Source organism: Curtobacterium sp. Csp2, from assembly GCF_013347165.1.
On record NZ_CP054593.1, the window covers coordinates 1,583,474 to 1,637,321 of the forward strand.

Sequence of the window (53,848 nt, forward strand, 5' to 3'; positions counted from 1 at the left end):
GGTCCAGGAAGCCCGGGCCGCAGCAGGCCGGCTCGCGTCCCGTGCTGCCGCTGCGACCGCTCGGGCTGGGGGACGTCCTGTCCGGTGCGTTCACCGTCCTCCGGCGGAACGCCCGGGTCCTGCTGCTCTGGAGCCTGCTGCTGAGCGGCGTGCTCGGGTTGGTGTCGACCCTCGCCGGGACCCTCGGGCAGCAGGCCCTGCAGTCGCGGATGTTCGCCGCGGTCGACGCCGGTCGGGGTGCCGACGCGGTCACCGCGGGGTCCATCACGCTCTGGCTGCTCCTGTCCGTCGCTCTGCCCTTCATCGCCTCGCTCGGCCGGGGCTTCCTCGTCGCGCCGGTCGCCGTCGACACCGGGCAGCGGATCCTCGGCCGCCGTGCCTCGTTCGGCGGCCTGTGGCGGCTGCTCGCCGGTCGCCGGTGGTCGGTCCTCGCCTGGATCCTGCTGCAGGCCGGCGCCGGTGTGGTCGCCGCCCTCGTGTTCGGCCTGGTGGCGTTCGCCGGCGTCGCCGCGATCGGTTCGGGCAGTCGCGCGGGCCTCGGCGGCGTCGTCCTGCTCTTCGTCGTGCTCGCGCTCGGCTTCGGTGTGCTCGCCGCCTGGCTCGGCACGCGGTTCGTCTTCACGGTCCCGACGATCGCGCTCGAGGGCCGGTCGGTGTTCGCCGCGGCCGCGCAGTCCTGGCGACTCACCCGGCGCGCGTTCTGGCGGACCTTCGGCATCCTGCTGCTCGTGCAGGTCGTGTTCGGGTTCGCCGCGTCGATCGCGGCGACGCCGCTGTCGATCGGGGCGCTGCTGCTCGGCGGGACCTTCGACCCCCTCGGGCAGACGGGCGCGCGGGCCGGCGTGGGGGTCGGCGCGGTCGTCGCCCTGGTCGTGGGGAGCCTGCTCGTGATCGCGGTCCAGTGCGTCGTCGACGTGCTGTCCGCCTCGATCACGACCTTCCTGGCGGTCGACCGACGCATCCGCACCGAGGGACTCGACCAGCGCATCGCGGCGCACCTGGAGACCGGGCAGCCGAGCGACCCGTTCGCGCCCGCCGACCCGCTCCTGCCCGCGCAGGGGTGGCCGTGGCCGCCGCAGCAGCAGTGGACCCCGCAGCAGCAGTGGGCCCCGCAGCAGCAGCCGTGGTCGCAGCAGGCGCCGCAGTGGCCGGTCCCGCCCGCGCAGCAGCCGGAGCCGCCGACCTGGGGTGGGAAGCCGGACGGTCGCCCGTGACCCCCGGTCCGGACGAGGCCCGGGACCTGCTCGAGCGCGAACTGCAGCGCAGCGAGTACGCGGCCGTCGAGCCGACCTGGTGGGACCGGGCGTCGCGCGCGGTCCTCGACTGGCTGCAGTCGCTGCGTGCCGACGGGCTCGGGTCCCCCGCCGTCGCGCAGACGCTGCTCTGGACGGCCGTGGTCGTCCTCGTCGCGGTCGTCGTCCTCGTGGTCGTCGCCCGCGGACTCCCCTGCCGACGCGCCCGCACCGCCGCGGACTCGATCGGCGGGGTGTTCGACGCGGACGACCTGCGTCCGGCTCGCGACGTCGCCGAGGCCGCTCGGGCAGCACTCCGCACCGGGGACTGGGACGGCGCGGTCCTCGACGGCTACCGGGCGATCGCCAGGGGCCTCGGCGAACGGGACCTCGTCCCGGACGTGCCCGGCGCCACGGCCCGCGCGATCGCCGACCGTGCGGCGCCGTCCTTCCCGGACGCCGCCGTCGCCATCGCCCGGGCCGCCGCCGCGTTCGACGCCGTGCGGTACCTCGGTCGTCCCGCGGACGAACCGATCGCCCGCGCGGTCCTGGACACGGAGGCGACCGTGCGGACCACCCGCCCCGTCCGACCCGACCAGCCGGCGGTGCCCGCGTGAGCGCGGCCGGTGCCACCCGCGAGCGCACCGCGACCCCCGAGCCGTCCACGGCCCCGGTGTCCGCGGGCCCGGCTCCCGCGGGGACCGGTCGCGGCGGTCTCGCCCGCCGGGTCGCCCTGTGGTCGGTCGTCGTCGCCGTCGCGCTGGTCCTCGCGGTGGCCACGGCCGTCGTGCAGGGGTCGGCGCCGACGGACCGGACCCCGCTCGACCCGACCTCGACGACGGCGAGCGGCTCCCGCGCACTCGTCCGGGTCCTGGAGCAGCAGGGGGTCGCCGTCGACGTGGTGCGGGACGCGGGCCGTCTCGGGGACGGCACGGTCCTGGTCGACGACTCCGCGGGGGTCCTCGACCCCGGTGTCGCACGACGCATCGTCGCCCGCGCCGCCCACGTCGTCCTGGTCACCGAGGACGCCCGCGTGCTCGACGCCGTCGGGCTGCCGCTGGAGCCCGCGTCCCGCGTGACCGAGCGCCGGACCGTGTCCACGACCACGTGCCCCGTGCCGGCGGTGGCCGCCGCCCGGTCGGTCACCACCGAGGGGTCCGCCTACGTCGCGGTGCCGGACGCCGACACCACGGGCGTCGAGCTCTGCGCGTCGACCGACCTCGGCGACGGCCGCGGGTGGGGCATCGCGCGGACCACCACGGCGGGTGGGGACGTCGTCCTCCTCGGTACCACCGGCGCCCTGCGGAACGACACGATCACGACCGCCGGCGACGCGGCCCTCGCCCTCGGGCTGCTCGGCCAGGGCGGTGGGAGCAGCGCGACGCCGATGCTGGGCTGGTACGTGCCGACCCCGGCCGGCGGGGACGCCGCTCCGACGCTCGGCTCGCTCGCCCCGCCGTGGGTGCCGAGCGTCCTCGCCCTCCTCGGGCTCGTCGCGGTCGCGGCGGCCGTCTGGCGGGGTCGGCGCCTCGGGCCGCTCGTCGTCGAGCGGCTGCCGGTCGTCGTCCGCGCGGCCGAGACCGCCGAGGGACGGGCCCGCCTGTACGCGAGGACCCGCGACCGCACGCACGCGCTCGACACCCTGCGCGTCGCCGCCCTCCGACGGAGTGCCGGTCGGCTCGGCTTGGCCCGCAGCACGCACGTCGACGACGTCGTCCGGGCCGTCGCCCGTGCGACCGGACGATCCGACTCCGAGGTCGGCGCGGTCCTGGTCGGCGGTCCCGTCGGCGACGACCGGACGCTGGTCACGGCGGTGGCCGAGCTCGACGCGCTCGAACGGGCGCTGCGCGCCGCGACGGGCGGCTCGGTGGACGACCGGCACCAGACCACCAGCGAGCGGCGCACAGAAGACCGGCAGCCGCCGTCCGACCAGTACCCGCCGCCCGACCAGCACCCGCCGTCGAACAAGCACCCGCCGTCGAACAAGCACCCGCCGTCGAACAAGCACCGAGGAGCACGACCGTGACCGACCACACCAGCAGCGCGGCCACCGACGCAGGGCCCGACGCCCGGAACGGTGCTCGGCCCGACATTCGACGCGACGACCTGCGCGAGGCCTTCGGGCGGCTCCGCTCCGAGGTCGCGAAGGCCGTCGTCGGCCAGGAGGGTGCCGTCTCCGGCATGATCGTCGGCGTCCTGGCGCAGGGGCACGTCCTGCTCGAGGGCGTCCCGGGTGTCGCGAAGACCCTGCTCGTCCGGAGCCTGGCGGCAGCGATGTCGCTCGACACGAAGCGGATCCAGTTCACGCCGGACCTGATGCCCGGCGACGTGACCGGTTCGCTCGTGTACGACGCGTCGACGGGCACGTTCCCGTTCCGCGAGGGCCCCGTGTTCACGAACGTGCTGCTCGCGGACGAGGTGAACCGCACACCCCCGAAGACCCAGTCCGCCCTGCTCGAGGCGATGGAGGAACGCCAGGTGAGCGTCGACGGCGCGGCACACCCGTTGCCCGACCCGTTCTTCGTCGCGGCGACCATGAACCCGATCGAGTTCGAGGGCACCTACACGCTGCCGGAGGCCCAGCTCGACCGGTTCCTCCTGAAGCTCGTCCTCGACGTGCCGCCGCGCGACGTCGAGTGGCAGGTGCTCCGCCGGCACGCGGACGGCTTCGTGCCGCGGGACGTGCGCTCCGCCGGGATCACGCCCGTGCTCGGCGTCGACGAGGTCCGCGCCGCCCAGCGCGCCGTGCAGGCCGTCGCCGCGCGTGACGACGTGCTCGCCTACGTCGTGGACCTGGCCCGCGCGACCCGCCAGGCCCCGTCGGTCCGCGTCGGGGTGAGCCCGCGCGGCGCGACCGCACTGCTCGCCGCGGCGAAGGCCTGGGCGTGGCTGACCGGCTACGACGCGATCACGCCGGACCACGTGCAGGCGATGGCCGTGCCGGTCTGGCGCCACCGGCTGCGGGTGGCCGCGGACGCCGAGCTCGAGGGCGTCGGTGCCGACAGCGTCCTGCAGCAGGTGCTCGAGCAGGTCCGGGTGCCGATCTAGTGGCGGTCACCGGTCGGTTCGTCGTCCTGCTCGCCGTCGCCGTCGTCCCGACGGTGCTGCTCGGCAGCGGCTGGGCGGGGCTCGCCTGGGTGGCGGTCGTCGTGGTCGGCGCGGCACTCGACGTCGTCCTCGCCGCCGACCCGGGGCGACTCCGCGTCGAGCGGCGGATGCCCCGCGGCGCCCGGCGGGACGCCACCGCGGACGGCACGCTCGTCGTCGCGAACGACGGCACCCGTCGGCTCCGCGCCGAGCTCCGCGACATGTGGGAGCCGTCGGCCGGACAGCAGCCGCGCCGCTTCCGCCTCGACGTGCCGCCGGGGGAACGCCGGACCGCGCGGATGCGGTTCGCGCCGTTCCGTCGCGGCCGTCGCACCACGACCGGGGTCGCGGTGCGGGCGGTCGGGCCCCTCGGCCTCGCCGCCCGGCAGCGGGTCCTGGCGGCACCGGGGACGCTCGTCGTCACCCCGCCGTTCCGGTCCCGCCGACACCTGCCGTCCCGGCTCGCCCGACTGCGCGAGCTCGACGGTGAGACGACCCTGCAGCTCCGCGGTCACGGCACCGAGTTCGACTCGCTCCGCGACTACGTCCGGGGCGACGACGTCCGGTCGATCGACTGGCGGGCGACCGCGCGTCGGCAGGACCTGGTCGTCCGGACCTGGCGACCGGAGCGCGACCGCCGGGTCGTGGTGGTCGTCGACGCCGGGCGCTCCGGAGCCGGTCGGATCGAGGACGAACCGCGCCTCGACACGTTCATCGAGGCGGCGCTGCTGCTCGGCGCCCTCGCGGCCGCGGCCGGTGACCGCGTCGACCTCGTGGTCCTCGACGACGCCGTCCGCGACCGCGTCCGCGGCGCCACCCGGTCGGACGTCGTGCAGCGGTTCGGCGAGGTCCTCGCGTCCGTCGAACCGGGCCTCCGTGCGACGGACTGGTCCGCCGTCCCCGGCGTGGTCGACGGTGTGACGACCGCCAGGGCCCTCGTCGTGCTGCTCACCGGACTGGACTCGGTCGGTTCGTCGGGCGACCTGCTCGCGGTCCTCCCCCGCCTCGCCCGTCGCCATGCGGTCGTCGTCACCGGCGTCGAGGACCCCACGGTGCACCGCACCGCCGTCGGCGACCCGGACCCCGTCACCGGGGTCGTACCGGGCCGGACCCGGGGCGGACGCACGCGATCCGCGCGACGGACCACGGGCCTCCCGTCCGGCGCGGAGCGCGACGTGTACCGGCGTGCCGCCGCGGAACGCTCCCTGCTCGACGCGGCCGGCGTCGCGGACGTGGCCCGACGCGCCGGAGCCGAGGTCGTCAGTGGACGGCCCTCGGACGTGCCGCCGCTGGTCGCCGACGCGTACGTCCGCGCGAAGGCGGGCGGCCGGCTCTGATGGCCGGGAGGCGCGTGGCGGCTCCCCGGGATCAGCCCGCGACCAGCGCGGTCGCACCGCGCTCGAACTCCTCGACGTCGCCGCGCTGGCCGGCGCGGTACGCGCGGCCGCCGAGCACCCACTGGTACCAGAGCACCGCGGCGAGGGCGACGGTGCCGATCCCGATCTTGACCGGCCAGGGCCAGTCCTGGCGGGTCACGACGCCCTCGACGAGGCCGGAGAGCAGCAGCGTGCCGACCAGACCGAGGGCGACGGTGACGAGCGCGCGGCCGTCCTCGGCGAGTGCCTGCGCGCGCGTCCGCTCCCCCGGTGCGATCCACGACCAGGCGATCCGGAGTCCCGCGGCGCCGGCGAGGAAGATCGAGTAGAGCTCGAGCTGGCCGTGCGGCGCGATCCAGAGGAAGAAGTCGCCGAGGCGGCCCTCGGAGTGCATGATCGCCGCCGACACCCCGAGGTTGATCGCGTTCTGCCCGATCGAGTACGGCACGAAGAGCCCGGTGATGCCGAACGCCACCATGCTCGCGGCGATGTACGCGTTGTTCGTCCACACCTGGGCGGTGAAGGCCCCGAGGCCGTGGTCGGAGTAGTACGCCTGGAAGTCCTGCGTGGCGTACCGGCGGAGGGACTCCGGGGTCCCGAAGGTCTCGAGCGCGCCGGGTGTCGTGCTGATCCACACCGCGACGACGGCCGCGACGACCGCGGTGGCAGCGGCGACCCAGAGCGTCAGCCACCGGATGCGGTACAGCGCGGCGGGGAGCTGGAGCACGAGGAAGCCGGTCAGCGCCGTGAGCGGGTCGACCGGGGTGCCGGTGAGCCGGAGCCGGGCGCGGAAGAGCGTCAGCGACAGCCGGTCCTCGGTCGCCGTGCGAGGGGCCGCGGCGCGGACGCGGGCGAGGTCGGTGGCGGCCGCCTGGTACCCGGCGACGAGCCGGTCGGCCTCGGCCCCGGTGCGGGGCCGCGCGCGGGCGAGCTGGTCGAGTTCCTGCCAGCGGTCGCGGTGCACGGCCTCGTAGGCGTCCAGGTCCACGTCGTCTCCCCCGTCGTCTCGCCGTCCGGTGCTGCGCTGTCGTCCGGGTGCAGTCCCGTTGCGTGCCGGCCCGCCGTCCGGTGCTGGCCCGCCGTTCGGTGCTGTCCCGCCGTCCGGTCCGTGCGACAGAATGATGCCATGCCGACGACGCGAGCGCCCCGCGACCTGGCCGACGCGCGGTACGTGCACGCGCTCGACGACACCGCGGACGAGCTCGTCGTCGGCGAGGCGGTGGCCCTCGACGTCCAGCCGGCCGGCATCGCGCTCCGCATCGCCGCCGGGCTGCTCGACGGGGTGTGCCTCGTCGTCCTGTACCTGATGCTGCTGCTCGGGATGTCCCGACTGTGGCCGAGCGGCCTCGACACCGCGTGGGGAGCCGCCCTGTCGATCGGGGTGCTCGTCGTGGTGCTCGTGCTCGTCCCGGCTGCGCTGGAGACCGTCACCCGCGGTCGGAGCGTCGGCCGGTTCGCCGCCGGCACCCGGGTCGTGCGGCTCGACGGCGGTGCGGTCGGCTTCCGGTACGCGATCACCCGCGCGCTCGTCGGCCTGCTGGAGCTGTGGGGCTCGTTCGGGTCGATCGCCCTCGTCGTCGCCCTGTTCGGCAGTCGGCCGCGGCGCCTCGGGGACCTGCTCGCGGGGACCGTCGTGCAGCACGAGCGGGCCGTCCGGCACCGTCCGGCTCAGGTGCTCCTGCCCGTCGAGCTCACCGCGTGGGCCGGCACCGCCGACGTCTCGGCGCTGCCGCAGCGGCTCGAGAACCGCCTGGGTGCGTTCTTCCGCGGGCCCGCCGACCTGGCGCCGGCGGCTCGGGTGGCGACGGCCGAGCGGCTCGCCGCCGAGGTCGTCCCGCACGTGCACCCGCTGCCGCCCGTGCCCGCCGAGGTGTTCCTGGCCGGGGTCGTCGTGCTGCGGCGGGACCGGGACACCCGGGCGCTGCGTGCCCGGGCGGCCGTGCTCGACCGGGCCGCCGCGGCCGCGACGGGCCGGCCGCCGGGCTTCCCGCGCTGACGCGCCGACGTGCCCGCGGCGCGCCGCCGCGCCGGCTCAGTACCGGTAGTGGTCGGGCTTGTACGGCCCCTCGACCGGGACGCCGATGTAGTCGGCCTGCTCCGGCCGGAGTTCGGTGAGCCGGACGCCGAGGGCGTCGAGGTGCAGCCGTGCGACCTTCTCGTCGAGGTGCTTCGGCAGCACGTGCACGCCCGTCGGGTAGGCGTCGCGCCGGGTGTGCAGCTCGATCTGGGCGAGCACCTGGTTCGTGAACGAGGTGCTCATCACGAACGACGGGTGACCCGTCGCGTTGCCGAGGTTCATCAGACGCCCCTCGCTGAGGACCAGGACCGAGCGACCGTTCGGCAGCCGCCACTCGTGCACCTGCGGCTTGATCTCGACGCCCTCGGCGTCCGGCTCACCGAACTCCGGCCGGAGCAGGCCGACTACATCGGCGTCCCGGTCGAGGGGCCGTACAAGCCCGACCACTACCGGTACTGAGCCGGCGCGGCGGCGCGCCGCGGGCACGTCGGCGCGTCAGCGCGGGAAGCCCGGCGGCCGGCCCGTCGCGGCCGCGGCGGCCCGGTCGAGCACGGCCGCCCGGGCACGCAGCGCCCGGGTGTCCCGGTCCCGCCGCAGCACGACGACCCCGGCCAGGAACACCTCGGCGGGCACGGGCGGCAGCGGGTGCACGTGCGGGACGACCTCGGCGGCGAGCCGCTCGGCCGTCGCCACCCGAGCCGCCGGCGCCAGGTCGGCGGGCCCGCGGAAGAACGCACCCAGGCGGTTCTCGAGCCGCTGCGGCAGCGCCGAGACGTCGGCGGTGCCGGCCCACGCGGTGAGCTCGACGGGCAGGAGCACCTGAGCCGGACGGTGCCGGACGGCCCGCTCGTGCTGCACGACGGTCCCCGCGAGCAGGTCCCCGAGGCGCCGCGGCCGACTGCCGAACAGGGCGACGACGAGGGCGATCGACCCGAACGAGCCCCACAGCTCCAGCAGGCCGACGAGCGCGCGGGTGATCGCGTACCGGAAGCCGACCGCACCGCCGTCGAGCCGCACGACCCGGGTGCCGGCGGCGAACCGGCCGACGCTCCGACCGCGGGTGACGGTCTCCAGCGCAGCCGGGACGAGCACGAGCACCACGACGAGCACCCCGATCGACAGGGCGGCTCCCCACGCGGTGTCGAGGCCGCTCGGCCACAGTCGGGACATCCCGAGCAGCAGCATCAGGTACAGGACGACGAGGCACACCCCGTCGAGCAGCCCGGCGGCGATGCGGAGCGCGATGCCGGCCGGCTGGACGTCGAGGGCCACCGCCTCGCCGACGACGAGCTCGTCCGCGGTGTCGTCGAGCGCGTGCACGTACCGCGCGTCGGCCAGGTCGCGGGGCGCTCGCGTCGTCGGCATGGCATCATTCTGTCGCACGGACCGGACGGCGGGACAGCACCGAACGGCGGGCCAGCACCGGACGGCGGGCCGGCACGCAACGGGACTGCACCCGGACGACAGCGCAGCACCGGACGGCGAGACGACGGGGGAGACGACGTGGACCTGGACGCCTACGAGGCCGTGCACCGCGACCGCTGGCAGGAACTCGACCAGCTCGCCCGCGCGCGGCCCCGCACCGGGGCCGAGGCCGACCGGCTCGTCGCCGGGTACCAGGCGGCCGCCACCGACCTCGCCCGCGTCCGCGCCGCGGCCCCTCGCACGGCGACCGAGGACCGGCTGTCGCTGACGCTCTTCCGCGCCCGGCTCCGGCTCACCGGCACCCCGGTCGACCCGCTCACGGCGCTGACCGGCTTCCTCGTGCTCCAGCTCCCCGCCGCGCTGTACCGCATCCGGTGGCTGACGCTCTGGGTCGCCGCTGCCACCGCGGTCGTCGCGGCCGTCGTCGCGGTGTGGATCAGCACGACACCCGGCGCGCTCGAGACCTTCGGGACCCCGGAGTCCCTCCGCCGGTACGCCACGCAGGACTTCCAGGCGTACTACTCCGACCACGGCCTCGGGGCCTTCACCGCCCAGGTGTGGACGAACAACGCGTACATCGCCGCGAGCATGGTGGCGTTCGGCATCACCGGGCTCTTCGTGCCGTACTCGATCGGGCAGAACGCGATCAACCTCGGGGTGTCGGCGGCGATCATGCACTCCGAGGGCCGCCTCGGCGACTTCTTCCTCTGGATCGCGCCGCACGGCCAGCTCGAGCTCTACTCGATCTTCCTCGCCGGCGCCGCGGGACTCCGGATCGCCTGGTCGTGGATCGCACCGGGGGAGCGGACGCGCGCGCAGGCACTCGCCGAGGACGGCCGCGCGCTCGTCACCGTCGCCCTCGGTCTGGTCGGCACGCTGCTGCTCTCCGGCCTCGTCGAGGGCGTCGTGACCCGCCAGGACTGGCCCTGGCCGGTCAAGATCGGGATCGGCACCGTCGCCCTCGCCGCGGTGCTCTGGTACCAGTGGGTGCTCGGCGGCCGCGCGTACCGCGCCGGCCAGCGCGGCGACGTCGAGGAGTTCGAGCGCGGTGCGACCGCGCTGGTCGCGGGCTGATCCCGGGGAGCCGCCACGCGCCTCCCGGCCATCAGAGCCGGCCGCCCGCCTTCGCGCGGACGTACGCGTCGGCGACCAGCGGCGGCACGTCCGAGGGCCGTCCACTGACGACCTCGGCTCCGGCGCGTCGGGCCACGTCCGCGACGCCGGCCGCGTCGAGCAGGGAGCGTTCCGCGGCGGCACGCCGGTACACGTCGCGCTCCGCGCCGGACGGGAGGCCCGTGGTCCGTCGCGCGGATCGCGTGCGTCCGCCCCGGGTCCGGCCCGGTACGACCCCGGTGACGGGGTCCGGGTCGCCGACGGCGGTGCGGTGCACCGTGGGGTCCTCGACGCCGGTGACGACGACCGCATGGCGACGGGCGAGGCGGGGGAGGACCGCGAGCAGGTCGCCCGACGAACCGACCGAGTCCAGTCCGGTGAGCAGCACGACGAGGGCCCTGGCGGTCGTCACACCGTCGACCACGCCGGGGACGGCGGACCAGTCCGTCGCACGGAGGCCCGGTTCGACGGACGCGAGGACCTCGCCGAACCGCTGCACGACGTCCGACCGGGTGGCGCCGCGGACGCGGTCGCGGACGGCGTCGTCGAGGACCACGAGGTCGACGCGGTCACCGGCCGCGGCCGCGAGGGCGCCGAGCAGCAGCGCCGCCTCGATGAACGTGTCGAGGCGCGGTTCGTCCTCGATCCGACCGGCTCCGGAGCGCCCGGCGTCGACGACCACCACGACCCGGCGGTCGCGCTCCGGTCGCCAGGTCCGGACGACCAGGTCCTGCCGACGCGCGGTCGCCCGCCAGTCGATCGACCGGACGTCGTCGCCCCGGACGTAGTCGCGGAGCGAGTCGAACTCGGTGCCGTGACCGCGGAGCTGCAGGGTCGTCTCACCGTCGAGCTCGCGCAGTCGGGCGAGCCGGGACGGCAGGTGTCGGCGGGACCGGAACGGCGGGGTGACGACGAGCGTCCCCGGTGCCGCCAGGACCCGCTGCCGGGCGGCGAGGCCGAGGGGCCCGACCGCCCGCACCGCGACCCCGGTCGTGGTGCGACGGCCGCGACGGAACGGCGCGAACCGCATCCGCGCGGTCCGGCGTTCCCCCGGCGGCACGTCGAGGCGGAAGCGGCGCGGCTGCTGTCCGGCCGACGGCTCCCACATGTCGCGGAGCTCGGCGCGGAGCCGACGGGTGCCGTCGTTCGCGACGACGAGCGTGCCGTCCGCGGTGGCGTCCCGCCGGGCGCCGCGGGGCATCCGCCGCTCGACGCGGAGTCGCCCCGGGTCGGCGGCGAGGACGACGTCGAGTGCCGCGCCGACCACGACGACCGCCACCCAGGCGAGCCCCGCCCAGCCGCTGCCGAGCAGCACCGTCGGGACGACGGCGACGGCGAGCAGGACGACGAACCGACCGGTGACCGCCACTAGATCGGCACCCGGACCTGCTCGAGCACCTGCTGCAGGACGCTGTCGGCACCGACGCCCTCGAGCTCGGCGTCCGCGGCCACCCGCAGCCGGTGGCGCCAGACCGGCACGGCCATCGCCTGCACGTGGTCCGGCGTGATCGCGTCGTAGCCGGTCAGCCACGCCCAGGCCTTCGCCGCGGCGAGCAGTGCGGTCGCGCCGCGCGGGCTCACCCCGACGCGGACCGACGGGGCCTGGCGGGTCGCGCGGGCCAGGTCCACGACGTAGGCGAGCACGTCGTCACGCGCGGCGACGGCCTGCACGGCGCGCTGGGCGGCGCGGACCTCGTCGACGCCGAGCACGGGCGTGATCCCGGCGGAGCGCACGTCCCGCGGCACGAAGCCGTCCGCGTGCCGGCGGAGCACCTGCCACTCGACGTCGCGCGGCGGCACGTCGAGGACGAGCTTCAGGAGGAACCGGTCGAGCTGGGCCTCCGGCAGCGTGTAGGTGCCCTCGAACTCGATCGGGTTCATGGTCGCCGCGACGAAGAACGGGTCGGGCAACGGGTGTGCCGCGCCGTCGACGCTCACCTGGCGTTCCTCCATCGCCTCGAGCAGGGCGGACTGGGTCTTCGGGGGTGTGCGGTTCACCTCGTCCGCGAGCAGCACGTTCGTGAACACGGGGCCCTCGCGGAACGGGAACGTGCCCGTCGACGCGTCGTACACGAGCGAACCGGTCACGTCGCCGGGCATCAGGTCCGGCGTGAACTGGATCCGCTTCGTGTCGAGCGACATCGCTGCCGCCAGGCTCCGGACGAGCAGGGTCTTCGCGACACCCGGGACGCCCTCGAGCAGGACGTGCCCCTGCGCCAGGACGCCGACGATCATGCCGGAGACGGCACCCTCCTGGCCGACGACGGCCTTCGCGACCTCGGAGCGGAGCCGCCCGAAGGCCTCGCGCAGGTCGTCGCGTCGAATGTCGGGCCGAGCACCGTTCCGGGCGTCGGGCCCTGCGTCGGTGGCCGCGCTGCTGGTGTGGTCGGTCACGGTCGTGCTCCTCGGTGCTTGTTCGACGGCGGGTGCTTGTTCGACGGCGGGTGCTTGTTCGACGGCGGGTGCTGGTCGGGCGGCGGGTACTGGTCGGACGGCGGCTGCCGGTCTTCTGTGCGCCGCTCGCTGGTGGTCTGGTGCCGGTCGTCCACCGAGCCGCCCGTCGCGGCGCGCAGCGCCCGTTCGAGCGCGTCGAGCTCGGCCACCGCCGTGACCAGCGTCCGGTCGTCGCCGACGGGACCGCCGACCAGGACCGCGCCGACCTCGGAGTCGGATCGTCCGGTCGCACGGGCGACGGCCCGGACGACGTCGTCGACGTGCGTGCTGCGGGCCAAGCCGAGCCGACCGGCACTCCGTCGGAGGGCGGCGACGCGCAGGGTGTCGAGCGCGTGCGTGCGGTCGCGGGTCCTCGCGTACAGGCGGGCCCGTCCCTCGGCGGTCTCGGCCGCGCGGACGACGACCGGCAGCCGCTCGACGACGAGCGGCCCGAGGCGCCGACCCCGCCAGACGGCCGCCGCGACCGCGACGAGCCCGAGGAGGGCGAGGACGCTCGGCACCCACGGCGGGGCGAGCGAGCCGAGCGTCGGAGCGGCGTCCCCGCCGGCCGGGGTCGGCACGTACCAGCCCAGCATCGGCGTCGCGCTGCTCCCACCGCCCTGGCCGAGCAGCCCGAGGGCGAGGGCCGCGTCGCCGGCGGTCGTGATCGTGTCGTTCCGCAGGGCGCCGGTGGTACCGAGGAGGACGACGTCCCCACCCGCCGTGGTGGTCCGCGCGATGCCCCACCCGCGGCCGTCGCCGAGGTCGGTCGACGCGCAGAGCTCGACGCCCGTGGTGTCGGCGTCCGGCACCGCGACGTAGGCGGACCCCTCGGTGGTGACCGACCGGGCGGCGGCCACCGCCGGCACGGGGCACGTGGTCGTGGACACGGTCCGGCGCTCGGTCACGCGGGACGCGGGCTCCAGCGGCAGCCCGACGGCGTCGAGCACGCGGGCGTCCTCGGTGACCAGGACGACGTGGGCGGCGCGGGCGACGATGCGTCGTGCGACACCGGGGTCGAGGACCCCCGCGGAGTCGTCGACCAGGACCGTGCCGTCCCCGAGACGGCCCGCGTCCCGCACCACGTCGACGGCGACCCCCTGCTGCTCCAGGACCCGGACGAGTGCGCGGGAGCCGCTCGCCGTCGTCGAGGTCGGGTCGAGCGGGGTCCGGTCCGTCGGCGCCGACCCCTGCACGACGGCCGTGGCCACCGCGAGGACCAGCGCGACGGCGACGACGACCGACCACAGGGCGACCCGGCGGGCGAGACCGCCGCGACCGGTCCCCGCGGGAGCCGGGCCCGCGGACACCGGGGCCGTGGACGGCTCGGGGGTCGCGGTGCGCTCGCGGGTGGCACCGGCCGCGCTCACGCGGGCACCGCCGGCTGGTCGGGTCGGACGGGGCGGGTGGTCCGCACGGTCGCCTCCGTGTCCAGGACCGCGCGGGCGATCGGTTCGTCCGCGGGACGACCGAGGTACCGCACGGCGTCGAACGCGGCGGCGGCCCGGGCGATGGCGACGGCGGCGTCCGGGAAGGACGGCGCCGCACGGTCGGCGATCGCGCGGGCCGTGGCGCCGGGCACGTCCGGGACGAGGTCCCGTTCGCCGAGGCCCCTGGCGATCGCCCGGTAGCCGTCGAGGACCGCGCCGTCCCAGTCCCCGGTGCGGAGTGCTGCCCGAGCGGCCTCGGCGACGTCGCGAGCCGGACGCAGGTCGTCCGCGTCGAACACCCCGCCGATCGAGTCCGCGGCGGTGCGGGCGCGTCGGCAGGGGAGTCCGCGGGCGACGACCACGAGGACGACGACCGCGACGAGGACGACCACGGCCGTCCAGAGCAGCGTCTGCGCGACGGCGGGGGACCCGAGCCCGTCGGCACGCAGCGACTGCAGCCAGTCGAGGACCGCGCGCGACGCCCGGTCCCACCAGGTCGGCTCGACGGCCGCGTACTCGCTGCGCTGCAGTTCGCGCTCGAGCAGGTCCCGGGCCTCGTCCGGACCGGGGGTCACGGGCGACCGTCCGGCTTCCCACCCCAGGTCGGCGGCTCCGGCTGCTGCGCGGGCGGGACCGGCCACTGCGGCGCCTGCTGCGACCACGGCTGCTGCTGCGGGGCCCACTGCTGCTGCGGGGTCCACTGCTGCTGCGGCGGCCACGGCCACCCCTGCGCGGGCAGGAGCGGGTCGGCGGGCGCGAACGGGTCGCTCGGCTGCCCGGTCTCCAGGTGCGCCGCGATGCGCTGGTCGAGTCCCTCGGTGCGGATGCGTCGGTCGACCGCCAGGAAGGTCGTGATCGAGGCGGACAGCACGTCGACGACGCACTGGACCGCGATCACGAGCAGGCTCCCCACGACCAGGGCGACGACCGCGCCGACCCCCACGCCGGCCCGCGCGCCCGTCTGCCCGAGGGGGTCGAAGGTCCCGCCGAGCAGCAGCGCCCCGATCGACAGCGGCGTCGCCGCGATCGACGCGGCGAACCCGAACACGACCTGCACGAGCAGCAGGATGCCGAAGGTCCGCCAGAACGCGCGCCGGGTGAGTCGCCAGGACTGCGCGGCCGCGGCGAACACCGACCGGCCCTCGAGCGCGATCGTCGGGACCGTGAAGACGAACCGCGTGCCGAGCCAGGCGGCGAGCACACCGAAGCCGAGCGCGAGCACGACGAAGAGCAGGACGACGCCGCCGAGGCCCGCGCGACTGCCCGAACCGATCGCGGCGACGCCGGCGAACGCCACCAGGCCGAACACGAGGGCGGCGACCACACCGGCGCCGGCCTGCAGCAGGATCCAGGCGAGGACCGACCACCGGCGACCGGCGAGCAGCCGCCACAGGCCGCCGAACGAGGCACGGCGGCCGAGGATCCGCTGCCCGGTGTCGACGGCGACCGGCGCGACGAGGAAGCCCCGGCCGAGCGAGGCGATGAAGGGCAGAGCGACGGACAGGAGCAGCCAGAGCGTGATGGACCCCGCGGTGACCGCGTCGGCACCCCGACCGGCGTCGACCGCGGCGAACATCCGCGACTGCAGGGCCTGCTGCCCGAGGGTCCCGGCGAGGGTCGACACCAACCCGAGCACGCCGCTCAGCAGCAGGCTCCAGAGCAGCAGGACCCGGGCGTTCCGCCGGAGGACGGTGAACGCACCGGACAGGACGTCCCCCAGCCCGAGCGGTCGCAGCGGCAGCACGGGACGCGAGCCGGCCTGCTGCGGCCCGGGCTTCCTGGACCACCCGCCGGACGGCGGCTGCGCGCCGGACCACCCGCCGGACGGCGGCTGCGCGCCGGACCACCCGCCGGACGGCGGCTGCGCGCCGGACCACCCGCCGGACGGCGGCTGCTGCCCCGACCACCCGCCGGACGACTGCGACCCCGGTGCCGGTGGCGTGCCTCCCGGCCGATCCGCCCCGTCACGCGACCCGGACGCTCCCGGTACCTGCCAGTCGGACATCCCCGCCCCCGTCGTCATCCGTCGGCCGCGCTGCGGTCGCGCGCGGACACTCCCATCCTGTCGGAAAACCCGGCCGTGCGGGGGACGGCGCTATCGTGACCCTGGGTGCCGGTCCGGCACCACCGCCCGCCACCCGGAGTCCACGCCCATGACACCGCGCATCCTCGTCGTCGACGACGACCAGGCCCTCGCCGAGATGATCGGCATCGTCCTCCGCTCCGAGGGCTACGAGCCCGAGTTCAGCGGCGACGGCAACGACGCCGTCGACGCGTTCCACAGCACCAAGCCCGACCTCGTCCTGCTCGACGTCATGCTCCCGGGCATCGACGGCATCGAGGTCTGCAAGCGCATCCGCGCCGAGAGCGGCACGCCGATCATCATGCTCACCGCGAAGGGCGACACCGCCGACGTCGTCGCGGGGCTCGAGAACGGCGCCGACGACTACGTCGTGAAGCCGTTCAACCCGAAGGAGCTCGTCGCGCGCATCAAGACGCGGCTCCGGCCGACCGCCTCGGACGCGACCGTGCTGCACGCGGGCGACCTGACCGTCGACGTCGCCGCGCACGAGGTCCGTCGCGGCGACACCGTCATCGCGCTCACCCCGCTCGAGTTCGACCTGCTCCGGGCGCTCGCCGAGAAGCCGAACCAGGTCTTCACGCGCGAGATGCTCCTCGACCAGGTGTGGGGCTACCACTACAAGGCGGACACCCGGCTCGTGAACGTCCACGTGCAGCGACTCCGCGCGAAGATCGAGCACGACCCCGACAACCCCCGGATCGTGACCACCGTGCGCGGCGTGGGGTACCGGGCCGGAGGAGCCTGAGCACCGTGTCGTCGGGACCGTCGCGCGACCTCTTCGGCCGCGGCTGGGCGGCGCGCACGCGTCGCCGGGTCCGCCGGTGGGTCCGGCGCGGCTGGTACGCCGTCGCCTGGCTCTGGCGACGCTCCCTGCTGGTCCGGTCGGTCGCCATCACCGTCCTGACCACCGGGCTCGCCGTCGTGGTGATCGGCACCGCGGTGATGATCAGCATCTCGAACAACGTGTACGCCCAGCGCCGCGACCAGATCGAGGCGGAGTCGGCCCGGGCGACCGTCGTGGCGCAGGGCATCTTCGACGCGGCGACGGCGGCCGAGGACAACAACCAGACCGAGCTCGAGACGCTGCAGAGCGAGGCGCAGCAGGCGATCCTGTCGAACACGACGAGCCCCGGCGGCACGAGCATCGCGATCGAGCGGAGCCCGGACCAGTCCACCCCGCAGACCCTGCAGAACCTGGCGAGCTCGGACTTCCCGGACGAGGTCATCACCGACGCACTCCGGCGCGAGGTCGCCAAGGACACCGGTCGACTGAGCCTGCAGGCCGTGCGGCTCGACGACGGCGGCCGTCGTGAACCCGGGCTGGCCGTCGGGTCGGTGCTGCAGATCCCGAGCGCGGGCCAGTACGAGCTCTACATCGTCTACGACCTCTCCGACGCGCAGCAGACCCTGGACTTCGTCTCGCAGACCCTGTCGATCGGCGGCGTCGCGCTCATCGTGCTCATCGCCCTCGTGACGTCCCTCGTCGTGCGGCTCGTGGTGGTGCCGATCCGGGGTGCGGCGGAGACCAGTCGGAAGATCGCGGCGGGGCGCCTCGACGAACGCATCCCCGTCCGCGGGCACGACGACATCGCGATCCTCGCGCGGAGCTTCAACGACATGGCGGACGCCGTGAGCCGGCAGATCACCCAGCTCGCCGAGCTCTCCCGCGTGCAGCAGCGGTTCGTGTCGGACGTCTCGCACGAGCTCCGGACCCCGCTCACGACGATCCGGCTCGCCGGCGACATGCTCTTCGACTCCCGGCACGCCTTCGAGCCGTCGGTCGGTCGGTCGGCGGAGCTCCTGCACGCCCAGGTCGAGCGCTTCGAGCTCCTGCTCGCCGACCTCCTCGAGATCTCCCGCTACGACGCGCAGGCCGTGCAGCTCGACACCGAACCCGTCGTGCCCGCGTCCCTCGCGGTCGACATCGTCGAGGAGTTCCGACCCCTCGCCGAGCGCGCCGGCGTCGACCTGCAGCTGGCCACCCCCGGCGGCCACACCACGATGCAGCTCGACGCGAAGCGGGTCCGGCGGATCCTGCGGAACCTCGTCGGCAACGCGATCGAGCACGGTGATGCGAAGCCCGTGCAGGTCGTGGTCGACAGCGACTCGCGCAGCGTCGCGATCGCCGTCCGCGACCAGGGCGTCGGCATGCCGCCGGAGGACACCGCCCGCGTGTTCGACCGGTTCTGGCGGGCCGATCCGAGCCGGAAACGCACGATCGGGGGGACCGGGCTCGGCCTCGCGATCTCCCTCGGCGACGCGCGGCTGCACGGCGGTCGCATCGACGTGTGGTCCCGCCCGGGCGAGGGGTCGACCTTCGTGCTCGTGCTGCCGCGCGGCGAGCAGGTCGGCACGGCGACGTCCGCGATCCCGCTGCCCGAACTCGACGAGGCGTACGACGGCCCCCGGGCCGTCCGGGAGGAACGATGAGGAACACCCTCCGTGCCGCGGTGGCGACCGCGCTCGCGGCCCTGACCGTCGTCGCGGTCACCGCCTGCGCGGCCATCCCCACCGACGGCCCCGTGCGTGCCGGCCAGTCGGTCAAGGACGAGTCGATCTCCGGGGTGGACTTCCGTCCGGACAAGCCCGTCGACGGATCCGACCAGACCGCGATCCTGCGCGGCTTCGTCGCCGCGGGCACGGGCGCCCAGGACGACTACGCGATCGCCCGGGAGTTCCTCGCGGACGGCTTCGCGAAGAAGTGGAACCCGCGCCGCGGCGTGACGATCCTGCAGGGCAGCGGCACCGTCGAGCGGGTCGCCGACCGCGAGCTGACCTACACGCTCACCGCGAGTGCGACCGTCGACCAGGACGGCGAGTACACCCAGGCCGTGCGCCCGACCACGTCCACCCTGACGTTCCAGTTCGTCCGGCAGGACGGCCAGTGGCGCATCGCCTACGCGCCCGACGGCATCATCCTGACGCCGGTCAGCTTCGAGTCCGTGTTCCAGGAGCACGCGCTGTACTTCTTCGACCCCACCTACCAGTTCCTCGTGCCGGACGAGCGGTGGTTCCTCGCGCGCTCGTCGACCAGCACCCGGATCGCGAGCGCCCTGCTCGCCGGACCCGCTGACTGGCTGAAGGGCGCCGTCGTCTCGGCGTTCCCGGAGGGCACGCAGCTCTCCTTGAACGCGGTCACGATCGACAACGGCACCGCGCTGGTCGACCTGTCGAGCGACGCCCTCAGCTCGAGCAACGACGACAAGGCCCGGATGCGCGAGCAGCTCACGCGCTCCCTCGCCTCGGTCGCGTCGGTGTCCTCGGTCTCGATCACCTTCGAGGGCGCCACCTTCTCCGGCGCGGAGCAGGACGGCACCCCGGCGCAGGTGAACCCCGACGTCGACCCGCGGCCCCTGGTCGTCCGGGACGACCAGGTCGGCTTCGCGACGGCCGGGGGCAAGGTCGCACCGCTCGGCGGCGGGCTCGCCGACAACGTCGCCGGGCTCGACCCGCGGTCCCTCGCCCTGTCCGCGTCCGGCACGGTCGCCGCGGTCGGCAACGCCAGCGGCGTCGTGGTCGCCCGCGGCAAGGACGCCCTCCGCGTCGACGCGACGCCGGGACTCGTCCCGCCGTCGATCGACGATCTCGACTTCGTGTGGGTCGGCCGGTCCGACGACACCGGCCAGGTCACGGCGTACGGCCTCGGCGGCGACCCGCACGCCGTGAAGACGACGCTGCCGCAGGGCAAGCTCGTGTCGTTCCAGCTGTCCCGCGACTCCACGCGCGCGCTCGCACTCATCGAGACCGCGGACGGTCCGGCCCTGTACGTGATGGCCGTCGTGCGTGGCGCCGACCGGACGCCGACGAGCCTCGGCTCGCCGGTGCGCGTGCAGGCCGCGAGCGGCGACGCCGTCGGCGCGGCCTGGGTGAACGACAGCGACGTCGTGTCCGTCGCCCAGACCGACGCCGGTTCCGAGGTCGTCCGCTCCACGGTCGGTGGGCAGTCGAGCACCCTCCCGAAGGCCGAGGGCGTGGCGACCGCGGTCGTCGGGGGCGACGGCGGATCGATGCTCCTGCGGATGTCGGACGGGTCCGTGCTCCGGTCCACCGGCGGTGGCTGGGACACCACCGGGGTCACCGCGGACGTCCTCGGCGTCCAGCGCTGATCGGGCGGCCCACCCCGTCCCTCCTCCACAGGCCGGCCGGACAGGAGGCCCGTCCACCGTCCTTCCCGTCGGCGCGCGTCCGCAGGACGGTCACCCCGAGCATGGGGACGTGACCCGAGCGCAGCCCGACCCACCCCCGCCTCGCGACCGCTGGGCGGACGCCGCCCTCGCGGTGCTCGGTCTGGTCCTGCCGGTCGCATGCGTCGGGTGCGGCGCCCCGGACCGGGCGCTCTGCCGGTCCTGTCGCGCCGAACTCGACGCGCTCCCCACGTGCCGCCGCCTGGTGGCCGGCGTCCGGCTCGACGCCGCGTGGTCCTACGAGGGCCTCGTCCGCACCCTGGTGCTCGAGTGCAAGCTCCGGAGCCGCGTCGACCTCGCCGGGCCGCTCGCCGGACGGTTCGGCGTGCTCGTCCGGCGCGCGCTCGCCGACCACCCCGAGGCGGTGCTCCTGCGCGTCCCGCCGTCACGCCGCGGAGCTCGACGTCGCGGGTTCGACCCGGTGGTCCTCCTGCTGGGGCGCGCGCGGCTGCGACGACCGCGGGCGCTCGTGCGCGTCCGCGTCGGTGGCCCGGGGCAGCGGGTCGCCGCGGGGCACGGGCAGAAGGAGCGGACGGCCGTCGAACGGGTCGTCGCGACGGTCGGCACCCTGCGCGCCACCGGCGTGACCGATCGGGACGTCGTGCTCGTCGACGACGTCGTGACGACCGGGGTCACGATGGCCGAGGCGATCCGGGCGGTCCGCGTCGCCGGCGGCCGGGTCGTGCGGTGCGTGGCGCTCGCCGAGGTGGACGCCCGGTGACGCCTGGGTGTCCGGTGGGTGTCCGCACCGACCCGCCGAGGGGTGGTGACGGCGGCTCGGTCGGGGGTCTAGCCTCGCGGCAAGGCGTCCGGGATCGCCGGATGGAGGCGACGCGCCGAAGTACGGATGGGAGCCGCCACATGGACGTGACGATCACAGGACGGAACGTCGGGGTCACCGATCGATTCCGCACCTACGTCGAACAGAAGTCCGAGAAGATCGACGTGCTCGCCGACCGCGCCCTCGCCTTCGAGGTGCGCCTCAGCCGCCACAACGAGAAGTCCGGCGGCAGCGGGGGCGAGGACCGCGTCGAACTGACCCTCATCGGCCCCGGCCCGCTGGTCCGCGCGGAGTCCGCGGCGTCGGACAAGTACGCCGCGTTCGACCTGGCGTTCGCGCGCATCACCGAGCGGCTCCGCCGGGCGCGCGACCGCAAGAAGGTGCACCGCGGACGCCACCGCCCGACCTCCGTGGCCGAAGCGGCCGGCACCGCGTTCGAGCACATGGGCGTGACGCCCGCCGACGGCAAGCTCATCGAGACCGTCGCGACCGGGGCCGTCCCCGTGGTCGAGGAGGCACACGAGGACGACGCCGACGTCTACTCGCCCGTGGTGATCCGGCACAAGGTCTTCCAGGAGTCGCCGATGACCGTCGACGACGCGCTCTACCGGATGGAGCTCGTCGGGCACGACTTCTACCTGTTCGTCGACGCCGAGACCCACCGACCGAGCGTCGTCTACCGCCGAAAGGGCTGGGACTACGGCGTGATCGGCATCGACGACGGCGACTCCGCCGACCAGGTCTCCGAACCGGACCGCACGGCCGCCACGGTCTGAGTCGCACCGACGACCGACGGTGTGCGCGGCCCGCGACGGGGCCGCGCACACCCGCGTCCCTCCCAGCGCAGGGACCTGGCGGGTTGCTAGCATGACTGGCTGTTCGGATCGCGCAGGTCGCGCGCGACGACCCCGTAAGGAGCTCACGTGGCAAACGTGCTGGAGAAGGTCCTCCGCATCGGCGAAGGACGCACCCTCCGTCGGCTGAAGGCGTACGCCTCGGCCATCAACGACCTCGAGGACGACTTCGCGAGCCTCACGGACGAGGAGCTCCAGGACGAGACGAAGGAGCTCCGCGAGCGCTACGCCAACGGCGAGACCCTCGACGACCTGCTCCCCGAGGCCTTCGCCGCGGTGCGCGAGGCAGCGAAGCGCACGCTCGGCATGCGGCACTTCGACGTGCAGCTCATGGGCGGCGCGGCCCTGCACCTCGGCAACATCGCCGAGATGAAGACCGGTGAGGGCAAGACCCTCGTCGCGACGACCGCCGCCTACCTCAACGCGATCCCGTCGCGCGGCGTGCACGTCATCACGGTCAACGACTTCCTCGCGTCGTACCAGTCCGAGATCATGGGCCGCGTCTTCCGCGCGCTCGGCATGACCACGGGCTGCATCATCGCGAACCAGACCCCCGCCGAGCGCCGCGAGCAGTACGCCGCGGACATCACGTACGGCACGAACAACGAGTTCGGCTTCGACTACCTGCGCGACAACATGGCGTGGCAGGCCTCGGACATGGTGCAGCGCGGGCACTTCTTCGCGATCGTGGACGAGGTCGACTCGATCCTCATCGACGAGGCCCGCACGCCGCTCATCATCTCCGGTCCGTCCTCGGGCGAGGCCAACCGCTGGTTCACCGAGTTCGCCTCCATCGCCACGCGGCTCATCCCGGGCGAGGACTACGAGGTCGACGAGAAGAAGCGCACCGTCGGCGTGCTCGAGCCCGGCATCGAGAAGGTCGAGGACTACCTCGGCATCGACAACCTGTACGAGTCGGCGAACACCCCGCTCATCTCGTTCCTGAACAACTCGATCAAGGCCGTCGCCCTGTTCAAGCGCGACAAGGACTACGTCGTGATGAACGGCGAGGTCCTGATCGTCGACGAGCACACCGGCCGCATCCTGATGGGCCGCCGCTACAACGAGGGCATCCACCAGGCGATCGAGGCGAAGGAGGGCGTCGAGGTCAAGGCCGAGAACCAGACCCTCGCGACCGTCACGCTGCAGAACTACTTCCGCCTGTACCAGAAGCTCTCCGGCATGACGGGCACCGCCGAGACCGAGGCGGCGGAGTTCATGTCGACCTACAAGCTCGGCGTCGTGCCGATCCCGACGAACAAGCCGATGCAGCGCATCGACCAGACCGACCTCGTCTACAAGAACGAGAAGGCGAAGTTCGAGCAGGTCGCCGAGGACATCGCCGAGCGCCACGAGAAGGGCCAGCCGGTCCTGGTGGGCACGACGAGCGTCGAGAAGTCCGAGTACCTGTCGAAGCTCCTCGCCAAGAAGGGCGTGAAGCACGAGGTCCTCAACGCGAAGAACCACGCACGTGAAGCCGCGATCGTGGCCCAGGCCGGTCGACTCGGCGCCGTGACCGTCGCCACGAACATGGCCGGTCGCGGTACGGACATCATGCTCGGCGGCAACTCCGAGTTCCTCGCCGTGCAGGAGATGCACGCCAAGGGGCTGTCCCCGACGGAGACGCCGGAGGAGTACGAGGCCGCCTGGGACGAGGTCTTCGCCGAGGTCAAGAAGACCGTCGAGTCCGAGGGCGACAAGGTCCGCGACGCCGGCGGGCTCTACGTGCTCGGCACCGAGCGTCACGAGTCGCGCCGCATCGACAACCAGCTCCGCGGCCGTTCCGGCCGCCAGGGTGACCCGGGCGAGAGCCGCTTCTACCTGTCGCTCACCGACGACCTGATGCGCCTGTTCAACTCCGGTGCCGCCGAGAGCCTCATGGGCCGCTCGAACGTGCCGGACGACATGGCGATCGAGAACAAGCTCGTCAGCCGCGCGATCCGCTCCGCCCAGGCGCAGGTCGAGGGCCGCAATGCCGAGATCCGCAAGAACGTCCTGAAGTACGACGACGTCCTGAACCGCCAGCGCGAGGCGATCTACAGCGACCGTCGTCACATCCTCGAGGGCGACGACATCCACGAGCGGGCGCAGACGTTCCTCAAGAGCGTCGTCGACGACGTGATCGACACCCACACCGCCGAGGGCAACGCGGACGACTGGGACCTCGACGCGATGTGGACCGAGCTCGGGACGCTGTACCCGATCTCGATCTCCATCGACGAGGTCATCACGGAGGCCGGCTCGAAGGGCAAGGCGACGCGCGACTTCCTCGGGCGCGAGATCCTCTCCGACGCCAAGCTCGCCTACCAGAAGCGCGAGGAACTCCTCGGCGAAGAGGCCATGCGCGAGCTCGAGCGCCGCGTCGTCCTCTCGGTGATCGACCGCCGCTGGCGTGACCACCTGTACGAGATGGACTACCTGAAGGACGGCATCGGCCTCCGCGCCATGGCCCAGCGCGACCCGCTGGTCGAGTACCAGCGCGAGGGCTACGCGCTCTTCCAGAGCATGATGGGCCAGATCCGCGAAGAGTCCGTCGGCTACCTCTTCAACCTCGAGGTGCAGGTCCAGTCCGACGGCGACAACGCCGTGATCGAGGCGAAGGGCCTCGGCGAGGGCGAGGCCACCGGACTCGAGTACTCGGCACCGTCGATCGACGGCGAGGTCGAGGTGCGCGACGAGCAGGGTCGCCTCGAGCAGGCGGCGACGGCCCGTGCCCAGAAGGCGCAGGCCGAGGCCGAGGCCGCTGCTGGTCCCGAGCAGGGGTCCGCGTTCGGCAACGCGGCCACGGCCTCCGGTCAGGCCTCCGCGAACAATCGGGCCGAGCGCCGGCAGGCGGCCAAGAAGGGCTGATCCGCAGCGGCGCGCGAGCGCGTGCGCGACGGACGGGAGGCGCGGTGCCAGCTGGCACCGCGCCTCCCGTCCGTCTGTCGGGTACGACGCGTCAGAGGACGCCGACGACGACGGCCCGCCAGCGGCCCTGCCGGCGCTCGAGGCGGAGCGCGACGGCGCGCGCGTGGCTGCGGGTGTGCACGACGACGGCCGCCTCGACCACGCCGGGCGCAACCGGGCAGACCCGGGTGGTGCCGACCTGGACGAGCGGCCGCGTCCGGGCGCGACGCCGCAGCGCTCGAGCACGGCCGGCGACGGCCGCGCGGTGCAGCAGGTGCCGGTGCACGTCCTCGCTGACCCACCGTGCGATGCTGTCGACGTCACGGGCGCCGGCGAGGACCTCCACGACGCAGCGGGCGAGGGCAGCGGCGACCTCGGCCGGGTCCGGCGGGTCGTCGGCGTCCGGCGTCCCGGGTTCCGGTGGCGGGGCCGGTGTTCCGGCGGGCCGCGGAGCCGGGACCGCGGCGACGGCTCGGACCGTCGTCTCCGATCGTTCGTCGTCGTCCTCGTTGTCGAGTCGATGCGCGTGTCCTGACACCCCGGTCCCTCCCATGTGGCGAACGTACGAATGTGTACGACATGAGAAATACGAAAGCAGCGCCGCTGTGGAGGCGTGCCATTGTCCACAACGGTCCGCACCTAGACTGACGTGGTGTCGACCCTCAGTGACCTCGTCCTTGCGCAAGGCCGATCCTCGGAAGCGGACGTGGAGTGGCTCCACCTGCTCGTGGGGGACTGGCAGCTCCTCGCCGACCTGTCCTTCGCCGACATGGTGCTCTGGGTACCGACCGCCGAGGACGGCTCCTTCGTGGCCGTCGCGCACGCCCGGCCGAGCTCCGCCGCGACGCTCTTCTACCGCGACATCGTCGGGCAGGAGATCCGCGAGGAGTGGCGCGAGCAGGTCACCGAGTGCTTCGCCGCCGCCCGGGTCGTCGACTCCGCCGAGCCGGACTGGTACGAGGACACCCCGACGCGCGTCCGGGCGATCCCGGTGCTCCGTCGCCTGAACGCGAACAGCGCCGAGACGACCGAGCGTCCGATCGCCGTCGTCACGCGGCACTCGAACCAGGACGAGATGCGGACCCCGAGCCGCCAGGAGCTCAACTTCACCGCGAGCGCGAACGACCTGTTCGGGATGATCGCCACGGGCGACTTCCCGGACCTCGGTGCCCCGGCCGGCCCCCGTCGCGGCGCGCCCCGTGCGAGCGACGGGCTGCTCCGCCTCGACACGAACGGCGTCGTCACCTTCGCGAGCCCGAACGGCCTGAGCGCCTTCAACCGCATGGGCTTCGAGGGTGAGCTCGAGCGGAAGTCCCTCGCCGAGGTCACGACCGAGCTGATCGGCTCGCAGCTCGACGTGGACGAGTCCCTGCCGCTCGTCGTGACCGGGCGGGCTCCGTGGCGCGCCGACGTCGAGGCGAAGGGCGTGACGGTCTCGTTGCGCTCCATCCCGCTCCGCGACCAGGGCGACCGCATCGGCGCGATCGTGCTCTGCCGCGACGTCACCGAGCTCCGGCACCAGGAGCGCGAGCTCATCACCAAGGACGCGACGATCCGCGAGATCCACCACCGCGTCAAGAACAACCTGCAGACGGTCGCGTCCCTGCTCCGCATCCAGGCGCGCCGGACCCACTCGGACGAGGCCCGGACGTCACTGCAGAACGCCATGCGTCGCGTGGCGGCGATCGCCGTCGTGCACGACACCCTGTCGACCGGCCTCAGCCAGAACGTCGACTTCGACGAGGTGTTCGACTCCGTGCTGAAGCTCGTGACCGAGGTCGCGGCGTCCCACAACACGACGGTCCGCCCGAAGAAGACCGGCGAGTTCGGCGTGCTGCCCTCGGAGGCGGCGACCCCGCTCGCGCTCGGCCTCACCGAGCTCGTCACGAACGCCGTCGAGCACGGGCTGGACGGCCGCGACGGCGAGGTCGAGATCGTGGCGAACCGCTCCGACGACCACCTCGACATCGAGGTCCGCGACAACGGCCGAGGCCTGCCGGAGGGCAAGGTCGGCTCGGGGCTCGGCACGCAGATCGTCCGCACGCTCATCCAGGGCGAGCTCGGCGGGACGATCGACTGGCACACGCTCACCGGCAGCGGCACCGAGGTCACCATCACGATCCCGTTCCGCTGGCTCACCGCCGCCGGCGCCGCGTAGCCCTCGGCGCCGCGTCGTCTCGCCCTGGCCGGACAGACGACGACGCCCGTCGCTCCCGGGGGAGCGACGGGCGTCGTCGTGTCGGTGGTGGTGCTGCGTCAGGAGGCGCGGCGGGCGCGGGCCGCGCGGCGCTTCAGCGCACGACGCTCGTCCTCGCTGAGGCCGCCCCAGACGCCCGAGTCCTGGTTGTTCTCGAGGGCGTACTGCAGGCACATCTCCGTCACCGTGCACCGAGCGCAGACCGACTTGGCCTTCTCGATCTGGTCGACGGCGGGTCCGGTGTTGCCCACCGGGAAGAAGAGCTCGGGGTCCGCGGTGAGGCAAGCTGCCTGGTCACGCCAGTCCATGTGTGGTGCTCCTTGATGTCGATGCTCGAACGGCAGGCCGGGGCCGCGGCTCGGGGATCGGAACGCTGGGCATGCACAGGGCACGAGGGGAGACCTGTGGGGGAGGAATCCGCTGGGAGCGAGTCTGACGCCCGCTGAACGCTCGGGGGAGGAGCGTCGAACCGCGGGAGACGCACACCACATCGTGCCGTCCAAACGACCTCGAATATCGTTCCATACTGGTGGTACCAAATCAAGGGTTCCATCTGGAGGATCGCTGTGTCCGAGACCACCCCGAACGGCCCCGGCCCCGTCGCCGGTCGATCCCCGGCGTTCACGACGCTGCTCGTGGTCGTCGGCCTCGAGGCGCTCGCGCTCGTCGTCGTGACGGTCGCACTCATCGTGGAACTCCTCGTCGCGCCGGCGTCGAGCATCGCTTCCGCGATCGCGCTCGTGGTCCTCGCCGCGATCGCCGCGACCTGGCTCGTCGCGATGTTCCTCGGGCTCCGGAACCACCGCTCGTGGGTCCGCTCCGGGATCATCGTCTGGCAGGTGCTCCAGGGCGCGCTCGCGATCGGCGCGTTCCAGGGCGTCTTCCGCGTCGCCTGGGTGGGCTGGGTGCTCCTCATCCCGGCACTGGTCGGCCTCACCCTCGTGCTCTCGCGGCCGGTCACGGCCGCGCTCGTCCCGCGCGGCCAGCGGGACGACTGACGTCGCGTCTCGGGACGTGAGCGCGAACGGACGGGAGCGCGCCCCGCTCAGCGGTGACGCGCCAGCGTCACGCGGGGCGCGCCGACCGAGCCTGCGAGGGAGGTGTGCCAGCTGGCACCGCGCCTCCCGTCCGTCCGTGGCTGGGTTCAGACCAGGCCGAGCTTCTTCCGGAGGCTGGCCACGTGACCGGTCGCCTTCACGTTGTAGAGGGGTAGCTGCACACGGCCGTCCTCGTCGACGACGATCGTCGAGCGGATCGTGCCGGTGACGATCTTCCCGTAGTTGTTCTTCTCGCCCCAGGCGCCGTAGGCGCGGTGCACGGCGAGGTCGGGGTCGCTCAGCAGCGGGAAGGTCAGGGCCTGCTCGTGCTGGAACTCCTTGAGCTTCGCCTGCTCGTCCTTCGAGACGCCGAGGACCTCGTAGCCGGCCGCCTGGAGCGACGTCATGTTGTCGCGGAAGTCGCACGCCTCGGTGGTGCACCCGGGGGTCGAGGCCGCCGGGTAGAAGTACACGATGACCTTCCGACCGCGCAGGTCGGCGAGCGCGTGCTCCGTGCCGTCCTGGTCCGGGAGGGTGAAGTCGGGGGCGGTGTCGCCGACCGCGAGACGGTCCGTCATGGTGCTCCTGTTCGTGTCCGGTGCCCGAGTGGTCGTGAGCACCCAGAACCCATGCTATTGTTGTTTCCCGTTGCAGCACGCAAGTGCGAGAGCAGCAGACAACTCAACACCATGCGCCTCTAGCTCAATTGGCAGAGCAACTGACTCTTAATCAGTGGGTTCTCGGTTCAAGTCCGAGGGGGCGCACCACCCAGCAGGCCCGGTCGGATCATCCCGACCGGGCCTGTTTCGTTGTCCGGCGATGTTCTCGGGGGCGAGCGACGCGACACGCGCGGGGTGTGGATCTCGACGAGATCCAGCGGGACGGATCTGTGGCCGTCCGCGGTTCGTCCGCGCCGGGCGCGATCGGTCGGCCGTCGGGTGCTGTCAGGCCCCGGAGGTCGTGTCGGGCAGGTCGACCACGCGGGTCGGACCGGACTCGGGGACGAGCGTCCCGGCCGAGGCGGCAGCGAGGTCGGCGCGCAGGGAGTCGAGGGCGTCCTCCGGCACCCAGAGCGAGAACGTGGCCGTGGCGGCGTACTCGGGGGCGTCGAGCGTCGCGTCGTGGTGTCCGACCCAGTCGCGCAGCAGGTTGTCGATCCGGCCGGCCTCGGCGTGCGGCACGGCCACGGTGGCCCGGGTGCGCTCGGCTCGTCGGACCAGTGCTGCCTGGTCGAGCGCCTCGGAGACGGCCGACGAGTACGCCCGGACGAGCCCACCGGCGCCGAGCTTGACGCCGCCGAAGTACCGCGTCACGACGACGACCAGGTCGGTCAGGTCGCGGCGTCGCAGGACCTCGAGCATCGGGACGCCGGCGGTGCCGGACGGTTCGCCGTCGTCGGACGACCGCGCCTGGTCCCCGAGGACGCCCGTGACCATGGCCGTGCAGTGGTGCCGCGCGTCCCAGTACCGGCGCCGGACCTCGGCGACCACCTGCTCGGCGTCGGGGACGTCCACCACCGGCGCGACCGTCGCGATGAACCGGGACCGGTTGACCGTCCGCTCGTGCTCGACGGTGCCGGCGACGGTCGAGGGCAGGACGCGGGACATCCCGACAGGCTACGGCGGGACCGCGCTACCATGGCGTGCACCGCTGGCGACTGGGGAGGAGTCCGATCGACATGACGACCACCGATCCCAAGGGTGGCGCGCTCGACGCGGCCGAGCTCGCGCGCCGGCTCAACCTGCTGCTCGACTTCGAGGAGTCGCAGCGTGGCGCCCCGGTGCCGTTCTCCGCGGTCGAGGACTACGTCGCGGCGCAGGGCGGTTCGCTCTCCCGCGCGAAGTGGACGTACATGATCTCCGGGGACGGCCGGCGCAACCGCGACACGGACCTGCTCCGCGTGCTCGCCGGCTTCTTCGAGGTGGACGAGCGCTTCCTGCTCGAGGACAGTGCGGTCCCGGAGCGGATCGGCGCCCAGATCGAGCTCGTGCGGGCACTCCGCTCGGCTCGGGTCAGCGGCTTCGCGGCGCGGACGTTCCCCGGGGAGCTCTCGCCCGACGCCCTGCGGCGCATCGCCCGGGTACTCGAGGAGGAGTCGGCGCGGGGGAGCGTCGCATGACCGGGCCGACCGGCCACGGCGAGGCGTCCGCCTCTGTCGACGCCTTCTGGGCGCGGGGTGAGCGCGAGGGCTGGTCGGACATCGACCAGGCCGTCGCCGCGGCCGCGGACCACGTCGGCAAGCCGATCGTCGTGCGTGAGGAGTCGTTCCTCAGCGAGGAGCCCGTCTGCGGCTTCGTCGCGACGCTCGAGCACCAGCACCTCGTGATGATCTCGCCCACCGCGTCCGAGACCTTCCGGGCGTTCGTCATCGGCCACGAGCTCGGACACGTGCTGCACCGCCACCAGGAGCACGCGCCGCAGTCCGCCTACGTCCGCGACGTCATCCCCGACGTGCCGGAGTACAAGGTCGAACGCGCCCTCGCGCGCGGCATGTTCACGAACGACTACGAGCACCAGGCCGAGCTCTTCGCCGACCAGCTCGCGGGTCTCATCCGACGGCACCGCGGCCGGCCGAGTGCCTTCCGCGGGGTCTTCGGGTGATCCTCGCCGTCGCCCAGGCGCTCGTCCTGGTCGTCGGGAGCGTCGTCCTCCTCCGACTGCAGCGCGGACAGGACCGCACCCTCGCGGTGACGTTCCTGCTGTTCGCGGCGACGGTCGTCACGAACGTCGACCCGCTGTACCGCTGGCTCGACCCCCTGCTGGGCGGGCAGAACGTCGTCACGGTGCTGAGCGACTGCCTGATGGTCGCCGGGACGAGCACGCTGCTCTGGGGCGTCGCGAAGGCGGTCGGCGCCGCACGTCCGTGGCTGCGGACCACGATCGTCGTCGCGTGCGTGGTCGTCGTCGTGGTGGTCGTCGGGGCGTTCGTCGCGCTCGATCGTTCCGCCACGACCACGACGTTCATGCTCGTCGCCGGGGACCAGCCGGCCGCCGCCGTGTACTCGATCGCGCAGACCGCGTACCTCGGCACGGCGTTGGCCGCGACGGCGGTCATCTGCGTGCTCCACCTGCGCGAGGCCCGCACCGCCGCCGACCGCCTCGGCCTGTGGTTCATCGTCCTCGGCGGGGTGCTCGGTGTCGTCCGCATGGTCGTGGTGGTCGTCATGGACCTCGCGCACGTCGCCGGTCGGCTCGACGTCACCCACGCCCTGTCCCTGCCGTACGACGTCACGACCCCCGGCGCGGTGCTGTGCACGGCGTCCGGGATGCTCCTGCTCGTCATCGGCCACCAGGTCGCTCGTCGTCGGACGAGCCGGCGTCTCGACGCCGCCCTGGCCGCGCTGGAGCCGCTGCACGAGCGCATCGGCACGGACAACGCCTACCCCGAGTCCACCGACGCCGCCACCCGGGTGAGCCGCCTGATCGTCGAGATCAACGACGGCGCGCGACGAGCCCGCCGTCCGCTCGACTCCGACGACCGTGCCGTCCTGGCCGCCGCGGAGTCGGCGCTCGACGATGCGGCGGGCACGGCCTGACGTCGTTCTGCATCGGAACGATCACGTTCCCGAGCACGGCTCGACCTCCTGTGGACCAGCCGTGTAGGGTCTGTAGCACGTGCTACACATCGTGTGGTGCGCCGGGGCGGACTCGGCCGCGTTGGGGGCGGCCGAGCACCCCCGGGTCCCGCGGCACCGGCCGCTCTCGCCTCCAGCGGTGCGCGAGTGCGGTGTCTAGACTCGTCGCGTGACCGTCTTCGCCGCCATCGTGCTCTTCGTCGCCGCCGTCTTCAACGTCGTCACGTGGCCCCGGTTCTTCCAGCGCGTGGCGAAGGACGCCCGGGCGCGGGACACGGCCGGCAAGCCGACGACCTTCTACACGGTGCACCTCGTGCTGCTGCTCATCGCGTTCGCGATCGCCCTCGCCGCGGTCGTCGCCGGCGTCCTGCTGCTGCTGGCCTGACGGGCGCCGCCCTGCGCCGCCCTGGCCACGTCGAGACGCCGCCGCAACCGCGCCGAGACGCCCCGACGGCGCCGAAACGCCCCGACGGCGCCGAGACGCGGCTGGACTCGGCGGCGTCTCGAGGGAGCGGCGGCGTCTCGCGGAGAGGACGGCGCCCCGCAGCGCCGCGCCTCAGGACTCGGACGGCAGCGGGTCGCCCAGCGCCCGACCGAGCACGAGCGCCGCGATCCGCTCGTCGGACGTGTCGAGCAGCACCCGGTAGGTGTCCGACGCGGTGACGAACTCCACGCACACCGCGTCGAAGTCGCACGGCTCGATGCGCCAGCCGCGCACCTCGTCCATCGGGACCTGCGTCAGGGCGTCGCGCTCGAAGCTCGTCTCGGCCCGCACGAGCTCGTCGTACACCCGGATCCGACCGATGGTCCCGCGCCACGTCAGCTGCAGGTCGAACGTCGGGGCGGGGGAGACAGAAGGGTCCGGCACACGCCGATCGTACCGACGCGTGCCGGACCCGTGGAAGGTTCCGGGGCGAACCGCCCGCGCATTCCGGATGACATGGGGACGCGCGGACCGTCCGTGCGGGATCATTCGCCCCTGCTGTCACCGTCCTTGCCGCGACGGACCTGGTTCGCCGGGTCGCGGACGCCGATCGGGTACGGCCCGGTCACGCCCTCGCGGAGCGCTGCGATGCGCAGGATCCGGTCGCGCTGCAGGAACCACCCGACGACGAGCAGCGGGATGATGACGACGAGCGACGCGATCGTGTACGTCCCGACCGGGTAGTCGATCGCCATGAGCACGACGACCGACGCCAGGAACGCCAGGGTCAACCACGACGTCACCGGAGCACCGGGCAGGCGGAACGTCGGCTCCTTCGCCAGGCCCTGCTTCGCCCACTGCCGCAGACGCATCTGGCAGAGGATGATCGTGCCCCACGCCGTGATGATCCCGAGGCTCGCGACGTTCAGCGCGATCTCGAACGCCTGCGCCGGGACGAAGTAGTTGAGCGCGACGCCCGCGACGGTGAAGGCCGCGGTGAGCAGGATGCCGGCGTAGGGCACGCCGCCCTTCGACATCTTCGTGGTCCACTTCGGCGCCGAGCCGTTCATGCCCATCGAGTGCAGGGCTCGGCCGGTGGAGTACAGACCGGCGTTCAGCGACGACAGGGCGGCGGTGAGCACGACGAAGTTCATGATCGACCCGGCGATCGCGCCCAGCTGTGGGTTCCCGAGCGACGAGAAGAACGTCACGAAGGGGCTCTGGTCCTTGTTGTACGCGGTGTACGGCAGCAGGAGCGAGAGGAGAACGATGGAACCCACGTAGAAGACCGCGATGCGGAAGACGACGGAGTTGATGGCGCGGGGGATGACCTTCTCGGTGTCCTGGGTCTCGCCCGACGCCGTGCCGACGAGCTCGATGGCCGCGTAGGCGAACACGACGCCCTGGACCACGAGCACCGCGGGCAGCACGCCGTTCGGGATGAGCCCGCCGTTGTCCTGCCAGATCGAGAAGCCCGTGCGGACCGCCTCGCCACCGGTCTCCACCGGGAACGCGAAGACGAGCCAGACGAGCGCGATGACGAGGAACGCCACGAGCGCCGCGACCTTGATGAGCGCGAACCAGAACTCGAGCTCGCCGAACACCTTGACCGCGACCATGTTGGCGGCGAGCACGACGACCAGGGCGATGAGTGCGAGGAGCCACTGCGGCGCCGCGGTGAACGCGCTCCAGTAGTGGAGGTAGAGCGCGACCGCGGTGGTGTCCACGATCGACGTCATCGCCCAGTTCAGGAAGTACATCCACCCGGCGGCGTACGCGAACTTCTCGCCGTAGAACTCGCGGGCGTACGAGATGAAGGACCCGGAGGACGGGCGGTGCAGCACGAGCTCGCCGAGGGCCCGGAGGATGAAGAAGGCGAAGATGCCCGCGACCAGGTAGGTGACCGCCAGGGCCGGTCCCGCCGTGTTCAGGCGGCCGCCCGCGCCGAGGAAGAGTCCGGTGCCGATGGCCCCGCCGATCGCGATCATCTGCAGTTGCCGGGGCTTCAGACCGTGCTGGTAGCCCTCCTGCTCGTGCGAGAAGTCGTTCGCGGGCGTGCGGGACACACCCGTGTCGTTCTGCGCTGTCATGCGCGCCAACCTACATGCGTGTCCGCGCCGGGGTGGAACGGAATGCCGACCTGAACGACACCACAGGTCAGGCGATGCTGAACACGACCGGTGGGGGATCGGACAGCATGGACCGATGGACACCCTCCTCCGACTCCTGGTCGCGATCGGGATCGCCCTGCTCGTGACGGCCGCCGCCGCGCTCGTCCTGCACCTCGTGCTCCGGACGATCGCCCGACGGGAACGCTGGGCCGCCGTGCTCTCCCGACGTACGAAGCACCCGTTCCGATCGATGCTCCTCGTGGCCCTGACCTGGGCGGCCTTCGCGGCGAGCGTGCCGCGGAACGCCGAGGCGTACCCGTGGCGCGACGAGGTCTCCCACGCGTTCCTCATCGTCACGATCGCGGTGGGCTGCTGGCTCGCCTGCGAGATCGCGATCTTCCTCGAGGACCTCGGCCTGCACCGCTACCGCGTCGACGTCCCGGACAACCGCGTCGCCCGGCGGATCCGCACGCAGGTCCTCATCATCCGACGGCTCACGGTCGCGGTCCTCGTGATCATCGCGGTCGGCGCCATCCTCCTGACCTTTCCCGGGGTCGAGGCCGCCGGCGCGAGCGTCCTCGCCTCGGCGGGGCTCATCTCGGTCGTCGCGGGCCTCGCGGCGCAGTCGACCCTCGGCAACGTGTTCGCCGGGATGCAGCTCGCGTTCTCCGGGTCGATCCGCGTGGACGACGTCGTGGTCGTCGAGCAGCAGTGGGGGCGCATCGAGGAGATCACCCTCACCTACGTCGTCGTGCACCTCTGGGACGACCGCCGGTTCGTGCTGCCGTCGACGTACTTCACGAGCACGCCCTTCGAGAACTGGACCCGTACGGGTAGCGAGCTCCTCGGCGCCGTCGAGTTCGACCTCGACTGGCGGATCAGCCCGACCGAGATGCGCACCGAGCTCGACCGGATCCTCGGCACGTCGACGATCTGGGACGGCCGCACCAAGGTGCTGCAGGTCACCGAGGCGGTCGGCGGCCTGGTGCGCGTGCGCATCCTCGTCAGTGCCCGGGACGCCGGCGGCCTGTTCGACCTGCGCTGCTACGTGCGCGAGGAGATGGTCGAGTGGGTGCAGCGCGAGCACCCGGACGCGCTCCCGCGGCAGCGCGTGCAGGTCACGCAGGGCCGGGAGGCGGTCGGCAAGGCCCGACCGCGCACCGAGGAGCAGGACGCCTCGCTCTTCCGCGAGGGCGACGAGCGCTCCGCGCTCTTCACCGGACCGATCCAGACGTCCGGCATCCGCCCGGAGGACGTCCCGCCCGCGCGCTGACGGACGCGACCGGAGGACGGACAGGCGCGCCCCGCTCAGCGGTGACGCGCCAGCGTCACGCGGGGCGCGCCGACCGAGCCTGCGAGGGAGGGGTGCCAGCCGACACCGTGCCTCCCGTCCGATGGGTGGTCGCGCTGGCGACCTAGCGCTGACGCGCCTTCACCGCGCGGTCGTCCTCGACGACCGTGCCGAGCGCGACGATCGTCGTCGCGAGCCACGCGATCCACGTGAGCGCGAGGCGCCAGTCCCGCGGCCCCTGCCGCGTCGTCTGCACCACGCTGTAGCCGCTGATGATCGAACTCCACACCGCACCGCTGAACATGAACTTCCGCACCGGTTCCTCCTCTGGTCGTCCCCGCCACGCTACCGGCCGCTACATTGGAGCGCCGCCGGTCGCCCTGCCCGGCCCGAGCGTCGAGGAGTCACCGTGCGTCAGGCCGTCATCGGGGGAGTGCTGCTCGTGGTCGGCGCGGTGTGCGTCGTCCTCGGCCTCCTGCCCCTGTCCGACCTCGCGACCCTCGCCGAGCGTGTCGTCCCGGTGCTCGCGTTCGTCCTCGGGCTGACCGTCGTGTCCGAGCTCGCAGCCGACGCGGGCGTCTTCGACCGGCTCGCCGACCTCGCCGCGCGCGTCGGCGGTGGCCGCACGATCGGCCTGTGGGTGTCCGTGGTCGTGCTGGCCGTCGTCTGCACCGTGTTCCTGTCGATCGACACCACCGCGGTGCTCCTGACGCCCATCGTGATCGCGCTCGCCCGCCGGGTCGGCCTGCCCCCGATGCCGTTCGCCCTGACGACCGTCTGGCTCGCGAACACCGCGTCGATGCTGCTGCCGGTGTCGAACCTGACGAACCTGCTCGCGGTCGACAAGATCGGTCTCGACGGACCGATCCCGTTCGCCGGCCTCATGGTGTGGGCGGCGCTCGCCGGGGTCGTCGTGCCGTGCGCCGTGCTCCTCGTCGTGTTCCGCGGCAAGCTCTTCGGCCGGTACACCCCGGTCGAGGTCCGGCGCCCGCGGGACCCGGTGTTCTTCTGGGCCGCGTCCGTCGTGCTCGTCGCCCTCGTCGTCGCGCTCACCGCCGGCGTCACGGTGTGGATCGCGGCGCTCGCGGCGGCGGTGCTGCTCGTCGTCGTCGCGGCCTTCCGTGCGCCGTCCGAGCTCCGGCCGTCCCGTGTGCCGTGGTCGACGCTGCTGTTCGCGGCGGGGCTGTTCGTCGTCGTGGAGACGCTGCACACCACGGGCCTGACCGACCCGGTCGTGCACGCGCTGTCCGGCGGCACCGGGACGGGCTCGCTCCTGCTGCTCGGCGGCGCCGGTGCGGTCGCGGCGAACGCCATCGACAACCTGCCGGCGTACCTGGTGCTCGAGCCGGCAGCGGGGCACGAGGCCCTGCGCTACGCGGCGCTGCTCGTCGGCGTGAACGCCGGCTGCCTCATCACGCCGTGGGCGTCGCTCGCGACGCTGCTCTGGCACGCGCGGCTCGCGTCCGAGGGCGTGCACCTGTCGTGGGGGCGCTACATGGCGCTCGGCTGCGTGGTCGCACCGCTCACCGTCGTCGCCGGGGTGCTCGCGCTGCAGATCTGACCCGGGCTACAGCCAGTCCTTCGTCTTGAACACCCGGTAGAGCACGAGCGACGTCGCCAGGATCAGCGAGACGGACGCGGCGAGCCCGCTCCAGTGCCCCTCGCCCGGGAACGTCACGTTCTGCCCGAAGAAGCCCGTGATCGCCGTCGGGATCGCGATGATCGCCGCCCAGCTCGTCACCTTCTTCATCACCGTGTTCTGCCGGTTCGACGCCAGGTTGAGGTTCGTGTCGAGGACGCTCGACACGGCGTCACGCAGTTGGTCGACGGAGTCCGCGACGGAGACGAGGTGGTCCTCGACGTCCCGGAAGTACGGGCGGATGCCGTCCTGGATCGACTCGGCGTCGCCGTGCAGGAAGGACGCGACGCTGTCCCGGGTCGGGACGACCTGGCGCCGGAGGACGCCGAGCGCCTTCCGGAGCCGGAACGACCGCCGCTGGATCTGCTGCTCGCGGGGGTTGCCGTGCTCGAACAGGTCGTCCTCGAGCGCCTCGATCCGCGCCTCGATGTCCTCGACGGTGGCCGTGGCGTGGTCGACGACCGCGTCGAGGAGCCCCCACACGAGCCAGGGCACCCCGTGGTCGCACACGTCGGCGTTGGCGCCGAGCCGTCGTTCGACCGCGGCCATGTCGACGTCGGGCCCGTGCATCGTGACGAGGGCGCGCCGGGTGACGAACGCCTTCACCTCGTGCGTCACGAGCTCGCCGTCGTCGTCGATGCCGTCGACGTCGTAGACCACGAGGAACAGGCTCTGCCGGTACCGGTCGAGCTTCGGGCGCTGCCCCGGCTCGAGGGCGTCCTCGAGCGCGAGCGCGTGGATCCCGAGCTCGTCCTCGACGTGTCGCAGGTCCTCCGGCCCGGGGTCGGTGTGGTCCACCCAGACGAAGGTGTCGTCGTCCCGCTCGAGCAGGTCCGAGACGCGGTCCACCGGGAAGTCCCGCTCCGCCGCACTCCCGTTCCGCCACGCCCGTGTCACGACCATGTGCGAAGCCTAGCCAGCGGCGACCGGGCGTCCGGCCGGGGACCGCCTGACCCCGCGCTGGTACCGTCGGCTCCGCACCCCGGCGCACCTTCCGGGCGGAACGGAGAGACCAGCACCTCATGGCAGCACCCACCGACACCGACCCAGACCGCTACGCGTTCGTCGTCGCCTCGAACCGCCTGCCCGTCGACCGTGTCGTCGACGAGGACGGCAACGAGGGCTGGCGGCACTCCCCGGGCGGCCTCGTGACCGCTCTCGAGCCGGTGATGCGGGCGAACGACGGTGCGTGGGTCGGCTGGGTCGGGCAGCCGGACGTCGAGGTGGCGCCGTTCGACAACGAGGGCATCCACATCGTCCCGGTGCCGCTGAGCGCCGACGACGTCGAGGAGTACTACGAGGGCTTCAGCAACGACACCCTCTGGCCGCTCTACCACGACGTGATCGAGCACCCGAGCTACCACCGCGACTGGTGGAACGCGTACAAGCGGGTCAACGAGCGCTTCGCCGACCAGATCGTCGAGATCGTCGAGCAGGACGGCGTCGTCTGGGTGCAGGACTACCAGCTGCAGCTCCTGCCGGCCCTGCTCCGCGAGCGCCGTCCGGACCTGACGATCGGCTTCTTCAACCACATCCCGTTCCCGCCGGTCGGCATCTACGCGCAGCTGCCGTGGCGCGCGCAGATCCTCGACGGGCTGCTCGGCGCCGACGTCATCGGGTTCCAGCGGCACGACGACGCGAGCGACTTCCTCCGCGCGGTCCGCCACATCAAGGGCTACACGACCAAGGGCTCGACCATCGACGTCCCGGTCGACGACCCGGCGGCACCGCGGAGCCGCAAGGGCATCACCGTGCGCCACGTCGAGGCCCGGCACTTCCCGATCTCGATCGACGCCGAGAGCTTCGAGGCGATCGCGCACCGACCCGAGGTCCAGGAGCGAGCGAAGGAGATCCGCGCGAGCCTCGGCAACCCGAAGACGGTCCTGCTCGGTGTCGACCGGCTCGACTACACCAAGGGGATCCGGCACCGCATCAAGGCGTTCGGCGAGCTGATCGAGGACGGCCGGGTCGCGGTCGAGGACGCGACGCTCGTCCAGGTCGCCAGCCCGAGCCGCGAGCGTGTGGACACGTACGCGGCGCTCCGCGACGAGATCGAGCTGACCGTCGGACGGATCAACGGCGACCTCGGCGTGATCGGGCACCAACCCATCTCGTACCTGCACCACGGCTACCCGCGCGAGGAGATGGTCGCGCTGTACCTCGCCGCGGACATCATGCTCGTGACCGCACTCCGCGACGGCATGAACCTCGTCGCGAAGGAGTACGTCGCGACCCGCTCGGACAACGACGGCGTCCTCATCCTGTCCGAGTTCGCCGGGGCCGCCGACGAGCTGAAGCAGGCGGTCATCGTCAACCCGCACGACATCGGCGCCCTGAAGGACGCGATCCAGCGCGCGATCGAGATGCCCCGCCGCGAGCGGTCGACGCGCATGCGCGCGCTCCGGAAGCGCGTCCGCGAGAACGACGTGGCCCGCTGGTCGCGCTCCTTCCTCGAGGCGCTCGACCGGCACGCGCCGAGCCGCGCCAAGCTCGACCCCTCGGCCGCCGACCCGGGTGACCAGCACGTCGAGCAGCTCCAGGACACGACGTCGATCTTCGACCAGGACGCGCAGACCGCGCGCGCCGCCGAGGACACCCGGGAGGCACGTGGTGCCTGAGCCGTCGATCGACCCGACCGCCCTGTCGTCGGCCCTCGAGACGCTCGCGGCTGCGCCGCGACTGCTCGTCGCCCTCGACTTCGACGGCACGCTCGCACCGTTCGCCGACGACCCCGCGCAGGTCGGTGCGCTCCCGGGCTCGTGGGCGGCGGTGCTGACCCTGCAGCGCGCCCGCGACACCGAGGTCGTGCTCGTCTCCGGACGGCCGCTCGAGGGACTCGCCCGGGTGTCGCACGCGCCGGAGGACATGGCGCTCGTCGGGTCGCACGGCGTCGAGTGGCGGGTCGACGGGCACGCCGAGGCCGCCCTGACCGAGGACGAGCAGGCCCGCGTGGCCCGTGTCGGCGCGGCGCTCGACGAGGTGGGCGCACGGTTCCCGGACGTCGTCGTCGAGCACAAGCCCGCCGGGCACGGGGTGCACACGCGCCGGGCGAGCGCCGAGGTGGCCGCGGCGGCGAACGCCGCTGCGCACGAGGCCGCGCACCGCGCCGACCCGGAGGTCCTCGAGCGCGGCGGCAAGGACATCCTCGAGTTCGCCGTCCGGCACGTGACCAAGGGCTACGCCGTCGACCGGCTCCGCGAGCTGCGGGGCGCGGACGCCGTGTTCTTCGCCGGCGACGACGTCACCGACGAGGACGCCTTCCGGGTCCTCCGGGACGGCGACGTGGGCGTGAAGGTGGGGGAGGGCGACACGCTCGCCGGCCACCGCGTGGCGGACCCGGCCGCGCTCACCGACGTCCTGAAGCAGCTCGCGCGTCTGCGCGCGACGCGCTGACGACCCGGCCACGTGCCTCCCGTCCGACGGGTCGTGTCCCGCTGGTATCCCAAACGGTCCTAGACTCGCACCATGCCTGACATCGACGTGAAGCCGCGTAGCCGGGTCGTCACCGACGGGATCGAAGCGACCACCTCGCGTGGCATGCTCCGGGCCGTCGGCATGGGCGACGCAGACTGGGACAAGCCGCAGATCGGGATCGCGTCCTCCTGGAACGAGATCACCCCCTGCAACCTCTCCCTCGACCGCCTCGCGCAGGGCGCGAAGGAGGGCGTGCACTCCGGCGGCGGGTACCCGCTGCAGTTCGGCACCATCTCCGTCTCCGACGGGATCTCGATGGGCCACGAGGGCATGCACTTCTCGCTCGTCTCGCGCGAGGTCATCGCCGACAGCGTCGAGACCGTCGTGAACGCGGAGCGCCTCGACGGCACCGTGCTCCTCGCCGGCTGCGACAAGTCGCTGCCCGGCATGCTCATGGCCGCCGCGCGCCTCGACCTCGCGAGCGTCTTCCTCTACGCGGGCTCGGTCATGCCGGGCTACGTGAAGCAGGCCGACGGCTCCTTCAAGGAGGTCACGATCATCGACTCCTTCGAGGGCGTCGGTGCGTGCAAGGCCGGCACCATGACCGAGGCCGAGCTCAAGGAGATCGAGTGCGCGATCGTCCCGGGCGAGGGCGCCTGCGGCGGGATGTACACGGCGAACACCATGGCGAGCGTGGCCGAGGCCCTCGGCATGTCGCTGCCGGGGTCCGCCGCCCCGCCGAGCGCCGACCGCCGCCGTGACTACTACGCGCGCCGCTCAGGCGAGGCCGTCGTCAACATGCTCCGCCTCGGCCTGACGGCCCGGCAGATCCTGACGCGCGAGGCGTTCGAGAACGCAATCGCCGTCGCCATGGCCCTGGGAGGCTCGACCAACGTCGTCCTGCACCTGCTCGCGATCGCGCACGAGGCCGAGGTCGAGCTGACCCTCGACGACTTCAACCGCATCGGCTCGAAGGTCCCGCACCTGGCCGACATGAAGCCCTTCGGCAAGTACGTCATGGTCGACGTCGACCGCAACGGCGGTATCCCGGTGATCATGAAGGCGCTGCTCGAGGCCGGCCTGCTGCACGGCGACGTCATGACCGTCACCGGCAAGACCCTCGCCGAGAACCTGGCCGAGATCGACCCACCGGAGCTCGACGGCGAGGTGTTCCGGAAGCTCGACAACCCGATCCACGAGACCGGTGGCCTGACCATCCTCAAGGGCTCCTTCGCCCCGGACGGCGCCGTCGTGAAGACCGCCGGGTTCGACGCCGCCGTGTTCGAGGGCCCCGCGCGGGTGTTCGACCGTGAGCGTGCCGCGATGGACGCCCTCACCGAGGGGCAGATCCAGAAGGGCGACGTGGTGGTCATCCGCTACGAGGGCCCGAAGGGTGGCCCGGGCATGCGCGAGATGCTGGCGATCACCGCCGCCATCAAGGGCGCGGGCCTCGGCAAGGATGTACTACTGTTGACGGACGGACGATTCTCAGGCGGCACAACCGGCCTGTGCATCGGCCACATCGCACCGGAAGCCGTGGACGCAGGTCCAGTGGCATTCGTGCGCGATGGCGACCGCATCCGTGTCGACATCGCGGCTCGCTCGCTCGACCTACTGGTCGACGACGCCGAGCTGGAGGCCCGCCGAGCAGGCTGGGCCCCGCTGCCCCCGCGCTACACCCGCGGAGTCCTCGCGAAGTTCGCGAAGCTCGTCCAGTCCGCCGCCAAGGGCGCGGTCACGGGCTAGCGTCGACACCCGCACCACCGCCATCACTCCAGGCAAGGAACACCTCATGCCCACGGAAGCCACTCCGCTGTCCGCGGCCGCCGGTGCACGCCGGTCGCCGGAGATCCTGACCGGCTCGGGAGCCGTCCTCCGGACGCTCGAGCACCTCGGGATCACCGACGTCTTCGGCCTCCCCGGCGGCGCCATCATCCCGTTCTACGACGAGCTCATGGCGTCCACGACGATCCGGCACATCCTCGTCCGGCACGAGCAGGGCGCCGGCCACGCGGCCGAGGGGTACGCCTCGGCCTCCGGCAAGGTCGGCGTCGCGATCGCCACGTCCGGCCCCGGTGCGACGAACCTCGTCACCGCGATCGCCGACGCCTACATGGACTCGGTGCCGTTCATCGCGATCACCGGGCAGGTGTTCTCGACCCTGATGGGGACGGACGCCTTCCAGGAGGCCGACATCGTCGGGATCACGATGCCCATCACGAAGCACTCGTTCCTCGTGACCGACCCGGCGGACATCCCCGCGACGCTCGCCGCCGCGCACCAGATCGCCACGACCGGTCGTCCGGGCCCGGTGCTCGTCGACATCACGAAGGACGCCCAGCAGAAGTCGGCGCCCTACGTGTGGCCGCCGAAGATCGACCTGCCCGGCTACCGCCCCGTCACGAAGGCGCACGGCAAGCAGATCGTCGCCGCGGCGCAGCTCCTCGCCGAGGCCGAGCGTCCCGTGCTGTACGTCGGCGGCGGCGTGGTCCGCTCCGATGCGACCGCCGAGCTGCTGCGCTTCGCCGAGGCCACCGGTGCGCCGGTCGTCACGACGCTCATGGCGCGTGGTGCCTTCCCCGACTCGCACCCGCAGCACCTCGGCATGCCCGGCATGCACGGCACCGTCCCCGCGGTGCTCGGGCTGCAGGACAGCGACCTCATCATCGCCCTCGGTGCACGGTTCGACGACCGCGTGACCGGCAAGGCCGACGAGTTCGCGCCGCACGCCAAGGTCGTGCACGTCGACATCGACCCCGCCGAGATCTCGAAGATCCGGTTCGCCGACGTGCCGATCGTCGGCGACGCCCGCGAGGTCCTCGTCGACCTGCTCGAGGCCTGGGGCGACGTCGCCGCGGACCGTGCCGACACGAGCGCGTGGTGGACCAAGCTCGAGCAGCTCCGGACGGACTTCCCGCTCGGGTACGCCGAGCCGACCGACGGACTCCTCGCCCCGCAGGCGATCATCCGCCGCATCGGCGAGCTCACCGGGCCCGAGGCCGTCTACGCCTCCGGGGTCGGCCAGCACCAGATGTGGTCGGCGCAGTTCATCAAGTACGAGCGGCCGCACGCGTGGCTGAACTCGGGCGGCGCGGGCACGATGGGCTACTCGGTCCCCGCGGCGATGGGCGCGAAGGTCGCCGAGCCGGACCGCGTGGTCTGGGCGATCGACGGCGACGGCTGCTTCCAGATGACGAACCAGGAACTCGCGACCTGCGTCATCAACGACATCCCGATCAAGGTCGCGGTCATCAACAACTCGTCGCTCGGCATGGTGCGGCAGTGGCAGACGCTGTTCTACGACGGTCGGCACTCCTTCACCGACCTCGAGACCGGCCACGAGAGCCGTCGCGTGCCGGACTTCGTGAAGCTCGCCGACGCGTACGGTGCCCTCGGCATCCGCGTCGAGCGCGCCGACCAGGTCGACGACGCGATCAAGCTCGCCCTCGAGACGAACGACCGCCCCGTCGTCATCGACTTCGTGGTGAGCCGTGACTCCATGGTGTGGCCGATGGTCCCGCAGGGGGTCGGCAACTCCTCGATCGAGTACGCCCGCGACCACGCGCCCAGCTGGGACGTCGAGGACGCCGACATGACCGGAGACCCCGCATGAGCCACGTCCTCTCCCTGCTCGTCGAGGACAAGCCGGGTCTGCTGACGCGCGTCGCCGGGCTGTTCGCCCGTCGCGGCTTCAACATCGAGTCGCTCGCGGTGGGCAACACCGAGGTCGAGGGCCTCAGTCGGATCACGGTCGTCGTGGACGTCGAGGACCTGCCGCTCGAGCAGGTCACGAAGCAGCTGAACAAGCTCGTCAACGTGATCAAGATCGTCGAGCTCGACTTCTCGCAGTCGGTGCAGCGCGAGCACATGCTCGTCAAGGTCCGGGTCGACAACCAGACCCGGTCGGCGGTCCTCGAGGCCGTGACCCTCTTCCGTGCGCAGGTCGTCGACGTGGCGACCGACTCGCTCGTGATCGAGGTGACCGGCGACCCCGGCAAGATCCAGGCCATCCTCCGCGTCCTCGAGCCGTACGGCATCAAGGAACTCGCCCGTGCCGGCCTGCTCGGGATGGGCCGCGGCCCGAAGAGCATCACCGACCGCGTCCGCTGAACACCGCTCCAGCACGCGCACCAGACCACCAGAACCAAGGAGACACACCCTCGTGACTGACATCGTGTACGACGCCGACGCCGACCTGACGCTCATCCAGGGCAAGAAGGTCGCCGTCATCGGCTACGGCTCGCAGGGCCACGCCCACGCCCTCAACCTCCGCGACTCGGGCGTCGAGGTCAAGATCGGCCTCAAGGAGGGCTCGAAGAGCCGTCAGAAGGCCGAAGAGGCGGGCTTCGACGTGCAGACCCCGGCCGAGGTCACGAAGTGGGCCGACGTCGTCGTCATCCTCGCCCCGGACCAGGTCCAGCGCATCGTCTACCGCGAGGACATCGAGCCGAACCTCAAGCCGGGCGCCACGCTCGTCTTCGGCCACGGCTTCAACATCCGCTACGGCTACATCGAGGCACCCGAGGGCGTCGACGTCTCCCTCGTCGCGCCGAAGGGCCCCGGTCACACCGTGCGCCGCGAGTACGAGGCCGGCCGCGGCGTGCCCGTGATCGTGGCCGTCGAGGTCGACGCGTCCGGATCGGCCTGGGACCTCGCGTGGTCCTACTCGAAGGCGATCGGCGGCCTGCGCGCCGGCGGCATCAAGACGACCTTCACCGAGGAGACCGAGACCGACCTGTTCGGTGAGCAGGCCGTCCTGTGCGGTGGCACCTCGCAGCTCATCCAGTACGGCTTCGAGACCCTGACCGAGGCCGGCTACCAGCCGCAGATCGCGTACTTCGAGGTCCTGCACGAGCTCAAGCTCATCGTCGACCTCATCTGGGAGGGCGGTCTCACGAAGCAGCGCTGGTCGATCTCCGACACGGCCGAGTTCGGCGACTACGTCTCCGGCCCGCGCGTGATCTCGCCCGAGGTCAAGGAGAACATGAAGGCCGTCCTCGCGGACATCCAGGACGGCACCTTCGCGAAGCGCTTCATCGCGGACCAGGACGCCGGCGCGCCGGAGTTCACGGCCCTGCGCGAGAAGGGTGAGAACCACCCGATCGAGGCGACCGGCCGCGAGCTCCGCGCCCTGTTCGCGTGGAAGTCGAACGACGCCGACTACGTGGACGGCTCGGCCGCGCGGTAGTCTGCGGACACCACACTCGACGACGAGGCGGCGGTGCGACTGCACCGCCGCCTCGCGATGTGACACGGACCTCATGCACCAGTACCCCACCTGTCCCCGCGCCGCCCGACGGCCGGGTCCCGCCGACCCCGTGACCACCCTCGCGACGGCCCTGCTGTCCACGAGGAGTGGTCACGACCGGTCCTCCCGACGTGCGAGGATCGACGGATGGCGGTGACGAAGCGAGCGGTCCACATCGGCGCCGGCAAGATCGGGCGCGGATTCGTGGGCCAGTTCCTGGTCGCGAGCGGCTACGAGCTCACGTTCGTCGACGTCGACGCCCGGGTCGTCTCGGCCCTCAACGAGGCCGGCCGCTTCGTGGTGCACGAGGTCGGCGAGATGCCCGTCGAGCACCTCGTGTACGGCTTCCACGCGCTGAGCAGCAAGACCGACCGCGACCGCGTCGTGCAGGCGATCGCGGAGGCCGACGTCGTCACCACGGCCGTCGGGGCCCGCACGCTGCCGCTCGTCGCCCCGGTCATCGCCGAGGGCCTGGCCGCCAGGCCGCTCGACCGCGGTGACGTCACGATCGTCGCCTGCGAGAACGCGTTCAACGCGACCGACTCCCTGCACGCCAGCATCCGTCGTGCGCCGATCCTCGAGGACCGCGACATCGCCGCCGTCTTCGCCAACTGCGCGATCGACCGGATCGTCCCCGACCAGTCCGGCGTGCTCGGCCAGTCCGGCGGGCTCGACGTCGTGCTCGAGCCGTTCTACGAGTGGGTCATCGAGCGGACGCCGTTCGCCGACTCGGACTCCGAGCCGCCGCAGATCGACGGCGTGACGTGGGTCGACGACCTGCAGCCGTTCGTCGAGCGCAAGCTCTACACGGTCAACACCGCGCACGCGACGGCCGCCTACCACGGCTACGTCCGGGGGATCCGGCTCATCCGCGAGGCCCTCGAGGACCGCGACGTCCGCGCCGAGGTGGACGGCGTCCTCGCCGAGACCACCGCGCTGCTCGTGGCGAAGCACGGGTTCGACCCGGCCGAGCACGCCCGCTACGTCGCCGCGAACCTGACCCGCATCGCGAACCCGCTGCTGCCGGACACCACCGTCCGGGTCGGGCGGAACCCGCTCCGGAAGCTCGGCCGTCGCGAGCGCTTCGTCGGCCCCGCGTCGCAGCTCGCCGAGCGTGGCCTGCCGGTCGACCACCTGCTCGGTGCCGTCCGCGCCGCGCTCGCGTTCGACGACGAGAACGACCCCGAGTCGATCGAGCTGCACGCGCTCCTGCGCTCCGGCGCGACCGCGCACGCGCTCACCGAGATCCTCACGGGTCTGATGGAGAGCCACCCGCTCTTCCCGGCCGTGCGCGAGGTCGTCGCCGAGGTCCTCGCGACCCAGCCCGCCGACGTCTGACGACCCGGCCCGCCGACGTCCGACGACCCCGCGGTGCGGCCGCGGTCGTCGGCGGCTCGTAGAATCGTCCCCATGACCACGGCAGCTTCCCCGCCCGACGGCTCGGTCGACCGCGACGACGACGAAGCCCTCAGCTGGGGCGACGCCGACGACGCGACCCACGTCGACGCGGCCCACAACCCGGTCGCCGTCAAGAACCGTGGCGGCCGCGACCCCGAGACGCCCGAGACCTCCGGCGCCCTGATCGGCTTCGGCGTCTTCGGCGGGCTCTACCTGCTCTACACGGTCGCGTGGCTCCTCACCGCGTCGACGTCGTACGTGGCGAACGTCGACACCCTGCTGACGGTGTTCGTCGAGGTCCTCCGGTTCCTGTCCATCGTCGCGCCGGCGCTCTGGTTCACGGTCGTCCTCTGGGCGGCCCGTGGACGTCGCACCCGCACGCGGCTCCTCTGGATGCTGCTCGGCGCCGCCGTCCTGTTCCCGTGGCCGTTCCTCATGACCAGGAGCTTCGGGTGACCGCGGCCACGCCGGCGACGCGCCGGCAGTCATCGCCCCTCGTCGGTCGGATCGTCGTCTGGGCCGTCTTCGGCGTCCTCTTCGCCTACATGACCGTCCAGAGCGTCGGGAACCTGGTGACCGTCTCGCAGTCGGTCCGCGCCTTCAACACGTTCCTCGAGTCCGCCTCCGGCGGCGGTTCGCTGCAGCGCAGCACCCCGTGGGTGTGGTTGGTCCTCGACATCGCGATCGCGCCGGTCGCGTTCGCGGTCGCCCTCTGGGTGACGCGCCGCACGCGTCTCGCCGTGACGGTCGGCGTCTTCGTGGTCGCCTTCGCTGCCGCGGGTGCGCTCTGGCTGGACCTCCAGCTCTTCGTGCCCCGGCTCCTCGACTTCTGACGCGACCACCCCACGGACAGGAGGCTCGTGGCACGCCCGCCACGATCCTCCCGTCCGCCGTGTGGTCCCGGACCGGACCACCGGGACGGTCGTAACCGCCTGCTCGCGTCGATACGATGGTGGGATACCGCCCGTCTCGTGTGAGGAACTGCAGCTGTGCCGAAGCCGGTCGTCCTGATCGCCGAAGAACTCTCGCCCGCCACCGTCGACGCCCTCGGGCCCGACTTCGAGATCCGGAACGTGGACGGTACCGACCGACCCGCCCTCCTGGCCTCCCTGGCCGACGCGCACGCCGTGCTCGTCCGCTCCGCCACGAAGATCGACGCCGAGGCGATCGCCGCCGCGCCGCAGCTCAAGGTCGTCGCCCGCGCCGGCGTCGGCCTCGACAACGTCGACATCAAGGCGGCCACGACCGCCGGTGTGATGGTCGTCAACGCGCCGACCTCGAACATCATCTCGGCGGCCGAGCTGACCGTCGGGCACATCCTGTCGCTGGCCCGGCACATCCCGGCGGCGCACGCGTCGCTCGCCGCGGGGGCCTGGAAGCGCTCGTCGTACACGGGCGTCGAGCTGTACGAGAAGACCGTCGGCATCATCGGCCTCGGCCGGATCGGCGCGCTCATCACCCAGCGCCTGCAGGCGTTCGGCGTCTCGGTCATCGCGTACGACCCCTACGTCACGTCGGCCCGGGCGCAGCAGCTGGGCGTCGAACTCGTGTCGCTCGAGGACCTCCTGCGCCGCGCGGACTTCACCACGATCCACATGCCGAAGACCCCGGAGACGGTCGGCATGATCTCCGACGAGCAGTTCGCGCTCATGAAGCCGAGCGCCTTCGTCGTGAACGTCGCACGCGGCGGGCTCATCGACGAGGACGCCCTGCACCGCGCCCTCACCGCGGGCACGATCGCCGGCGCCGGCCTGGACGTCTTCGTCTCCGAGCCGCCGAAGGACTCGCCGCTCCTCGCGCTGCCGAACGTCGTCGTCACGCCGCACCTCGGCGCCTCGACCGACGAAGCGCAGGAGAAGGCGGGGGTCTCGGTCGCCAAGTCCGTGCGCCTGGCGCTCGGCGGCGAGCTCGTCCCCGACGCCGTGAACGTCGCCGGTGGTGTCATCGACCCGTACGTCCGCCCGGGCATCCCGCTGATGGAGAAGCTCGGCCAGGTCTTCACCGGCCTCGCGACCTCGCCGGTCACGAGCATCGACGTCGAGGTCCACGGCGAGCTCGCGCAGTACGACGTCAGCGTCCTCAAGCTCGCGGCGCTCAAGGGCGTGTTCACGGACGTCGTCAGCGACCAGGTGTCCTACGTCAACGCACCGCTCATCGCGGAGCAGCGCGGGGTCACCGTGCGGCTCATCACCGACGCGGACAGCCCGGAGTACCGCAACGTGCTCACGATCCGCGGCGCCCAGTCCGACGGCCCGGCGATCAGCGTCTCCGGCACCCTGACCGGCCCGAAGCAGGTCGAGAAGCTCGTCGAGATCAACGGCCACGACGTCGAGGTCGCCCTCGAGTCGCACCACGTCGTGATGGTCTACACCGACCGCCCGGGCATCGTCGCGGTCTACGGCAAGGAGTTCGGCGAGGCGGGCATCAACATCGCCGCGATGCAGATCTCCCGCCGCGAAGCCGGTGGCCAGGCGCTCAGCGTCCTGACCGTCGACTCGCCGGTGCCCGCCGAGATCCTCGAGCACGTCCGGTCCACCATCGACGCGACCTCGCTCCGCGAGATCGACATCACGCTGTAGGGGAGTGGCGAGACATGGCACAGTCGCTCAAGCTCGCGGTCGTCCGCGGCGACGGGATCGGTCCCGAGGTCGTCGACGAGGCGCTCAAGGTCCTGCACGCGGTGCTGCCGGACGACCTCGTCGTCGAGGAGACCGCGTTCTCGCTCGGCGCGACCCGGTACCTGGAGACCGGCGACATCCTGACCGACGACGACATGTCCGCCCTCGCCGAGCACGACGCGATCCTGCTCGGCGCCGTCGGCGGAGACCCGCGCGACCCGCGGCTCGCCGGCGGCATCATCGAACGCGGCCTGCTCCTGAAGCTCCGGTTCGCGTTCGACCACTACGTCAACCTGCGCCCGACGACGGTGTACTCCTCGGTCGCGAGTCCGCTCGCCGACCCGGGCGAGGTCGACTTCGTGGTGGTCCGCGAGGGCACCGAGGGCCCCTACGTCGGCAACGGCGGCGCGATCCGGGTCGGGACGCCGCACGAGATCGCGACCGAGGTCTCGCTCAACACCGCGCACGGTGTCGAGCGCGTGGTCCGGTACGCGTTCGACCTGGCCGAGCGTCGGCCGCGGAAGCACCTGACGCTCGTGCACAAGAGCAACGTCCTCGTGCATGCCGGATCGCTCTGGCAGCGCACGGTCGCCGCGGTGGCCGAGGAGCACCCCGACGTCACGGTCGACTACCAGCACGTCGACGCCGTGACGATCCACATGGTCCGCGAACCCGGTAGGTTCGACGTCATCGTCACCGACAACCTGTTCGGCGACATCATCACCGACCTCGCCGGCGCGATCAGCGGCGGCATCGGTCTGGCGGCCTCGGGGAACCTGAACCCGGACGGCACCTTCCCCAGCATGTTCGAGCCGGTCCACGGTTCCGCGCCGGACATCGCAGGCCAGCAGCTCGCCGACCCGACGGCCGCGATCCTGTCCGTCGCGTTGCTCCTCGACCACATCGGTCGCGGTGACCTCGCGGCGGTCGTGACGCGGGCGGTCGAGGCCGACCTCGCCGGCCGGGGCACCACGCACCGCCGCACGGCCGAGATCGGCGACGCGATCGCCGCAGCGGCACGCACCACCACCGCCTGACAGGAGTCACCCCGATGAGCACCGACACCGACACGTCCTTCGACCTCGCGTTCGCGAGCGTCCCCTCGCCCGAGCGCCGTGCGGCGGCCGAGCGCGAGGAGATCCTGGCCGACCCGGGCTTCGGCAAGCACTTCACGGACCACATGGCGACCGTGCAGTGGACGCTCGACGGCGGGTGGCACGACGCGTCGGTCCACCCGTACGGGCCGCTCTCGCTCGACCCGAGCGCGAGCGTGTTCCACTACGCGCAGGAGATCTTCGAGGGGCTCAAGGCGTACCGGCACGCGGACGGCTCGGTGTGGTCGTTCCGGCCGGACGCGAACGCCCGCCGGTTCCAGCGGTCGGCCCGTCGCCTGGCGCTGCCCGAACTGCCGGTCGAGGTGTTCGTCGAGTCCATCCGGCAGCTCGTGCGCACGGACGTCGACTGGGTGCCGTCCGCTCCGGAGACCAGCCTGTACCTGCGCCCGTTCATGATCGCGACGGAGTCGTTCCTCGGGGTCCGTGCCGCGCAGGCGGTCGCGTACCACTGCATCGCGAGCCCGGCCGGCGCGTACTTCACCTCCGGCCCGAAGCCCGTGTCGATCTGGCTCTCCACGCAGTACGCCCGCGCCGCCCGCGGTGGCACGGGTGCGGCGAAGACCGGCGGCAACTACGCGGCGTCCCTGCTGCCCCAGCAGGAGGCCTACGAGCAGGGCTGCCAGCAGGTCATGTTCCTCGACTCGGAAGAGGGCAAGTACCTGGAAGAGCTCGGCGGCATGAACGTCGTGCTCGTGAGGTCCGACGGCACGCTCGTGACGCCGGACTCCGAGTCGATCCTCGAGGGCATCACGCGCGACTCGATCCTGCAGCTCGCCGAGGACCGCGGGCTCCGGGTGGAGCGCCGTCGGGTCGCCCTCGACGAGTGGCGCGACGGCGTCGCCGACGGCTCGATCACCGAGGCGTTCGCGTGCGGGACCGCAGCGGTCGTCACGCCGATCGCCGAGCTCCGCGGGGACGGCTTCACGATCGGTTCGCCGACGGTCGGCGCCGGCGAGCTCACGATGTCCCTCCGCGATGAGCTCACCGACATCCAGTACGGCCGTCGTCCCGACCCGCACGGGTGGATGACGCGCCTGACCGACCCGGTCTGAGCGCGGGGTCGGTAGGGTCGAACGGTGAAGATCGCACGGTTCAGCAGCACGGGTGAAGACCCGCGGTACGGCATCCTCGACGAACGCGACCTGGTCGTGCTCGCGGGGGACCCGATGTACCAGGGGTTCGAGACGACGGGGGAGCGGGTGCCGCTCGCCGACGCGAAGCTCCTCGCCCCGGTGATCCCGCGGTCGAAGGTCATCGGCGTGGGCCTGAACTACGCCGAGCACGCGTCCGAGATGGACGAGCGCTCCGGGGACGACCCGGTGGTCTTCCTCAAGCCGAACACGGCGGTGGTCGGTCCGGACGACCCCATCCGTCTGCCCGCCGACGTCGGCCGGGTCGACCACGAGGGCGAACTCGCGATCGTGATCGGGTCGCTCGCCAAGAACGTCCGGCGCGAGGACTTCGCGAGCGTCGTGCTCGGGTACACGATCGCGAACGACGTGACCGCCCGCGACCTGCAGGCCCGCGACGGCCAGTGGACCCGCTCGAAGGGCTTCGACACGTTCTGCCCGCTCGGTCCGGTGATCGAGACCGAGATCGACCCGTCGGACATCCGGCTGGAGACCCGTGTCGACGGGGAGCTGCGCCAGGCGGCCTCGACCGCCGAGATGGTCCACGACATCCCGACCCTGGTCGAGTTCGTGTCGTCGATCTGGACGCTCCTGCCCGGTGACGTCATCCTGACCGGGACCCCGGCCGGCGTCGGGCAGATCCGCGACGGCGAGGTCGTCGAGGTCCTCATCGAGGGCATCGGCTCCCTGAAGAACCCCGTCATCGCCCGGCACTGAGCCCGCGATGCCGAACGGCCCGCTCCCCACCGGGGGAGCGGGCCGTCCTGCTTCCTGGCGCGCTCGCGTCGGCGACACGCCCGGGCGGTGCGCTGGTTGGCGAGGTCCCTGGGGCGTGTGTAGAGTAATCACTCGTTGCCGCTGAGGCGGAGAACGGAACGGCCGAGACGGTCACCGGGTCATCGATCCGGAGGATGCAGTCCGGACGGGGTCCCGCTCAGGCAACCAACCCCACGAACGAACACGCACCGCAAGGTGGCGTTCCGGGGTGTCGAGATCGAAAGCCCCTCTGTTGAGGTCCGGTGTTACCGGGCTGATTGGTGGGTGCGTCTGGTCCTTGAGAACTCAACAGCGTGCACATTGTCAATGCCAATTATTTTGACCCCGTGCGATCGTGGCTCTTTTGGGGGTTGCGGTTGTCGGAGGCAATTCCTTTTGGATTGAATTGATTGTCAGTAGACAGTCTTTACGGTCAGTTTCAACTCGCTGACGCTTTCGGGTGTTGGTTGTATTTTTTTACGGAGAGTTTGATCCTGGCTCAGGACGAACGCTGGCGGCGTGCTTAACACATGCAAGTCGAACGATGATGCCCAGCTTGCTGGGTGGATTAGTGGCGAACGGGTGAGTAACACGTGAGTAACCTGCCCCTGACTCTGGGATAAGCGTTGGAAACGACGTCTAATACTGGATATGACTGCCGGCCGCATGGTCTGGTGGTGGAAAGATTTTTTGGTTGGGGATGGACTCGCGGCCTATCAGCTTGTTGGTGAGGTAATGGCTCACCAAGGCGACGACGGGTAGCCGGCCTGAGAGGGTGACCGGCCACACTGGGACTGAGACACGGCCCAGACTCCTACGGGAGGCAGCAGTGGGGAATATTGCACAATGGGCGAAAGCCTGATGCAGCAACGCCGCGTGAGGGATGACGGCCTTCGGGTTGTAAACCTCTTTTAGTAGGGAAGAAGCGTAAGTGACGGTACCTGCAGAAAAAGCACCGGCTAACTACGTGCCAGCAGCCGCGGTAATACGT

51 protein-coding genes, 1 tRNA gene and 1 pseudogene are annotated in these 53,848 nt (G+C 72.5%); 36 read left to right on the plus strand and 17 right to left on the minus strand.

What is annotated here, in order from left to right; all coding sequences use genetic code 11:
* The 5 genes from HUN59_RS07845 to HUN59_RS07865 all read left to right on the plus strand — a co-directional run.
* A partial coding sequence (locus HUN59_RS07845; protein ID WP_217483634.1) for a glycerophosphoryl diester phosphodiesterase membrane domain-containing protein occupies positions 1–1,214 on the plus strand: 1,214 nt, incomplete at its 5' end.
* Positions 1,211–1,849, plus strand: coding sequence for a DUF4129 domain-containing protein (locus tag HUN59_RS07850; RefSeq protein WP_174777123.1), 639 nt, complete (start codon positions 1,211–1,213; stop codon positions 1,847–1,849). The genes HUN59_RS07845 and HUN59_RS07850, both read left to right, overlap by 4 nt.
* The gene (locus HUN59_RS07855) at positions 1,846–3,258 is read left to right on the plus strand and encodes a DUF4350 domain-containing protein (protein ID WP_174778042.1); all 1,413 of its coding nucleotides are present in this window, start codon (positions 1,846–1,848) and stop codon (positions 3,256–3,258) included. Before HUN59_RS07850 ends, HUN59_RS07855 begins: the two co-directional genes overlap by 4 nt.
* A gap of 65 nt (positions 3,259–3,323) precedes the next feature.
* Entirely contained in the window at positions 3,324–4,280 is a 957-nt protein-coding gene (locus tag HUN59_RS07860; protein ID WP_174779421.1) for an AAA family ATPase, read from the plus strand.
* Positions 4,280–5,656: a DUF58 domain-containing protein gene (locus HUN59_RS07865; RefSeq protein WP_174778043.1), complete on the plus strand. Its 1,377-nt coding sequence runs from the start codon at positions 4,280–4,282 to the stop codon at positions 5,654–5,656. Before HUN59_RS07860 ends, HUN59_RS07865 begins: the two co-directional genes overlap by 1 nt.
* 31 nt (positions 5,657–5,687) lie before the next feature.
* Here the strand turns inward: HUN59_RS07865 and HUN59_RS07870 are convergent, their stop codons facing one another.
* Positions 5,688–6,683: a stage II sporulation protein M gene (locus HUN59_RS07870; RefSeq protein WP_174778044.1), complete on the minus strand. Its 996-nt coding sequence runs from the start codon at positions 6,681–6,683 to the stop codon at positions 5,688–5,690.
* A 138-nt stretch (positions 6,684–6,821) separates the two neighbouring features.
* Here HUN59_RS07870 and HUN59_RS07875 point away from each other — a divergent pair, with 138 nt between their 5' ends.
* The gene (locus HUN59_RS07875; protein ID WP_174778040.1) at positions 6,822–7,691 is read left to right on the plus strand and encodes an RDD family protein; all 870 of its coding nucleotides are present in this window, start codon (positions 6,822–6,824) and stop codon (positions 7,689–7,691) included.
* Positions 7,692–7,727: 36 nt separating this feature from the next.
* Here HUN59_RS07875 and HUN59_RS07880 read toward each other — a convergent pair whose 3' ends face one another.
* Both HUN59_RS07880 and HUN59_RS20140 read right to left on the minus strand, forming a co-directional pair.
* Positions 7,728–7,994 (minus strand): adenosylhomocysteinase, encoded by a 267-nt coding sequence (locus HUN59_RS07880; RefSeq protein ID WP_441307036.1) that lies wholly within the window; start codon positions 7,992–7,994, stop codon positions 7,728–7,730.
* A pseudogene (locus tag HUN59_RS20140) lies at positions 7,983–8,072 on the minus strand (hypothetical protein); the annotation flags it as partial. The gene HUN59_RS07880 and the pseudogene HUN59_RS20140, both read right to left, overlap by 12 nt.
* Here HUN59_RS20140 and HUN59_RS07885 point away from each other — a divergent pair.
* Complete coding sequence (locus HUN59_RS07885) at positions 8,049–8,171, plus strand: adenosylhomocysteinase (RefSeq protein WP_441307030.1); 123 nt, start codon at positions 8,049–8,051, stop codon at positions 8,169–8,171. The pseudogene HUN59_RS20140 and the gene HUN59_RS07885 sit on opposite strands and share 24 nt — an antisense overlap.
* A 36-nt stretch (positions 8,172–8,207) precedes the next feature.
* On the opposite strand, the gene HUN59_RS07890 is transcribed toward HUN59_RS07885, so the two are convergent.
* Entirely contained in the window at positions 8,208–9,077 is an 870-nt protein-coding gene (locus HUN59_RS07890; RefSeq protein WP_174778040.1) for an RDD family protein, read from the minus strand.
* A 138-nt stretch (positions 9,078–9,215) separates the two neighbouring features.
* Here HUN59_RS07890 and HUN59_RS07895 point away from each other — a divergent pair, with 138 nt between their 5' ends.
* Positions 9,216–10,211 (plus strand): stage II sporulation protein M, encoded by a 996-nt coding sequence (locus HUN59_RS07895; protein ID WP_174778044.1) that lies wholly within the window; start codon positions 9,216–9,218, stop codon positions 10,209–10,211.
* Positions 10,212–10,242: 31 nt separating this feature from the next.
* Here HUN59_RS07895 and HUN59_RS07900 read toward each other — a convergent pair whose 3' ends face one another.
* The 5 genes from HUN59_RS07900 to HUN59_RS07920 all read right to left on the minus strand — a co-directional run bounded on the left by HUN59_RS07900 (position 10,243) and on the right by HUN59_RS07920 (position 16,118).
* Complete coding sequence (locus tag HUN59_RS07900) at positions 10,243–11,619, minus strand: DUF58 domain-containing protein (protein WP_174778043.1); 1,377 nt, start codon at positions 11,617–11,619, stop codon at positions 10,243–10,245.
* Complete coding sequence (locus HUN59_RS07905) at positions 11,619–12,575, minus strand: AAA family ATPase (RefSeq protein ID WP_174779421.1); 957 nt, start codon at positions 12,573–12,575, stop codon at positions 11,619–11,621. Before HUN59_RS07905 ends, HUN59_RS07900 begins: the two co-directional genes overlap by 1 nt.
* 65 nt (positions 12,576–12,640) lie before the next feature.
* Positions 12,641–14,053, minus strand: coding sequence for a DUF4350 domain-containing protein (locus HUN59_RS07910; protein ID WP_174778042.1), 1,413 nt, complete (start codon positions 14,051–14,053; stop codon positions 12,641–12,643).
* A complete protein-coding gene (locus tag HUN59_RS07915; RefSeq protein ID WP_174777123.1) occupies positions 14,050–14,688 on the minus strand; it encodes a DUF4129 domain-containing protein in 639 nt (212 codons plus the stop codon). Before HUN59_RS07915 ends, HUN59_RS07910 begins: the two co-directional genes overlap by 4 nt.
* Positions 14,685–16,118 carry a glycerophosphoryl diester phosphodiesterase membrane domain-containing protein gene (locus tag HUN59_RS07920; RefSeq protein ID WP_174778045.1) on the minus strand — a complete coding sequence of 478 codons (1,434 nt, stop codon included), beginning with the start codon at positions 16,116–16,118 and terminating at the stop codon, positions 14,685–14,687. Before HUN59_RS07920 ends, HUN59_RS07915 begins: the two co-directional genes overlap by 4 nt.
* A gap of 148 nt (positions 16,119–16,266) precedes the next feature.
* Here HUN59_RS07920 and mtrA point away from each other — a divergent pair, with 148 nt between their 5' ends.
* From mtrA to secA, 6 genes are all read left to right on the plus strand, one after another.
* Positions 16,267–16,941, plus strand: a complete 675-nt coding sequence (mtrA, locus tag HUN59_RS07925; RefSeq protein ID WP_058742167.1) for an MtrAB system response regulator MtrA — start codon at positions 16,267–16,269, stop codon at positions 16,939–16,941.
* A gap of 5 nt (positions 16,942–16,946) precedes the next feature.
* On the plus strand, positions 16,947–18,626 hold the full coding sequence (mtrB, locus tag HUN59_RS07930; protein WP_231049061.1) for an MtrAB system histidine kinase MtrB: 1,680 nt from the start codon (positions 16,947–16,949) through the stop codon (positions 18,624–18,626).
* Positions 18,623–20,302: an LpqB family beta-propeller domain-containing protein gene (locus tag HUN59_RS07935; RefSeq protein WP_174778046.1), complete on the plus strand. Its 1,680-nt coding sequence runs from the start codon at positions 18,623–18,625 to the stop codon at positions 20,300–20,302. The genes mtrB and HUN59_RS07935 overlap by 4 nt, the downstream gene beginning before the upstream one ends.
* Positions 20,303–20,411: 109 nt before the next feature.
* Positions 20,412–21,101 (plus strand): ComF family protein, encoded by a 690-nt coding sequence (locus HUN59_RS07940; RefSeq protein ID WP_174778047.1) that lies wholly within the window; start codon positions 20,412–20,414, stop codon positions 21,099–21,101.
* Positions 21,102–21,241: 140 nt separating this feature from the next.
* Positions 21,242–21,937 (plus strand): ribosome hibernation-promoting factor, HPF/YfiA family, encoded by a 696-nt coding sequence (hpf, locus tag HUN59_RS07945; RefSeq protein WP_174778048.1) that lies wholly within the window; start codon positions 21,242–21,244, stop codon positions 21,935–21,937.
* A gap of 147 nt (positions 21,938–22,084) precedes the next feature.
* On the plus strand, positions 22,085–24,865 hold the full coding sequence (secA, locus tag HUN59_RS07950; protein WP_058742171.1) for a preprotein translocase subunit SecA: 2,781 nt from the start codon (positions 22,085–22,087) through the stop codon (positions 24,863–24,865).
* Between the two features lie 91 nt (positions 24,866–24,956).
* Here secA and HUN59_RS07955 read toward each other — a convergent pair whose 3' ends face one another.
* Positions 24,957–25,457, minus strand: coding sequence for an Rv3235 family protein (locus HUN59_RS07955; RefSeq protein ID WP_174778049.1), 501 nt, complete (start codon positions 25,455–25,457; stop codon positions 24,957–24,959).
* Between the two features lie 99 nt (positions 25,458–25,556).
* Here HUN59_RS07955 and HUN59_RS07960 point away from each other — a divergent pair, with 99 nt between their 5' ends.
* Positions 25,557–27,062, plus strand: coding sequence for a sensor histidine kinase (locus HUN59_RS07960; RefSeq protein ID WP_058742177.1), 1,506 nt, complete (start codon positions 25,557–25,559; stop codon positions 27,060–27,062).
* A gap of 98 nt (positions 27,063–27,160) precedes the next feature.
* Here HUN59_RS07960 and HUN59_RS07965 read toward each other — a convergent pair whose 3' ends face one another.
* Entirely contained in the window at positions 27,161–27,409 is a 249-nt protein-coding gene (locus HUN59_RS07965; RefSeq protein ID WP_022904217.1) for a WhiB family transcriptional regulator, read from the minus strand.
* Between the two features lie 258 nt (positions 27,410–27,667).
* Here HUN59_RS07965 and HUN59_RS07970 point away from each other — a divergent pair, with 258 nt between their 5' ends.
* Positions 27,668–28,099, plus strand: a complete 432-nt coding sequence (locus tag HUN59_RS07970; RefSeq protein WP_174778050.1) for a hypothetical protein — start codon at positions 27,668–27,670, stop codon at positions 28,097–28,099.
* 146 nt (positions 28,100–28,245) lie between these two features.
* Here the strand turns inward: HUN59_RS07970 and bcp are convergent, their stop codons facing one another.
* Entirely contained in the window at positions 28,246–28,716 is a 471-nt protein-coding gene (gene bcp / locus HUN59_RS07975) for a thioredoxin-dependent thiol peroxidase (protein ID WP_114849571.1), read from the minus strand.
* 113 nt (positions 28,717–28,829) lie between these two features.
* Between bcp and HUN59_RS07980 the strand changes: the two genes are divergently transcribed.
* Positions 28,830–28,905 (plus strand) — tRNA-Lys (locus HUN59_RS07980).
* 177 nt (positions 28,906–29,082) lie between these two features.
* Here HUN59_RS07980 and HUN59_RS07985 read toward each other — a convergent pair.
* On the minus strand, positions 29,083–29,745 hold the full coding sequence (locus HUN59_RS07985; protein ID WP_174778051.1) for an IMPACT family protein: 663 nt from the start codon (positions 29,743–29,745) through the stop codon (positions 29,083–29,085).
* Between the two features lie 71 nt (positions 29,746–29,816).
* Between HUN59_RS07985 and HUN59_RS07990 the strand changes: the two genes are divergently transcribed.
* The 4 genes from HUN59_RS07990 (at position 29,817) to HUN59_RS08005 (ending at position 32,098) form a co-directional block, all read left to right on the plus strand.
* Positions 29,817–30,257, plus strand: coding sequence for a hypothetical protein (locus HUN59_RS07990; RefSeq protein ID WP_058742987.1), 441 nt, complete (start codon positions 29,817–29,819; stop codon positions 30,255–30,257).
* Complete coding sequence (locus HUN59_RS07995; protein WP_174778052.1) at positions 30,254–30,739, plus strand: ImmA/IrrE family metallo-endopeptidase; 486 nt, start codon at positions 30,254–30,256, stop codon at positions 30,737–30,739. The genes HUN59_RS07990 and HUN59_RS07995 overlap by 4 nt, the downstream gene beginning before the upstream one ends.
* On the plus strand, positions 30,736–31,674 hold the full coding sequence (locus HUN59_RS08000; RefSeq protein WP_174778053.1) for a hypothetical protein: 939 nt from the start codon (positions 30,736–30,738) through the stop codon (positions 31,672–31,674). Before HUN59_RS07995 ends, HUN59_RS08000 begins: the two co-directional genes overlap by 4 nt.
* A 208-nt stretch (positions 31,675–31,882) precedes the next feature.
* Positions 31,883–32,098, plus strand: coding sequence for an SCO4848 family membrane protein (locus tag HUN59_RS08005; protein ID WP_174778054.1), 216 nt, complete (start codon positions 31,883–31,885; stop codon positions 32,096–32,098).
* A 171-nt stretch (positions 32,099–32,269) separates the two neighbouring features.
* Here HUN59_RS08005 and HUN59_RS08010 read toward each other — a convergent pair whose 3' ends face one another.
* The gene (locus HUN59_RS08010; protein WP_174778055.1) at positions 32,270–32,581 is read right to left on the minus strand and encodes a hypothetical protein; all 312 of its coding nucleotides are present in this window, start codon (positions 32,579–32,581) and stop codon (positions 32,270–32,272) included.
* 101 nt (positions 32,582–32,682) lie between these two features.
* Complete coding sequence (locus tag HUN59_RS08015) at positions 32,683–34,227, minus strand: amino acid permease (RefSeq protein ID WP_174778056.1); 1,545 nt, start codon at positions 34,225–34,227, stop codon at positions 32,683–32,685.
* Between the two features lie 115 nt (positions 34,228–34,342).
* On the opposite strand from HUN59_RS08015, the gene HUN59_RS08020 reads away from it, so the two are divergent.
* Positions 34,343–35,521: a mechanosensitive ion channel family protein gene (locus HUN59_RS08020; RefSeq protein WP_141862063.1), complete on the plus strand. Its 1,179-nt coding sequence runs from the start codon at positions 34,343–34,345 to the stop codon at positions 35,519–35,521.
* Positions 35,522–35,663: 142 nt separating this feature from the next.
* Here the strand turns inward: HUN59_RS08020 and HUN59_RS08025 are convergent, their stop codons facing one another.
* Entirely contained in the window at positions 35,664–35,855 is a 192-nt protein-coding gene (locus HUN59_RS08025) for a hypothetical protein (RefSeq protein ID WP_058728987.1), read from the minus strand.
* A 93-nt stretch (positions 35,856–35,948) separates the two neighbouring features.
* Here HUN59_RS08025 and HUN59_RS08030 point away from each other — a divergent pair, with 93 nt between their 5' ends.
* The gene (locus HUN59_RS08030; RefSeq protein ID WP_174778057.1) at positions 35,949–37,100 is read left to right on the plus strand and encodes an SLC13 family permease; all 1,152 of its coding nucleotides are present in this window, start codon (positions 35,949–35,951) and stop codon (positions 37,098–37,100) included.
* A gap of 6 nt (positions 37,101–37,106) precedes the next feature.
* Here HUN59_RS08030 and HUN59_RS08035 read toward each other — a convergent pair whose 3' ends face one another.
* Positions 37,107–38,081, minus strand: coding sequence for a magnesium transporter CorA family protein (locus tag HUN59_RS08035; protein WP_174778058.1), 975 nt, complete (start codon positions 38,079–38,081; stop codon positions 37,107–37,109).
* 119 nt (positions 38,082–38,200) lie between these two features.
* On the opposite strand from HUN59_RS08035, the gene otsA reads away from it, so the two are divergent.
* The 13 genes from otsA to HUN59_RS08100 all read left to right on the plus strand — a co-directional run bounded on the left by otsA (position 38,201) and on the right by HUN59_RS08100 (position 52,818).
* Positions 38,201–39,796, plus strand: coding sequence for an alpha,alpha-trehalose-phosphate synthase (UDP-forming) (gene otsA, locus HUN59_RS08040; RefSeq protein ID WP_114851531.1), 1,596 nt, complete (start codon positions 38,201–38,203; stop codon positions 39,794–39,796).
* On the plus strand, positions 39,789–40,571 hold the full coding sequence (gene otsB, locus HUN59_RS08045) for a trehalose-phosphatase (protein WP_254630021.1): 783 nt from the start codon (positions 39,789–39,791) through the stop codon (positions 40,569–40,571). The genes otsA and otsB overlap by 8 nt, the downstream gene beginning before the upstream one ends.
* 72 nt (positions 40,572–40,643) lie before the next feature.
* Positions 40,644–42,338 carry a dihydroxy-acid dehydratase gene (gene ilvD, locus HUN59_RS08050; RefSeq protein ID WP_058742977.1) on the plus strand — a complete coding sequence of 565 codons (1,695 nt, stop codon included), beginning with the start codon at positions 40,644–40,646 and terminating at the stop codon, positions 42,336–42,338.
* Between the two features lie 46 nt (positions 42,339–42,384).
* Positions 42,385–44,205 carry an acetolactate synthase large subunit gene (locus HUN59_RS08055; RefSeq protein ID WP_144805503.1) on the plus strand — a complete coding sequence of 607 codons (1,821 nt, stop codon included), beginning with the start codon at positions 42,385–42,387 and terminating at the stop codon, positions 44,203–44,205.
* A complete protein-coding gene (gene ilvN, locus HUN59_RS08060) occupies positions 44,202–44,702 on the plus strand; it encodes an acetolactate synthase small subunit (RefSeq protein WP_174778059.1) in 501 nt (166 codons plus the stop codon). Before HUN59_RS08055 ends, ilvN begins: the two co-directional genes overlap by 4 nt.
* Positions 44,703–44,754: 52 nt before the next feature.
* Positions 44,755–45,780 (plus strand): ketol-acid reductoisomerase, encoded by a 1,026-nt coding sequence (gene ilvC / locus HUN59_RS08065; RefSeq protein WP_058742975.1) that lies wholly within the window; start codon positions 44,755–44,757, stop codon positions 45,778–45,780.
* A 207-nt stretch (positions 45,781–45,987) separates the two neighbouring features.
* Complete coding sequence (locus HUN59_RS08070; protein WP_058742974.1) at positions 45,988–47,178, plus strand: mannitol-1-phosphate 5-dehydrogenase; 1,191 nt, start codon at positions 45,988–45,990, stop codon at positions 47,176–47,178.
* 72 nt (positions 47,179–47,250) lie between these two features.
* Positions 47,251–47,694, plus strand: coding sequence for a hypothetical protein (locus HUN59_RS08075; RefSeq protein ID WP_174778060.1), 444 nt, complete (start codon positions 47,251–47,253; stop codon positions 47,692–47,694).
* Positions 47,691–48,071, plus strand: coding sequence for a hypothetical protein (locus HUN59_RS08080; protein WP_058742972.1), 381 nt, complete (start codon positions 47,691–47,693; stop codon positions 48,069–48,071). The genes HUN59_RS08075 and HUN59_RS08080 overlap by 4 nt, the downstream gene beginning before the upstream one ends.
* A gap of 156 nt (positions 48,072–48,227) precedes the next feature.
* Positions 48,228–49,817, plus strand: coding sequence for a phosphoglycerate dehydrogenase (gene serA / locus HUN59_RS08085; RefSeq protein WP_058742971.1), 1,590 nt, complete (start codon positions 48,228–48,230; stop codon positions 49,815–49,817).
* Positions 49,818–49,831: 14 nt separating this feature from the next.
* Positions 49,832–50,893: a 3-isopropylmalate dehydrogenase gene (locus HUN59_RS08090; protein ID WP_174778061.1), complete on the plus strand. Its 1,062-nt coding sequence runs from the start codon at positions 49,832–49,834 to the stop codon at positions 50,891–50,893.
* 14 nt (positions 50,894–50,907) lie between these two features.
* A complete protein-coding gene (locus HUN59_RS08095; RefSeq protein WP_174778062.1) occupies positions 50,908–52,023 on the plus strand; it encodes a branched-chain amino acid aminotransferase in 1,116 nt (371 codons plus the stop codon).
* Positions 52,024–52,047: 24 nt separating this feature from the next.
* Positions 52,048–52,818 carry a fumarylacetoacetate hydrolase family protein gene (locus tag HUN59_RS08100; protein WP_058742969.1) on the plus strand — a complete coding sequence of 257 codons (771 nt, stop codon included), beginning with the start codon at positions 52,048–52,050 and terminating at the stop codon, positions 52,816–52,818.
* The last annotated feature ends 1,030 nt before the right edge of the window (positions 52,819–53,848 follow it).

Excerpts from the sequence above, each read along its gene's own strand:
- HUN59_RS08095 (WP_174778062.1), top strand. The coding sequence starts at position 50,908 with ATGAGCACCGACACCGACACGTCCTTCGACCTCGCGTTCGCGAGCGTC.
- HUN59_RS07990 (WP_058742987.1), top strand. The coding sequence starts at position 29,817 with ATGACGACCACCGATCCCAAGGGTGGCGCGCTCGACGCGGCCGAGCTC.
- HUN59_RS07995 (WP_174778052.1), top strand. The coding sequence starts at position 30,254 with ATGACCGGGCCGACCGGCCACGGCGAGGCGTCCGCCTCTGTCGACGCC.
- hpf (WP_174778048.1), top strand. The coding sequence starts at position 21,242 with ATGGACGTGACGATCACAGGACGGAACGTCGGGGTCACCGATCGATTC.
- HUN59_RS07985 (WP_174778051.1), bottom strand. The coding sequence starts at position 29,745 with ATGTCCCGCGTCCTGCCCTCGACCGTCGCCGGCACCGTCGAGCACGAG.
- ilvD (WP_058742977.1), top strand. The coding sequence starts at position 40,644 with ATGCCTGACATCGACGTGAAGCCGCGTAGCCGGGTCGTCACCGACGGG.
- HUN59_RS08055 (WP_144805503.1), top strand. The coding sequence starts at position 42,385 with ATGCCCACGGAAGCCACTCCGCTGTCCGCGGCCGCCGGTGCACGCCGG.
- otsA (WP_114851531.1), top strand. The coding sequence starts at position 38,201 with ATGGCAGCACCCACCGACACCGACCCAGACCGCTACGCGTTCGTCGTC.
- HUN59_RS08070 (WP_058742974.1), top strand. The coding sequence starts at position 45,988 with ATGGCGGTGACGAAGCGAGCGGTCCACATCGGCGCCGGCAAGATCGGG.
- HUN59_RS07920 (WP_174778045.1), bottom strand. The coding sequence starts at position 16,118 with ATGTCCGACTGGCAGGTACCGGGAGCGTCCGGGTCGCGTGACGGGGCG.
- HUN59_RS07875 (WP_174778040.1), top strand. The coding sequence starts at position 6,822 with ATGCCGACGACGCGAGCGCCCCGCGACCTGGCCGACGCGCGGTACGTG.
- HUN59_RS07880 (WP_441307036.1), bottom strand. The coding sequence starts at position 7,994 with ATGAACCTCGGCAACGCGACGGGTCACCCGTCGTTCGTGATGAGCACC.
- HUN59_RS08020 (WP_141862063.1), top strand. The coding sequence starts at position 34,343 with ATGGACACCCTCCTCCGACTCCTGGTCGCGATCGGGATCGCCCTGCTC.
- HUN59_RS08035 (WP_174778058.1), bottom strand. The coding sequence starts at position 38,081 with ATGGTCGTGACACGGGCGTGGCGGAACGGGAGTGCGGCGGAGCGGGAC.
- HUN59_RS07935 (WP_174778046.1), top strand. The coding sequence starts at position 18,623 with ATGAGGAACACCCTCCGTGCCGCGGTGGCGACCGCGCTCGCGGCCCTG.
- HUN59_RS07890 (WP_174778040.1), bottom strand. The coding sequence starts at position 9,077 with ATGCCGACGACGCGAGCGCCCCGCGACCTGGCCGACGCGCGGTACGTG.
- ilvN (WP_174778059.1), top strand. The coding sequence starts at position 44,202 with ATGAGCCACGTCCTCTCCCTGCTCGTCGAGGACAAGCCGGGTCTGCTG.
- mtrA (WP_058742167.1), top strand. The coding sequence starts at position 16,267 with ATGACACCGCGCATCCTCGTCGTCGACGACGACCAGGCCCTCGCCGAG.
- HUN59_RS07965 (WP_022904217.1), bottom strand. The coding sequence starts at position 27,409 with ATGGACTGGCGTGACCAGGCAGCTTGCCTCACCGCGGACCCCGAGCTC.
- HUN59_RS08015 (WP_174778056.1), bottom strand. The coding sequence starts at position 34,227 with ATGACAGCGCAGAACGACACGGGTGTGTCCCGCACGCCCGCGAACGAC.
- HUN59_RS08075 (WP_174778060.1), top strand. The coding sequence starts at position 47,251 with ATGACCACGGCAGCTTCCCCGCCCGACGGCTCGGTCGACCGCGACGAC.
- HUN59_RS07955 (WP_174778049.1), bottom strand. The coding sequence starts at position 25,457 with ATGGGAGGGACCGGGGTGTCAGGACACGCGCATCGACTCGACAACGAG.
- bcp (WP_114849571.1), bottom strand. The coding sequence starts at position 28,716 with ATGACGGACCGTCTCGCGGTCGGCGACACCGCCCCCGACTTCACCCTC.
- HUN59_RS08090 (WP_174778061.1), top strand. The coding sequence starts at position 49,832 with ATGGCACAGTCGCTCAAGCTCGCGGTCGTCCGCGGCGACGGGATCGGT.